At 41.4% G+C, this 57,671-nt stretch carries 45 protein-coding genes; 17 read left to right on the plus strand and 28 right to left on the minus strand.

Features of this window, described 5'->3' with window-relative positions:
- The first annotated feature begins 7 nt into the window (after nt 1-7).
- The gene (locus H6G14_RS34350; RefSeq protein ID WP_422394092.1) at nt 8-148 is read left to right on the plus strand and encodes a zinc ribbon domain-containing protein; all 141 of its coding nucleotides are present in this window, start codon (nt 8-10) and stop codon (nt 146-148) included.
- A gap of 163 nt (nt 149-311) precedes the next feature.
- Here H6G14_RS34350 and H6G14_RS20960 read toward each other — a convergent pair whose 3' ends face one another.
- Both H6G14_RS20960 and H6G14_RS20965 read right to left on the minus strand, forming a co-directional pair.
- Nucleotides 312-743 carry a lysozyme inhibitor LprI family protein gene (locus tag H6G14_RS20960; RefSeq protein WP_190569248.1) on the minus strand — a complete coding sequence of 144 codons (432 nt, stop codon included), beginning with the start codon at nt 741-743 and terminating at the stop codon, nt 312-314.
- Nucleotides 744-1,293: 550 nt separating this feature from the next.
- The gene (locus H6G14_RS20965; RefSeq protein WP_041457080.1) at nt 1,294-1,683 is read right to left on the minus strand and encodes a hypothetical protein; all 390 of its coding nucleotides are present in this window, start codon (nt 1,681-1,683) and stop codon (nt 1,294-1,296) included.
- 222 nt (nt 1,684-1,905) lie between these two features.
- Here H6G14_RS20965 and queA point away from each other — a divergent pair, with 222 nt between their 5' ends.
- Together queA and H6G14_RS20975 are read left to right on the plus strand one after the other, a co-directional pair.
- Nucleotides 1,906-3,102, plus strand: a complete 1,197-nt coding sequence (gene queA, locus H6G14_RS20970; protein ID WP_190569250.1) for a tRNA preQ1(34) S-adenosylmethionine ribosyltransferase-isomerase QueA — start codon at nt 1,906-1,908, stop codon at nt 3,100-3,102.
- A 137-nt stretch (nt 3,103-3,239) separates the two neighbouring features.
- Nucleotides 3,240-4,397 (plus strand): tetratricopeptide repeat protein, encoded by a 1,158-nt coding sequence (locus H6G14_RS20975; protein ID WP_190569252.1) that lies wholly within the window; start codon nt 3,240-3,242, stop codon nt 4,395-4,397.
- Between the two features lie 147 nt (nt 4,398-4,544).
- Here the strand turns inward: H6G14_RS20975 and H6G14_RS20980 are convergent, their stop codons facing one another.
- Together H6G14_RS20980 and H6G14_RS20985 are read right to left on the minus strand one after the other, a co-directional pair.
- Nucleotides 4,545-5,240, minus strand: a complete 696-nt coding sequence (locus H6G14_RS20980; protein WP_190569254.1) for an NAD-binding protein — start codon at nt 5,238-5,240, stop codon at nt 4,545-4,547.
- Between the two features lie 403 nt (nt 5,241-5,643).
- Nucleotides 5,644-6,978: a TrkH family potassium uptake protein gene (locus tag H6G14_RS20985; RefSeq protein WP_190569255.1), complete on the minus strand. Its 1,335-nt coding sequence runs from the start codon at nt 6,976-6,978 to the stop codon at nt 5,644-5,646.
- Between the two features lie 218 nt (nt 6,979-7,196).
- Between H6G14_RS20985 and H6G14_RS20990 the strand changes: the two genes are divergently transcribed.
- Nucleotides 7,197-8,039 carry a methyltransferase domain-containing protein gene (locus H6G14_RS20990; RefSeq protein ID WP_190569257.1) on the plus strand — a complete coding sequence of 281 codons (843 nt, stop codon included), beginning with the start codon at nt 7,197-7,199 and terminating at the stop codon, nt 8,037-8,039.
- 46 nt (nt 8,040-8,085) lie between these two features.
- Here H6G14_RS20990 and H6G14_RS20995 read toward each other — a convergent pair whose 3' ends face one another.
- Complete coding sequence (locus tag H6G14_RS20995; protein WP_190569260.1) at nt 8,086-11,958, minus strand: PAS domain-containing hybrid sensor histidine kinase/response regulator; 3,873 nt, start codon at nt 11,956-11,958, stop codon at nt 8,086-8,088.
- Nucleotides 11,959-13,098: 1,140 nt separating this feature from the next.
- On the opposite strand from H6G14_RS20995, the gene H6G14_RS21000 reads away from it, so the two are divergent.
- Nucleotides 13,099-13,929, plus strand: coding sequence for a squalene/phytoene synthase family protein (locus H6G14_RS21000; RefSeq protein ID WP_190569262.1), 831 nt, complete (start codon nt 13,099-13,101; stop codon nt 13,927-13,929).
- A 169-nt stretch (nt 13,930-14,098) separates the two neighbouring features.
- On the opposite strand, the gene H6G14_RS21005 is transcribed toward H6G14_RS21000, so the two are convergent.
- Both H6G14_RS21005 and H6G14_RS21010 read right to left on the minus strand, forming a co-directional pair.
- Nucleotides 14,099-14,887 (minus strand): RDD family protein, encoded by a 789-nt coding sequence (locus tag H6G14_RS21005; RefSeq protein WP_190569264.1) that lies wholly within the window; start codon nt 14,885-14,887, stop codon nt 14,099-14,101.
- Nucleotides 14,888-14,954: 67 nt separating this feature from the next.
- A complete protein-coding gene (locus tag H6G14_RS21010) occupies nt 14,955-15,809 on the minus strand; it encodes a glycerophosphoryl diester phosphodiesterase membrane domain-containing protein (protein WP_190569266.1) in 855 nt (284 codons plus the stop codon).
- Nucleotides 15,810-15,890: 81 nt separating this feature from the next.
- Here H6G14_RS21010 and H6G14_RS21015 point away from each other — a divergent pair, with 81 nt between their 5' ends.
- The 4 genes from H6G14_RS21015 (at nt 15,891) to H6G14_RS21030 (ending at nt 19,637) form a co-directional block, all read left to right on the plus strand.
- Entirely contained in the window at nt 15,891-16,856 is a 966-nt protein-coding gene (locus tag H6G14_RS21015) for a stage II sporulation protein M (RefSeq protein WP_190569268.1), read from the plus strand.
- Nucleotides 16,857-17,076: 220 nt separating this feature from the next.
- On the plus strand, nt 17,077-17,544 hold the full coding sequence (locus tag H6G14_RS21020; protein ID WP_190569270.1) for an Hsp20/alpha crystallin family protein: 468 nt from the start codon (nt 17,077-17,079) through the stop codon (nt 17,542-17,544).
- Nucleotides 17,545-18,354: 810 nt separating this feature from the next.
- On the plus strand, nt 18,355-18,600 hold the full coding sequence (locus tag H6G14_RS21025; RefSeq protein ID WP_190569272.1) for a hypothetical protein: 246 nt from the start codon (nt 18,355-18,357) through the stop codon (nt 18,598-18,600).
- Between the two features lie 8 nt (nt 18,601-18,608).
- Entirely contained in the window at nt 18,609-19,637 is a 1,029-nt protein-coding gene (locus tag H6G14_RS21030) for a hypothetical protein (protein ID WP_190569273.1), read from the plus strand.
- Nucleotides 19,638-19,693: 56 nt separating this feature from the next.
- Here H6G14_RS21030 and glpK read toward each other — a convergent pair whose 3' ends face one another.
- The 4 genes from glpK to H6G14_RS21050 form a co-directional block, all read right to left on the minus strand.
- Nucleotides 19,694-21,196, minus strand: a complete 1,503-nt coding sequence (gene glpK / locus H6G14_RS21035; protein ID WP_190569275.1) for a glycerol kinase GlpK — start codon at nt 21,194-21,196, stop codon at nt 19,694-19,696.
- A 123-nt stretch (nt 21,197-21,319) separates the two neighbouring features.
- On the minus strand, nt 21,320-21,688 hold the full coding sequence (locus H6G14_RS21040) for a pentapeptide repeat-containing protein (RefSeq protein ID WP_011321476.1): 369 nt from the start codon (nt 21,686-21,688) through the stop codon (nt 21,320-21,322).
- Nucleotides 21,678-21,992: a hypothetical protein gene (locus tag H6G14_RS21045; RefSeq protein WP_190569278.1), complete on the minus strand. Its 315-nt coding sequence runs from the start codon at nt 21,990-21,992 to the stop codon at nt 21,678-21,680. The genes H6G14_RS21040 and H6G14_RS21045 overlap by 11 nt, the downstream gene beginning before the upstream one ends.
- A 167-nt stretch (nt 21,993-22,159) precedes the next feature.
- Nucleotides 22,160-22,729: a hypothetical protein gene (locus H6G14_RS21050; RefSeq protein WP_190569280.1), complete on the minus strand. Its 570-nt coding sequence runs from the start codon at nt 22,727-22,729 to the stop codon at nt 22,160-22,162.
- 329 nt (nt 22,730-23,058) lie between these two features.
- On the opposite strand from H6G14_RS21050, the gene H6G14_RS21055 reads away from it, so the two are divergent.
- Complete coding sequence (locus H6G14_RS21055) at nt 23,059-23,490, plus strand: hypothetical protein (protein WP_190569282.1); 432 nt, start codon at nt 23,059-23,061, stop codon at nt 23,488-23,490.
- On the opposite strand, the gene H6G14_RS21060 is transcribed toward H6G14_RS21055, so the two are convergent.
- Nucleotides 23,480-24,085, minus strand: a complete 606-nt coding sequence (locus H6G14_RS21060) for a YdcF family protein (RefSeq protein ID WP_190569284.1) — start codon at nt 24,083-24,085, stop codon at nt 23,480-23,482. The genes H6G14_RS21055 and H6G14_RS21060 overlap by 11 nt on opposite strands.
- Before the next feature lie 753 nt (nt 24,086-24,838).
- Here H6G14_RS21060 and H6G14_RS21065 point away from each other — a divergent pair.
- Nucleotides 24,839-26,515: a fasciclin domain-containing protein gene (locus tag H6G14_RS21065; RefSeq protein WP_190569286.1), complete on the plus strand. Its 1,677-nt coding sequence runs from the start codon at nt 24,839-24,841 to the stop codon at nt 26,513-26,515.
- 69 nt (nt 26,516-26,584) lie between these two features.
- On the opposite strand, the gene H6G14_RS21070 is transcribed toward H6G14_RS21065, so the two are convergent.
- Complete coding sequence (locus H6G14_RS21070; RefSeq protein ID WP_190569288.1) at nt 26,585-29,614, minus strand: CHAT domain-containing protein; 3,030 nt, start codon at nt 29,612-29,614, stop codon at nt 26,585-26,587.
- Between the two features lie 68 nt (nt 29,615-29,682).
- Here H6G14_RS21070 and H6G14_RS21075 point away from each other — a divergent pair, with 68 nt between their 5' ends.
- Nucleotides 29,683-30,264, plus strand: coding sequence for a Uma2 family endonuclease (locus H6G14_RS21075; RefSeq protein ID WP_190569290.1), 582 nt, complete (start codon nt 29,683-29,685; stop codon nt 30,262-30,264).
- A gap of 219 nt (nt 30,265-30,483) precedes the next feature.
- Nucleotides 30,484-30,879: a ribosomal maturation YjgA family protein gene (locus H6G14_RS21080; protein WP_338421208.1), complete on the plus strand. Its 396-nt coding sequence runs from the start codon at nt 30,484-30,486 to the stop codon at nt 30,877-30,879.
- A gap of 19 nt (nt 30,880-30,898) precedes the next feature.
- Here the strand turns inward: H6G14_RS21080 and H6G14_RS21085 are convergent, their stop codons facing one another.
- Nucleotides 30,899-32,104, minus strand: coding sequence for a lysozyme inhibitor LprI family protein (locus H6G14_RS21085; RefSeq protein ID WP_242053500.1), 1,206 nt, complete (start codon nt 32,102-32,104; stop codon nt 30,899-30,901).
- Between the two features lie 301 nt (nt 32,105-32,405).
- On the opposite strand from H6G14_RS21085, the gene H6G14_RS21090 reads away from it, so the two are divergent.
- Complete coding sequence (locus H6G14_RS21090) at nt 32,406-32,765, plus strand: hypothetical protein (RefSeq protein WP_190569296.1); 360 nt, start codon at nt 32,406-32,408, stop codon at nt 32,763-32,765.
- A 194-nt stretch (nt 32,766-32,959) separates the two neighbouring features.
- Here H6G14_RS21090 and H6G14_RS21095 read toward each other — a convergent pair whose 3' ends face one another.
- From H6G14_RS21095 to H6G14_RS21130, 8 genes are all read right to left on the minus strand, one after another.
- Nucleotides 32,960-33,628, minus strand: coding sequence for a hypothetical protein (locus tag H6G14_RS21095; protein ID WP_190569298.1), 669 nt, complete (start codon nt 33,626-33,628; stop codon nt 32,960-32,962).
- 167 nt (nt 33,629-33,795) lie between these two features.
- The gene (locus H6G14_RS21100) at nt 33,796-34,938 is read right to left on the minus strand and encodes a WG repeat-containing protein (protein WP_190569300.1); all 1,143 of its coding nucleotides are present in this window, start codon (nt 34,936-34,938) and stop codon (nt 33,796-33,798) included.
- Nucleotides 34,939-35,002: 64 nt separating this feature from the next.
- A complete protein-coding gene (locus H6G14_RS21105; RefSeq protein WP_190569302.1) occupies nt 35,003-35,626 on the minus strand; it encodes a hypothetical protein in 624 nt (207 codons plus the stop codon).
- Nucleotides 35,627-35,665: 39 nt separating this feature from the next.
- Complete coding sequence (locus H6G14_RS21110) at nt 35,666-36,160, minus strand: hypothetical protein (RefSeq protein WP_190569304.1); 495 nt, start codon at nt 36,158-36,160, stop codon at nt 35,666-35,668.
- A 65-nt stretch (nt 36,161-36,225) separates the two neighbouring features.
- A complete protein-coding gene (locus H6G14_RS21115) occupies nt 36,226-37,263 on the minus strand; it encodes a glycosyltransferase family 47 protein (protein WP_190569306.1) in 1,038 nt (345 codons plus the stop codon).
- Between the two features lie 173 nt (nt 37,264-37,436).
- The gene (locus H6G14_RS21120) at nt 37,437-39,362 is read right to left on the minus strand and encodes a purple acid phosphatase family protein (protein ID WP_199326247.1); all 1,926 of its coding nucleotides are present in this window, start codon (nt 39,360-39,362) and stop codon (nt 37,437-37,439) included.
- Between the two features lie 198 nt (nt 39,363-39,560).
- Nucleotides 39,561-40,661 carry an ABC transporter ATP-binding protein gene (locus H6G14_RS21125; protein ID WP_190569308.1) on the minus strand — a complete coding sequence of 367 codons (1,101 nt, stop codon included), beginning with the start codon at nt 40,659-40,661 and terminating at the stop codon, nt 39,561-39,563.
- Nucleotides 40,662-40,900: 239 nt separating this feature from the next.
- The gene (locus H6G14_RS21130) at nt 40,901-41,617 is read right to left on the minus strand and encodes a GUN4 domain-containing protein (protein WP_190569310.1); all 717 of its coding nucleotides are present in this window, start codon (nt 41,615-41,617) and stop codon (nt 40,901-40,903) included.
- 299 nt (nt 41,618-41,916) lie between these two features.
- Between H6G14_RS21130 and H6G14_RS21135 the strand changes: the two genes are divergently transcribed.
- A complete protein-coding gene (locus H6G14_RS21135) occupies nt 41,917-43,338 on the plus strand; it encodes an NADP-dependent isocitrate dehydrogenase (RefSeq protein WP_190569311.1) in 1,422 nt (473 codons plus the stop codon).
- Between the two features lie 89 nt (nt 43,339-43,427).
- On the opposite strand, the gene nagZ is transcribed toward H6G14_RS21135, so the two are convergent.
- Nucleotides 43,428-44,525, minus strand: coding sequence for a beta-N-acetylhexosaminidase (gene nagZ / locus H6G14_RS21140; protein WP_190569313.1), 1,098 nt, complete (start codon nt 44,523-44,525; stop codon nt 43,428-43,430).
- A 603-nt stretch (nt 44,526-45,128) separates the two neighbouring features.
- On the opposite strand from nagZ, the gene H6G14_RS21145 reads away from it, so the two are divergent.
- Nucleotides 45,129-45,446 carry a hypothetical protein gene (locus H6G14_RS21145; RefSeq protein WP_190569315.1) on the plus strand — a complete coding sequence of 106 codons (318 nt, stop codon included), beginning with the start codon at nt 45,129-45,131 and terminating at the stop codon, nt 45,444-45,446.
- 259 nt (nt 45,447-45,705) lie between these two features.
- Here the strand turns inward: H6G14_RS21145 and H6G14_RS21150 are convergent, their stop codons facing one another.
- Nucleotides 45,706-48,702, minus strand: coding sequence for a pentapeptide repeat-containing protein (locus H6G14_RS21150; protein ID WP_190569316.1), 2,997 nt, complete (start codon nt 48,700-48,702; stop codon nt 45,706-45,708).
- Nucleotides 48,703-49,046: 344 nt separating this feature from the next.
- Nucleotides 49,047-50,765, minus strand: a complete 1,719-nt coding sequence (locus H6G14_RS21155; protein ID WP_242053501.1) for a pentapeptide repeat-containing protein — start codon at nt 50,763-50,765, stop codon at nt 49,047-49,049.
- Nucleotides 50,766-51,245: 480 nt separating this feature from the next.
- Between H6G14_RS21155 and H6G14_RS21160 the strand changes: the two genes are divergently transcribed.
- The gene (locus H6G14_RS21160) at nt 51,246-54,278 is read left to right on the plus strand and encodes a zinc-dependent metalloprotease (RefSeq protein WP_190569320.1); all 3,033 of its coding nucleotides are present in this window, start codon (nt 51,246-51,248) and stop codon (nt 54,276-54,278) included.
- Between the two features lie 83 nt (nt 54,279-54,361).
- Here the strand turns inward: H6G14_RS21160 and H6G14_RS21165 are convergent, their stop codons facing one another.
- The 3 genes from H6G14_RS21165 to H6G14_RS21175 form a co-directional block, all read right to left on the minus strand.
- Nucleotides 54,362-55,099 carry a DUF1995 family protein gene (locus H6G14_RS21165; RefSeq protein ID WP_190569322.1) on the minus strand — a complete coding sequence of 246 codons (738 nt, stop codon included), beginning with the start codon at nt 55,097-55,099 and terminating at the stop codon, nt 54,362-54,364.
- A 226-nt stretch (nt 55,100-55,325) separates the two neighbouring features.
- Nucleotides 55,326-55,586: a DUF7219 family protein gene (locus tag H6G14_RS21170; RefSeq protein ID WP_190569324.1), complete on the minus strand. Its 261-nt coding sequence runs from the start codon at nt 55,584-55,586 to the stop codon at nt 55,326-55,328.
- 413 nt (nt 55,587-55,999) lie between these two features.
- Nucleotides 56,000-57,595, minus strand: coding sequence for a nickel-dependent hydrogenase large subunit (locus H6G14_RS21175; RefSeq protein WP_190569326.1), 1,596 nt, complete (start codon nt 57,593-57,595; stop codon nt 56,000-56,002).
- Between the last annotated feature and the right edge of the window lie 76 nt (nt 57,596-57,671).

Consider the following 57,671-nt stretch of genomic DNA (forward strand, 5'->3'; position numbering starts at 1 on the left):
GAATGATTTGCTGAACTTAAGTATCCGTGAGTGGATTTGTCCAAGTTGCCAAACAACCCATGACAGAGATGAAAATGCTTCACGGAACTTGAGAGCAGAAGGGATAAGAATACTGTCAACAAATACTGTGGGACACACAGAATTTTAAGCTTGTGGAGAAACAGTAAGACTCGTTGGTACTTGTGCCAAAAAGCGTGTTTCTGAGAAACAAGAATCTCCCGCTACATTGCTAAAGCAATGTAGCGGTGAGAGTGTCAATGTCAGTTGCTTTTGCTCTGGTTTAATACCCTACCCCTTTGTCGATGCAGTTGTTAAAGGTCTGGTTGCAGATATTCTTGTAATTCTTGAGTACGCTGTTGTGTCAGCTTTTCTAAGCAATTCAAATAAACGCTAGGGGCAATACTTCCCCCTTCATACTGACTGGATTCAAACTCACAGCTACTATCACGAAACTTGATCCATGCTTGCTGTGCAGCAATTAACTTTTGTTTTCTAGAACTTTGTAACTTTGGTAAAAGTTGTTTATAAGCTTGGTTTAATTGTTTATCAGCGTTTTGATAGGACTGTTTTGAACATTGATTAATTTCGAGTTGAGTTTGAGCGTTATTGCAATTGAGGTTTTGAGCCAAAAGCATTGGCTTGGTGATGGCATTCCGCCCACTGTCAGCGATCGCTGCCGTGGAAAAAAGTAAAGTACTGCAAGCAAGGATAGGGAACAAAGATTGGGGGATGGGTGGTTTCATGATGAAAGGGGGTAGGGTGAAAATATCATGGGATAATTGCTTTGTGAGTCCCTTATACCCCTACACCATCAAATTTGAGTTTTACGGGCAAAGTGTAAAAAAAACGCTAACCTACAGCCAGTTTAGTAGAGTGCGCTACGGCTTCTTTTTTCTTTTCCCTCTGTGCTTCTTTTTTGTTTCTGAGCGCTTGACGTTCATTACAGTCGCTACGTTTTGGAGATTTTTCATAGCGCTTCCCTGGGGTATGCTTTGCGTTAAGCGGAGCTATGCTGAAGGCTTTACGCGAGTCATTATTGTCAGTGGTCAGTGGTTTTTAAGTATCTTTGCCACTTACCATTGACTGCTGACAAACCACAAAACTCCATCCCCTTGTGGGTGGAGTTTTTATCTAGAAGTCTCTAATATTATTTAGTGATTTTAATGATTATTTTGATATTTGCTACCAGAAAATAATTTTTCTCATGACGTTGGTAACTGGTTGTGAATGATATTTTGCTACCATCAATTACCAATTACCAATGAGCAAATACACAGTTTATGACCATCGATTTTACGCGAGTGTTTCTGGACAGTAACCCAGTCCTCTAACAAACTGTTGACGGAAAGCTTCTATTTCTTCTCTTTCTGGGCTTCCATGTGAAACGATCGCAACTTGATAGCGGCGCATAACATCTACAGGACATTGGCCAGCTTCTAAGCTCCACAGTGCCATTTGCACACGCATAGGTGGCTCATAGCTAATTCCCAATTCATTTAGGAAGGCTCGAAAATCACCATCTTCTTGGGACGAGACAGGATTTTTAAGTTTGATCCTAACCACCCAACCATCTATTTGATGAATCACGGTAACGAACGAAACAGGTAACTGGGGTCTACCGTGTAGATATTGAACGACCCTCAGAGTTAAACTGGCATTTGCCAGATAGTATAGGTATTCCATCATGGTGTTTGGGATCAAATCCAATCTTACATTTCTATCTTCCTCAATTGATTGGTATCCCGGTAGGGTAAATGCCCCCGTCTTTGCATGGGGGAGTTTACCCATTTATTATCAAATTGCTTAAGTGTTACGTCATAATGTCAATCTTATAATTTAGGTCTAAAATTGACTACTTTTGTCAAAAAAATGTAAACAAACTTATTCCAAGCATCGGGAATTTCAATGAAGAAACAGATATTACAATTAAACCTTGAACAAACTTCTAGTGCGGCAGCAGAGGATACAAATTTAGATTGTTCGTTGGCTGGGTATGATTACGTACTACCCCCAGAAAGAATTGCCCAAAATCCAGCAGTTCCCAGAGACAGTTCTCGTCTACTAGTCGTCAACTCTCAAACAACAGGTAAAGAAACACCACCACTACATCAAATTTTTCGTGATTTACCGGATATTTTGCGTCCTGGTGACTTATTAATCATGAATAATACGAAGGTCATCCCCGCAAGATTATACGGGCGCAAAAGCTCCGGCGCGGAAGTAGAAATTTTATTGCTAGAAGAGCGCAAGTTTAACTGTTGGTTGGCTTTAGTTAAACCAGGAAAACGCTTTAAAAAAGGCACGCAGATTATTTTTACAGGACTAGGTATTAGGAATCTGGAAATAGGGCATGGGTATGAAGAAACAAACCCAGTCCCCAGCCCCCACCAGCTAACCGCTACTGTTTTAGAAACCGACAAAGCCACAGGAGGGCGTTTATTACAATTTGACTTACCAGAGGGGCAATCTTTGGTGCAAGTTTTAGATAAATTCGGGGAAATACCCTTACCGCCATATATCACTGCATCTCAAGCGGCGGATGAACAGTATCAAACTGTGTATGCAGAACAACCAGGAGCGATCGCAGCGCCTACAGCTGGGTTACACTTTACTCCAGAGTTACTAGAAAAGTTACGCGATCGCAATATCAATCAAGCTTTTATTACCCTCCACGTTGGTGTGGGAACCTTTCGTCCTGTGGAAGTGGAAGATGTAGCCACTCATCAAATGCACGAGGAATGGATTGAAGTCCCCGCCGCCACAGTAGCACAAATCAAAGCCACCAAAGCAGCTGGCGGTAGAATTATTGCTGTAGGAACTACAGTAGTGCGAGCCTTAGAAGGAGCAGCCGCATCTGGCGATTTACAAGAATTTTGTGGAAAAACCAACTTATTTATCTATCCTGGCTATACATGGCAGGTTGTAGAGGGTTTAATTACTAATTTTCACTTGCCACGCTCTAGTTTATTAATGCTAGTAAGTGCGTTAATTAGCAGAGAACGATTGTTAAGTATATACCAGGAAGCGATCGCCTCTCAATATCGTTTCTACTCTTTTGGTGATGCCATGTTGATTCTACCGGAAGCCAGAGGAGGCAAGTAATAGAAGAGGCGTATACACCCTCTGTACATTAGTTCACCTTGGCTTCAAAATTTTTTAATTTTGAATTTTAAATTTTTCATGTTGTAGTGGGTACTCTTACTTGTAAGGATCTTAACCATAAGTACAGAGATACCACTATGTATAAACAACATCAACTTAAACAGTGGTTTTGCGGTTTATCGTCAATCACCTGTCAGCATATTTCGGATTGGCAAAAGCCGCATTTGGGTGTTCTCTGTGCTGCATCAGCTTTTTTGGTGTTGGCTACACCGGTTGTGAATTTACCAGGAAGCAAGTTGTTGGCACAAACTCCCATTTCTCAGGATTTGGAAACAGCTAGTCTTTACCAACAGGGTGTTACACGCTACAACCGCAGCGACTGGGAAGGTGCAGAAAATGCTTTTCGCCAAGCGTTACAGCGAGAACCCAATTTAGCAATGGCTAGAACATATCTAGGAAATATTTACCTGATGCAAAACCGTCTAGATGTGGCGGTTCAGGAGTATGGGGAAGCGATTAGACTGAACCCAAATTTGGGAGAAACTTATTACAATTTGGGTTTAGCATTGCAACAACAGGGAAAAAAAGAGGGTGCTATTACAGCTTATCGCCAAGCTTTAGTGATAGATCCCAGAAGGGTGGAGGCTCATTATAACTTGGGTTTGGTATTATACGAACAAGGATTATTGCAGGAAGCGATCGCCGCTTACCAAGATGCAGTTAATCTCGAACCCAGTAAAATCAACGCTCATCACAATTTAGCGATCGCTCTGCAACAGACAGGTAAAATGGAAGAGGCGATCGTTGCCTATAGAGAAGTTTTGAAGTTAGATCCCAAAAATGCGGCAGCTTATAGTAGTTTAGGCAGCCTGATGGCAATGCAAGGACGACCAGAAGAAGCCATAGCCGCTTATACCCAAGCTGTTCGCCAAGACCCCAAAAATGCCCTAGCTTACTATAACTTGGGAATAACTTTATATAACCAAGGTGACCTGCAAAAAGCTAGTAACGCCTTTAAACGCGCTCAGGAAGAATACAGTCAACAAGGGAACCTGGAGCAAATAGAGAAGACCGAGCAGTTCATGCAGCAAGTTGCTCAGAAAATCGAGGAACAAAAGCTGCAACAAAGACAAGCATCCGCACCCAAGCCGACAGACAACTCTACAAACAACCTCTTAGAAAAACTAACTCAACTAGTAGCACCAAAAGAACAACCAGCTAATTCTGGTGCAGTACCCGTCTTGGATGAACAAAAGCAGTTTCCACCAATATTTCCTAATACCAATTCTCGATAAAAATACGCTTAATTATTTTAGTAATAGCGAATTATCACCAGAAAACCTCTGCGTGCCTTTGCGCTAACCCCTGCCCTACTCTGCCTTAAAAAGGGGAAGCATCAAATTCTTCTATGACGGGTATTTTGTCCGTCATATTTTTTTGTTTTAAATTGGCAAACGATTAATATCTTTATTACAACCTATAACCACCATTGCCGTACCACGTTCTAAACGTTTACCGGGGTTAGGGTTAATTTGAAATTTACCATCTTGACTCACGGCTAATAAATTCAACCCGTAACGGTTACGTAACTGCAATTCTGCAATAGTTTTCCCGTGAAATTCATCTGGCACAATTAACTCTACGATACTGTTATCTGGATCAAGGTCGAATCTATCAAGAATTGATGGCTTCGTCAGTGTACGTGCTAACGCACAACCCGCCTCATATTCAGGAAAAACAACATGATCTGCACCAACCCGCTTTAATAGCTTGTAATGGACTTCACTAGAGGCTTTAGCAACAACGTGAGGCACTCCAGCTTCCTTGACATTTAAAGTGGTGATTACGCTTTCTTGAACATAGTTACCAATTGCCACAATTACTGTATCAAATTCCAGAATACCCGCTTCCTTAAGGGCTGCTGTTTCCGTTGAATCTAGTTGTAAAGCATGACCAACTATTTCTTCGGTCAACGCGGCTGACACTCGTTTTTCATCTATATCTGTTGCTAGCACTTGATAGCCTAACTTGTGCAGTGTTGAACAGACAGAACGACCAAAACGACCCAAGCCAATTACAGCAAATTGGTTATTATCTTTGCGTAAACTGCGAAAAAAACCTAGCGATGACAAATTCACAGTTGAAATCCTTATTATTAATCCCTGTATTGAAAGCAAAAACTCCTAGAGGGTGTTTAAAAAGTTGAAAATATACTAGAAACCCCTCTCCAAACCTCTCCCCGACACGGAGAGAGGCTTTGAAACCCCCATTCCCTGTCTCCGACACGCTGCGCGAACGCAGGGAAGCTGGGGGGTTAGGTTTTTAAGATTTTGGTGTTAGCAATGATACTTTTCAAACATCCTCTTAGACTAAATTAATTAAAAGTTTTATTTTGCTTGTTCTTTCAGATTTTATCAGTTGTTAGTAGGGGCGGGTTTATTAAGATCATCTTCCCAGAGTGAGGATATCTGTAAACCCGTCCTTACAGTTGTCAGTTGCCAATAATTTTTCCTGACTTCCCCTGCTTCCTGTCTCCTTCAGTTACCCTACAAGTAAGTTTTCTTCAGGGTAGTGAATCCTTGTCGGTCGCGGATCTCCTAATATAGCAGACATTAGTAGTAAAACTCCTACTCTACCTACATACATGGTGATAATTAAAACTAGTTTTGCTGCTGGGGAAACACTAGCTGTAATACCAGTTGAAAGACCAACGGTAGCGAAGGCTGATACGACTTCAAACAGAATTTGAATAAAATCTAGTTTTGGGTCTGTAAGAGATATGAGAATTGTGGCTAAAATGACGGTTGCTATCGAACCAACCAAAACACCAACTGCTTTTAAAATGAGAGCAACTGCTATTTTACGTTCATATAATAAAACTTCTTCTTTACCCTGAAGAATTGTTTTAGTACAGCTAGTTAAAACTCTCAGTGTGGTAGTTTTCATGCCTCCTCCTGTACCGCCAGGACTTGCACCAATAAACATGAGGGCAATTGTGATAAATAGACCCGCCGTTGTCATTTTGCCAATGTCAATGGTGTTAAAGCCAGCAGTTCTGGGAGTAACTGATTGAAACCAAGCTACTAAAAATTGATCGCGTAAATTAAGTGAACCAAAGGTTTGTGGGTTTCTTATTTCTATACAAAAAAATGCGATTGCGCCTAGAAATAGAAGTATTAGTGTCGTGCTAGTAGCGACTTTAAAATCTAATGAAAAGACCAGAGTTTCCTTTTTTTTGAGGATGCGATCGCGCAACCAAATATATGTTTCTAGAATTACTTGATAACCAATTCCCCCAAATATAATTAATCCCGTAACTGTGAACACTACTAAAGAAGAAGATTGATAACCAATTAGACTATCTTTAAATAAACTAAAGCCAGCATTATTCCAGGCATTAACACTATGAAATATAGCTAACCATAGTCCTTGATTCCAGCCATAATCAGGGACAAAAGCTGGTAATAATAAAAAGACACCTGTAATTTCAAAAATTAGGGTTGTGGCAATAATTGAGCGAATAACTTGGGCGCTACCACTCATACCAGGTCGGTCTAAAGCTTGTTGAATAGCGATTTTTTGCCGGAGGTCGAATTTGCGACCAATCAGCAGAATCAAAAAGGTAGTACTTGTCATATAACCTAACCCACCAATTTGCGCCAACAAAGCAATAAACAACTGTCCCCAAAAGGAAAAATAAGTACCAGGATCAACCACTGATAAACCAGTGACGCAAACTGCTGAAGTTGATGTAAACAAAGCCACAATCAGATCATTCCAACTACCATTGCTAGTGGAGAAAGGCATCATCAACAAGATAGTTCCCACTGTGATGACAGCTAGAAATCCCAAGCAAACTGTGCGCGAAACGGTCATAAGCAATTAAAAATTCAATATTTAACGGTCAAAATCATCAAATCCTTTAGCTCATGGAGGTTGGTTTAAAAGGGTGGGCTTATAAGTTATTCCTAATAAGAGCCATAAGGTTGATCCTGGAGACGAAATAAAAACTTTCTTATTTAATTAAAAACACACATGGTAGCCTACGAATATGTTTTTTTTAATTTCTGTTTTGTCTTAACACTACTTTTTTCATGAGTGCAACACTATACCAACAAATTCAGCAATTTTACGACGCTTCCTCTGGGCTATGGGAAGAGATTTGGGGCGAACATATGCACCACGGTTATTATGGTGTAGACGGTACTGAACAAAAAAACCGTCGTCAGGCGCAAATTGATTTAATTGAAGAATTACTCACTTGGGCAGGGGTACAAACAGCAGAAAATATACTAGATGTGGGTTGTGGTATTGGTGGTAGTTCTCTGTATTTGGCTGGAAAGTTGAATGCTAAAGCTACAGGAATTACCCTGAGTCCAGTGCAAGCTGCTAGAGCCACAGAAAGAGCCAAGGAAGCTGGTTTGAGTGGTAGAAGTCAGTTTTTAGTGGCAAATGCTCAAGCAATGCCTTTTGATGATAATTCTTTTGACTTGGTGTGGTCGCTGGAAAGTGGCGAACATATGCCAGATAAAACCAAGTTTTTGCAGGAGTGTTACCGAGTCCTGAAACCGGGTGGTAAGTTAATTATGGTGACATGGTGTCATCGTCCTACTGATGAAACACCACTGACGGCTGATGAACAAAAACACCTAGAAGATATTTATCGGGTGTATTGTTTGCCTTATGTAATTTCTTTGCCAGAGTATGAGGCGATCGCACGTCAACTAACATTAAACAATATCCGCACCGCCGACTGGTCGCAATCCGTCGCTCAATTTTGGAACATAGTCATCGATTCCGCCTTTACCCCCCAAGCAATATTCGGCTTACTCCGCGCCGGTTGGACTACCATCCAAGGAGCATTATCACTAGGCTTAATGCGTCGCGGTTATGAACGGGGGTTAATTCGGTTTGGGTTACTTTGTGGGGATAAGTGAGGGATTGGGGATTGGAGATTGGGGATTGATGATTGTACAGACGCGATTAATCGCGTCTCTGACCACGCTTAATTAAACTGGCGACAACCGTAGCCAATTCTGCGGGTTCAATGGGTTTTGGTAAATGTAGTTGGAATCCTTCTTGGATGGCTCTTGTTCTGTCTTCGGCTCTGGCGTAGGCTGTTAAAGCGGCGGCGGGAATGGTTCCTCCTTGTTCTGGCGGTAAGGAGCGTAGTTTGCGAATTAGGGAGTAGCCGTCTTCTTCTGGCATTCCGATATCACTTACCAAAACATCTGGTTTCCATTGGGAAACTATCTGTAATGCCTCTTTTGCTGTTGCTACTGCTGTAACTTGGGCTTGACATTGCTCTAATACTGTGCCGATGAAATCACGAGAATCTGACTCGTCATCTACCACTAACACCCGCACCCCCAACAGCGAAGGACATAAAGGCAAGGGGGTGAGATTTTCTCCTCTTGGGCTAATTGGCTCGATAGCAGTTGCTTTATTTTCCGAGAGGAGGGGTAATTTGACTGTAAATGTAGAACCTTGTTCTTCACCGGGACTATGTACATTAACTGTACCGCCATGTAACTCTACTAGATGGCGGACGATCGCTAAACCTAATCCTAAACCACCGTGGGATCTGGTGATGGAACTATCAGCTTGGCGAAAGCGGTCAAATACGTAAGGTAAAAAGCTGGAATTAATACCTATACCTGTATCGATGACTTGGATTTGTGCGTAGCTATTAGTGATGAGTTCGTTTTGTTGGCAACCAGGATTTTTGGTGAGTCTAACTTCTACTTTGCCGCCAGAAGGTGTGAATTTAATGGCATTTGTGAGCAAATTCCAAATAACCTGCTGTAAGCGTTCTGGATCGCCGGAAATCTGAAATGGTAAGTTTTCGGTAGCTGGATTTTCTAAGAAGAATGTTAAATCGATTTCTTTGGCTTGGGCGGCGAGGTTAATATTCTCGATGGTTGTTTCAATGATGGGAATCAGGTTAAAAGTGCGGACGTTGAGACGTAACTTGCCTCTAATCATCCGCGAAATATCGAGTAAGTCTTCAATGAGTTGGGTTTGAGCTTTGGCGTTGCGCTCGATGGTTTCTAAGCCTTTGGCGGTTTGCGCTTCACTCAGCCTACGGGCTTGTAATAACTGCGCCCAGCCGAGAATGGCGTTGAGAGGCGATCGCAATTCATGGGATAAGATAGCCAAAAACTCATCTTTCATGCGATTGGCTTCTGTTAATTGTTCTGTCTGCCGTTGCAAAGAATTAATCAGTTCCATTCGTTCCATTGCGATCGCAATTTGGTCGCAAACCGCCTGCATCATCCCCTTTTGATTTTCGGTGAAACTGGTACGGCTGCGACTGCCAAAGGAGAGTGTCCCTAAAAGTCTGCCTTGAGCAATCAACGGATAACTGTAATAAGCATTAATCCCCATAGAGCGAATTAGCTGTGTTTTAGGGTCAGTTGACTGCTGGACGTTCTCTAAAGCGATGGAACGACGTTCCTGAGCAGTTGTCCCACAGATGGCTTCACCAAACCTTAAAAACTCTATTTCTTGTGCTAGTTCCGGACAAATGCCTCGATAAGAAGCTAAACGCATAGACTGAGAATTATCTTCTACTAGGTAGTTGAAATAAACATCCAGTCCAATTTGCTCTGCCAGTTTCTGGAAGCAACCATCAATCAGTGCTACTGGTTCTTGACTTGATAACAGGTCATTAGCTGTACTAAATAGTAGTTGTAATCGTTGATAACCCAAGGACAAAGCTTTTTCTGCCTGCTTGATCTGAGTTATATTTTGAAACACTACTACACAGGTAGCTGGATAACCGTGCATGGCTGGTAAGGTATCAGCAAATATAAGTAAAGATAGTACTTCCTCGTTGGTATGCCAGTCTAACTCTAATCCTTCTAGACGTTCTCCTCTAGCAACCCGCACTCCAGGCATCTGCTCGTTAGATACGGGGTTACCGTTGGCATCTGTGAAATGATAAACAGTGTGATACTCTGCGGCTGGTACTCCTATAGGAAATTTACCACCCGCTAATTCATCTGCTGCCCGATTGGCAAAGGTAACCCGTGCGGTTTCCGGCTCAATAAACAGTAACGGTCTTGGCATCAGATTTAATACATCTTCTAGCCATTTTTGCTCGTTTCGCAGCAATTCTTCTGCTTGCTTGCGTTGTGTAATATCTACAAAGGCACCAATACAGCCTCTGGTTTTGCCATCTTCATCAAACAGTGGGGCAACGTACTCCAGCAATTTGATGATTGCGCCATTGTCATGAACTACATCAACCTCATAATCTAATACTTCCGCACCGTGAGCCGCAGAGTACTGCATGGGCATTTCTGCTGGTGAAAGCTCTCTACCTTCGTGAAATATTTTAAATGTTGTTGGTTTTTGATCTTGGGGAGCGCTGAGGGAGGCATTGACATCTGGCGAAATCTGCAACTGCTTGGCAAAAGCTGGATTAATTTTAATATTTCGACATTCTGGATCTTCTGCTATACCGATGCCAATAGGTATCACGTCTAATAAAGTTTGTAATTCGACGACGCGGCGCTGTAAATCTTTATTAAGTTGGAGTATTTTCTGTTGTGCTTGTTGACGTTCGCTTAAGTCTAAAATAAAAGCAACAGATTCTTCGCGTTTTTCTCCTAGCAATACATAACCAATTAATACGGGAATGCGGCTGCCATCTTGGTGAATGTATTCTTTTTCATAAGGTGTACAAGCTCCTTTGGGGTTGACTTGAGCTTCCGCAATACCTTGCTCATCTAAGTAGATATATTCTGGTGGTGTGATATCTTTCCAATTAAGTCTGCCTGTAAGTAAGTCTTCGTGAGAATAACCAACCATCATCAAAAATGCTTCGTTGGCTTGTTGGATACCACCGTAAATGTCTGAAAATATAATCCCGATAATATTGGCATCGACAAGGCTTGCTAGTTTTTCTTCATAAGCTTTTAAGGTTTCTTGAGCGCGATCGCGTTGTTGGCTCAAAAGTTCGATGACTACTGCATTTTGCCAGATGATGATGGCAAAAATAACAATTAATATAATGGCAAACACTGAAACGGCAAAGGCAGGGCCGTATCTGCCGGCTCTTTGCCCTTGGAGGATTAACCACCCCAAAAACAAAGGTACAGCGATCGCTGCTAATAATAAGCGACGTGCAGTTAAACCCCCATAGCTATCGCTAAACACTATCTTCATCAGCCCTTTTTCTGAGCGTCCAGACAAAATGCCAATACACAGCACTATAAATAATAATGCTGTCTGCAAAGACATTGAGGTAACATTTGGATTAATTGTGTAAAAAAAATTCACTTTATAAGCATAACCAACAACCACCTGTAAGGAAATTACGGTGGTACAGAGAGTGAGGATCTGAGCATACCAATAGCTGCGATGATTTCGGGGATAAATCAGCAGTTCTAAGGCTACACCTATAAGGAGGAAATTAATTGCTGTATTCAACCCCATCCGCCCTGGATGTGGTGTATTGATGGTAGTAAGAGAATCACTCAAAAGCAGTTTGTCAATTCCCAATTCCCAGCCAAATAAATATTGGCAAATTGTTAGCGCAGCGATACTGATAATAGTGAGACTAAAAGCTCTAGAGAGTTTTTTGTAGGTCTTGTGACTCTGGCTAGGATATGATTCCCCCAACGTTTTCGTTACTAAAATCCATACAGAAATACTACACAGTAAAAAGCACAACGCTGTATTCGGTGTCATGCTCCTGGAACTACCCAAAAAAAATGTTTTGAGTATTTCTATATCAAGTAGCCAGCCAATTAATATGGAACTACTAACCAACATGGCGATCGCACTTGCAGTTTTTGCCACTAGTGAACCGTGCATATTGTGCAGTCGCAAGTGCTTGAATTCTAACATTGAAGCTTTTGTAACTTTATTTATATCTGGGACTACTATTTGATTTTTGAATTGTACGTAGGGGAGCCAATGCGTTGGTAAAGCAGTTTAATCTTCTCTATGTTCCCTGGGAAAAGCTCCGCGAACGTAGACAAGGGGTTTCCCTGCTTGGAGCAAGTGGCTTAGATACTTATATTGTTACGCGCAAGCGTAGGCTATATCAACCATAATCAAATCGGATTACTATACGATGGGAATGTTTAAGATAATTTACTATCGATGTGCGCGGTTCCTTGATTTAAACTACTGTCAAAAGTATTAGTTTACATCTATCTATATATATATTTTTTGCTGTGCCAGCAATTAAATTTTTCTTAAACGCCGTGAACACTTAAAATCTTTACCATTTTATTTTTGCGCTTATAATTACCACTGGTAAAATGCTTCTAAAAATATAAAAAAACGGGCGGTAGATAAAATTTTTCTCCAGACAAAAATACTTTCAAAATAGCCTCTTGGATGGTTATTTAAATCATGATTTATCGCTGTGTTCACACTTTTTAAACTGACACATACTAAATACTGAATATTTTTTATTTGATCGATATTTTAAGTTGAATATATTCGTTATTAAAGAAATAATTTCTGCCAAAGAGACTTTTAAGATTCGATACTTGGCAATTAACTTTGAATAACAAGATAAAAAAACTCCATCCCCTTGTGAGTGGAGTTTTTATTCGTGATCAGTGGCAAAAATCCCTAAAAACTACCCACTCTTGGGATGTGGTATTAAAGCAGATCCTTTCAAAAACTAACAAATAACAACTGACAACTGACACGCATTGGCAAAGCGTCCCACAGGGAAGCGCAATAAATTTGGTATATTACGGAATGTCACATTGCTATCACTGTTTATATTTACACCAAAAATTTATAATGTAATATCAAACAACAACGCAAATACGTACAGCACAACTCAGATCAAAATAGATGTGATTTTAATAAATTGAGAATTTTGTTAATTTTGATACAAAAAAACATTAATATTTAGGAGCAATACTAGCTAATCTCTAGTTTTTCCAGTTTAGTCAAAACAATATCCAGTATTATCAAAAAACTGGTAGTGGGATGTGGTGTAAAAATCAACAGAGGAGTGAAAACATGGATTTACGTAGCGATGCCTTGCAAATCCTTAAAGAAACTAGTCGTACTTTTTATATTCCAATTAGTATTTTACCGCCAGGATTACAAGAGGCAGTCGCATCCGCATACTTGTGTATGCGTGCCATCGATGAAATCGAAGACCATCCCACCCTTGATAACCCCACAAAAGCAAAGCTTTTGCGTGCGATTAGCTTGACTCTACAAGCTGGGGTTGATGGTTTTCCTGTTGATGCCTTCGCTGCCGGATTTAGCGGTTACGAGAATACCCTGGAAGAAGTCACCATGAGGATTCGAGAGTGGTCTCTGCTTGCACCAGAAACAATTGCACCGCGAATTTGGGATGCAACGGCGGCTATGTCAGATCGTATGGCTTATTGGGCAGAAAACAACTGGAAAATTCATACGGAGTCTGACTTAGATCGCTATACCTTTGGGGTAGCTGGTGCAGTTGGGTTGCTACTCTCAGATTTATGGGCTTGGTACGATGGCACACAGACAAACCGGACTTTAGCGATTGGGTTTGGTAGAGGTTTGCAAGCAGTTAATATCCTACGTAACCATGTAGAAGATTTAGGACGTGGAGTCAGCTTTTTTCCTGACGGTTGGGACGCAAACAATATGCAGGAGTATGCCCTGCGAAATCTCGCCCTAGCAGATGCTTACACCCAAGCTTTACCAGATGGGCCAGCGCTGAACTTTTGTCAAATTCCCTTGACGTTAGCACATGGAACCATTGATGCGATCGCCAACGGTAAGGAAAAACTCAGTCGTAGCGATGTGATGGCACTGCTGGAACAGATTATCACTTTCAACTTGAAAGCAGGGTGAGGGGATAAGAGGCAGGGGGCAGGGGGCAGGGAGCAGGGGGCAGAATATCTTAAGCTATAAGTTGCATAATTCATCGTGAGATCTGTTGACCGTTGACTGTCAACAGTTAACAGTTAACAGCCCTTATTAGTAGTTATGCAATTTAAACCCGCATTAGCTTATTCAGTCTTTATGATTCATCACTTCCTACCCCGTGATAAGCGAGGTAAACAGCTTCTAGAAATACATCAGAGGTAACAGTTGCGGGTAATGTTTCTAAGTGCAGAATTGCTTGCACTTGTTCGGCTAGTTTGATGGATAAAGCACTTCTGGCTTTGTTACTCATTGCACCACGGCGCTGTAAATATTCATAAATTACAGCAAAGTCATCAGGTAGTAATCTTGATAAGTCAGTTATTGGTAATAATTCTGCATAGAGTGACTTGGCTTGTTCAGAAATGGTAAAAGTGGCTAAAGTAGTTGGTGTTGTCGTTTGAATCACAATTGTACCTGCGGCTAAATCACCAAGACGCTTTTCTTTACTATGAAAAATAATTAAAAAAGCCCCAATAAACAGAAATTCATCGAAAGGTCGTAATAAAGCTCGCAGAGTAGCTTGTTGTAAACCAACTGGTCTGCCATCATCTCGAACTACGCGAATTTTAACTAAGCGTTTACCGGGGGTTTGGCCTTGCCATAAAGTCTCAAAAAAGACAAAGTAGCCCGTGTACATAACAAAGCTAACAATAAATGCGATCGCCACTAGCCAAACAGCCGTTGCCGAACCGAAAGTTTCTGTCCACCAATCTACTAACTGCGCGGAAATAAAAGCCCAGACAAGGAAAAATACTACCCAAGTCGTAGCTAAAATCACATAATCAATGATTAAAGCCCAAGCACGATTACCAATACCAGCAACGGTAAACTCTATCTCTACACTTTCTGGTGTGCGGTATTTGACACGGTTGAACAGGTGCATATCAACTCAAAATTAATAAAACTTTTCAGGGTGAGGGTTCTGGCTGCTGGGACTATGAAATAGTGGGTTAAATTTCGCGATCGCGTAACTGCAAGCCTAACCCTTCACGACGACTCCGCAAGTCATAATAAATTACAGCCTTGATGCTTTGCCAAAAGGGTATCAATAAAGCACCACTGCCGAAACTGAGAACTAAAACTATGACAGCATAAAGTAGTGCAAATGCAGTATTACCCTCGTTGATTAAAGGTAAAAATGCTGCCTGCACAATAGTTATGACAATCTGAACCACAATTTGAATTGGGATTGTGATTAACAAACCAACAAAGGAAATCAACAGTATCCGCCAAACGTGACCTTGAGTTAATTCCCAACTGCGACGAATGGCAGAAGTAGCCTCAATCCCCTCCTCTACAGCCAAGGGCAAATCTACTAAATAAAAACGTGTCACCAGCCATAAAATTGCCACAATTGCCACAATACCGATGACAAAAGCCGCGAGAATAAACACAAGATAAGTCGCAGGGTTGCCTTGTTGTCCTACTCCCCCAACAAATGCAGCCGATACCACTCCTAATAAAATAGATAAAATTACTACACCTAAACCAATGCCAATACCGACAAGAAGTAATAAAAGCATTGCCAACAAAAACTGCCACAATCGAGAGTTAACAAAACGTTCACCCGATGAAATGCTTTCGGGCTGATTCACCAATTCACCAAAGGCTAGGCGTGAAATCAGTGATGTGAGGGCGTAAAACTTTGCCCATCCATAAACTGGAACTAGCACCCACACATAAGCCTTCAATGCCAATAAAAAATAGTCTTTAAGATGAGAACGATACAACCGCAGCCCTGCACTGACAACATTTCCTACACTCAGTGGTTGCGTGGGATTGGGAGAACCAAAGTTTCCTGCCATAGATGCAAAATTTCCTTGAAATTACGGGTGTGAATTTGAGGCTATCTTAAAGTACGTTAATTGCTAATATTCCCAAAATTTATGAATATTCAACGTTGGATTGCTCGGCGAGAGTCAAACTGGCAGCGTTTAGATGCTTTATTAAGACAGGTAGAAACAAAAGGGTTAAAGTCTCTCCCAGCTACAGAAATTCGGGAGTTAGCTAGTTTATATCGTTCAGTTGCAGCAGATTTGGCACGCGCTCAGACCCAGCAAGTCGGTAATATTCTGATACATAATCTACAATCCTTGACAACTCGTGGCTATACGCAGATTTACCAGGGTTCGAGAAGGCAGGAATGGCAAGCTGTGGTGGAGTTTTACCGATGGGAACTACCCGCAGTGATTCAGCAAACATTTGCATACACTGCCACAGCTACCGCTTTATTTTTTCTAGGTCTAATAGTTGCGTGGTGGTATGCTTGGCAAGATCCGACATTCATGTCTTTAATCGTTCCAGAACGCCTAATTTCTCAAGTGCGAGATGAACATAAGTTGTGGATGGGGTCAATTGTGGGAATTGAGCCTTTAGCATCCAGTGGGATTATGATTAACAATCTCAAGGTGTCCTTTGGTGCGGTTGCAGGTGGGATGACAGCTGGAGCATTCACAACTTATGTGATGGTATTTAATGGTTTACTCATTGGTGCTATCGGTACATTGGTGGGGCAGAACAATCTAGCTTATCCCTTTTGGGCATTTGTTTTTCCTCATGGCGCTTTAGAGTTACCCGCCATTTTTTTAGCTGGTGGGGCTGGGTTGTTAATAGCAAGAGCTATTTTATTCCCTGGTCAATATCGTCGAGGTGATGCCTTGAAATTTTATGGTTCTCAAGCAGTACAGTTATTATTTGGGATTGTGCCAATGTTAGTTATAGCCGGGATTATTGAGGGATTTTTCTCTCCTAACCCCAGGATTCCTGATCCCTTAAAGTATTTGTTTGGCACAGGGTTATTTATGATTCTTTTTATGTACTGCAATCGAAAAAAAACATCAGTTAAAAGGTAGATATATAGCAAACTTTCAGTGAGTACGGTTATTGCGATCGCTCTTGGTTATGGAACCGAACCTACAGGCCTTTGATCCTGATCTAATCTTTTAGTGAAGGAGCTAGAGATTAAGCTTTGCCACACTCCAGATTGATTCAAGCATATACCTCTTCGTTCACCAGCAAAAAGCTTAATAATAGCCTTCTGATAAGCAAATGTTGCATTTTAGAGGTGATATTATGGCAATCACAAGATGGGAACCATTCCGAGAAATTGAGCGCTTAGAACCATTCCGAGAAATTGATACATTACAACGGCAAATAAACCGCTTGTTTGATAGGTTAATGCCAACCAATGGCAGTGAAAAAGTGGGATTTGCCTTTGTACCTGCTGCGGAACTTGAAGAAAAGGATGATGCGATTCATTTGAAACTAGAAGTCCCAGGCTTAGAAGCAAATGATATTCATGTAGAAGCGACTCCCGAATCGATTTCCATTACTGGTGAGCGGAAGTCTGAGACTAAGATGGAAGAAAATGGCATTACTCGTTCTGAGTTTAGGTATGGTAAATTCCAGCGAGTTATTCCCCTACCGTCTCTAATTCAAAATGACAAAGTACAAGCTGAGTACAAGAACGGTATCCTCCGCCTCACTGTACCAAAAGCTGAGTCGGAAAGAAATAAAGTGGTAAAAGTCAATATTGGTTAAAGCTAGGGGAATAGTATTGAGTGCTGAGTGGATGTCTTAATAGACAATTCACTCAGCACTCGACGTATAATCATCAGAAAGTACAGCACCTCTAGACTCAATCACAAAGTGATCGCTATTGACGGATAGCTGTAGTGTGGTGCGAATTTCTCCTGCTTCTTTATCCAGACGTAGCCATATTGTATTTTGAGTGTTTGCTGCTAAAAATAGAATCTTCTTGACATCCCCTCTGGGTTGGAAAAAATCTAATTTATTAACATTAAGAGAGAGTATATCTCTAATTTTGTTTAATTTTTGTATTTTCTAAGTTATATATAGTAATCTGTATTGATTGCTGTATCCTTTACAGTAGTTTACCCATAATTACTTGCAGAGAGAAACAACAAGGAATACTCCACGAGAAAATAGATATAAGATTCTGACTGGGTTTTGGAAATATATGTAAGGTGGGCAATGCTGCCCATATCATAGTTTTGCTGGGCATTGTCCAGCCTTCGGAGAAGCAGATTTTTCAGCATAAGCACAAGTGATGGAACAAAAATCAAATCCGATTCCTATATGTCCCTAATTTATTCAAAAATCACCTGAAAGTCAGATATATAGTGGCAAATATTACCTAGTTGTTGATAATGGGCTATATGCTAATAAGACAAGCAATTAATGTTTCTCGTGTGTTCTGTGCCAAGTTGGCATTTAGTGTTTTTCCTAAAATGGCTAATTTGAATAAAACAGACAACTAAACACACACTGATCCTAGTTTATTTGCTTGAATAGCTATATTGAGAGACTTGTAATTCCATACTCTTGATTATGACCAGTAAGTTAATTGATGTTAGAGAATATACTGTTAGGGCGCATAAGCGGCTAATTCACACTCGCGTTTTTAACTTTGTCTGTAAGGAGTGTAATGAGGCGACAAAACGCGAGACTTTTGGCCCTCGTCCTTTATATTGCGAGATATGTCGTCCACCACAAGCGCCGAAAAAGTCTCAGCAGCCGACTCGCAAAGCCAAGCCTCGTCCAACTATTTACAAAAGCGACATCGATTTGGGTTGATTTAAAGCATGATAAATCCGCAATTGCAATTAGAGCCTCCTCCTCAAGATTTCGTCTCTCCATTGTTAGAATTACGAGACTATTATGCTCGTCTTGTAGAAGAGTACGAAACCTTATTTACACAAGCGCGATCGCAGCTGGATCATGTAGAAGCTTTATTATCTACTTGGTCTCCTAGTCTGGAAAAGAAAGAGCAACTATCCATCGGTGATATCTCTCCAGATGTTTCTACCTCTTTCCCCAAAAAATCTCTACCATCTGCAACTAATGTGATTTCTCCCACTGAAGTTAACTTGGTGGAGTCTAAAGAAGTTGAGTCCCAAAACTCCGAAAGCTTGGAAATAGAGAGTTTTGTGACTACAGATGAAGATAACAACGAGTCTCCAGAACCCAGTTCTTCACCAACCATAGAAATTACTCCAGAAACCATTAAGGGAACTGATATCCCGATGTTACCTGAGTATCAATCTCTCACTCGTATGGAAGCGATTAAAAAGCTACTAGAAGAACATCTTGGCGCAGTATGTCATATAGATTTCATTGTGCGATCGCTTTATGGAGAGTTGGAGTCTTACATTTTTAGAGTAGTCAAAGGTAGAGTCCAATCATCTCTAACACAAGGTAGAGAAAGACAAGCTTGGTTTGGCATCCCTGACGAACCCGGATGTTACACTCTGGATTTAGGCTTGGTAAGTTCCAACCGTACTCATACTTACGCCCAAAATGGCAGAAGCAAGAAGAAAAAACCTGTCATCATCCCCAAGACAAAAGTCATCCCCATGTTGGCACCTTTTGAAGGGCAGTTTTTAATTGATGCTTTGAGTGTTTTCTTCAAACAACATCCAGGTAAAGTTTTTAGCGTCGCTGATGTCATCTCTGGACTTTATGGAGAACTAGATGAAGAAGACACCAGAGAAGTTAAAGGCAAAGTCTTGAATGAACTCTCGCGGGGTTATCGTACAGGACGATTCGCTAGATTGCCTAATAAAGTCGGCTTCTATACCTTGGATTTAAAATTAGCAGCTAAGTCGGGATAATGGGTAATGGGTAATGGGGAGTGTAAATAGTCCTTCTCAACCTTTACACCCCATCCCTACACCCAGTCAAGACTCCGTTTAACTGCCTTTTGCCATGTCGCAAAATTGGCTGTGGCGTTTTGGCTTCCTTCTCCTGGCTCAAAAATGCGGTCTATCTGGCGTTGGTTAACTAATGCTGTGTAACTATCCCAAAATCCCACGGCTAAACCTGCGGCGAAGGCTGCACCTTGTACCGTTGTGTCGCGCATAGTTGGACGTTCTACGGGAATACCTAAAACATCAGCTTGGAACTGCATGAGGAAATTGTTCTCACAAGCACCACCATCGACAATTAGGCGCTGCATGGGGTTACTACAAGACGCATTGATGGCTTGTACTACTTCTAACACTTGATAGGCGATCGCTTCTAATACAGCCCTGACTAAATGCTGTGGTTGGACGCTGGCGGTAATGCCAAAAAAAGCTCCTCTAGCGTTCATATCCCAGTAGGGTGCGCCTAGTCCACTGAAAGCGGGGACAAAGTACACCCCACCGTTATCAGCTACTTGATTAGCCATTGTCTCTGTTTCGGCGGCCGTCTTAATTAGCTTGATGCCGTCACGTAACCATTGGATACAAGCACCACTAGTAAACATACTGCCTTCCAAAGCATAACCGATATTGATATTTTCCTGGGAACTATTTTGCGTCCAGGCGATTGTAGAAATTAATTGATGTTGAGAACGAACAATATTAGAGCCAGTGTGAGCTACCAAAAAACTACCAGTGCCATAAGTACATTTCATTAAACCGGGGCGATCGCAGCCATGACCAAACAAAGCTGCTTGTTGATCGCCTAAAATGGCTGTGATGGGGATAGCTACATCTAATAAGCTGGTATCTGTAACCCCGAATTTGCCCAAACTGGGTTGAATTTGCGGCAGAATATGGGCAGGAATTTGCAAAATCTCTAATAGTTGCTCATCCCACTCACAAGTTTTCAGATTCATCAACATGGTGCGGCTAGCATTGCTGTGGTCGGTGGCGTGGACTTTTCCACCTGTTAATTTCCACAGTATCCAGGTATCAATTGTACCTGCCAAAACATTTTTTAAATCAACGCCTGTGGTGTAGTCTAATAACCATCGCAGTTTATTGGCCGAGAAATAAGCATCAACAACTAAACCAGTGCGACTGTAAATTTCCTGAGCATAGCCTTTTTCCTGTAACTGATGACACAGGGGAGCCGTGCGGCGGTCTTGCCAAACAATGGCTTTATGTAATGGTTTCCCCGTGGTTTTGTCCCACAGTAGGCAAGTTTCCCGTTGTACAGTCAAACCTATAGCCGCAATTTCACTAGGAGATATTTGTGCATTGGCGATGGCTGTTTTCATCACCCAGCAAGTATCCTGCCAGATTTCTTCCGCGTCATGCTCTAACCATCCTGGTTGGGGATAATGTTGTGTTAGTTCCTTATATGCTTGAGCAACTATTTTACCTGCATTGTTAAAGATAAATGCCCGGTTTCCAGTTGTTCCCAAGTCCAACGCTAGGATATAGCCGGAAGATGATGTCTGCATAGGCTTTAGTTAAAAGGCGATCGCTCTACCTATCCTACAAATATTTGTGTCTCTCTACATATTCGGATAGTTTAGGCGATCGTCTTTCTGTTTCATCCCCGTGAGGGGAAGTGATTAAAAATGCTAAAACTGCCGCATATTTCTACTTACCGGGTCAAAACCTCTAGAAAATTTCGTAGTTTCGTCATAATAAGCGCCAGTTAAATCTGCTCCATACAACTTAGTCAAATTAAGTTTAGCTCCCCGCAGATTTGCTTGATTCAGCTTCACGCCGCACAAATTAGCTCTGGTCAAATTAGCATTGGCTAAGTTGGCTTGACTCAAATCGGCTCCCCAGAGTTTAGCCTTCGCTAAGTTAGCGCCGCTTAAGTCTGCTCCCCATAAATTTATCCCAGGTAAGTAGACTCCAATCAGCTTGGCTCTAATTAGGTTTGCGGCGGGAAAATATCTTTCTCCTGCTGCATAACGGCGTTTGATTGCTTCAGCATCCATGAATTGTATTTACCTTCTTGAGTAAGAAAGAAGTTATCTGTTCCCATTCCTGATTCAACTCCCCAACAAACTCTGGCTGACTGCTGCGTTGATACCAATAATGAGCATTATTTAAATCGCCTTCTTTGCGATGTAAGTACCCATGCACCCAAGCACTATCAACATCACTGGCGTTTTGTACAATCTCATGAGCTTGGTTCCAATCACCTTGTCTGTCATACCACAGAGCTTGCAGCGCCTTCGGTAGGGTTTGAGGACATGAGCGCTGTTTTTCCATCAATCGCAGAAATTCTTCTGTATTCATAATCGCCACCCAGCAATTATCAGACCTCTATTTCCAAGATACCCTGTAGATTGCTAGTGTGGAGAGATGAAGAGAACACCAAAAATAACAATTCAAAATTCAAAATTAAATTTATTCAGGTGGGCATTACCCACCCTACGGGTTACCAATTACCCATTACCCATTACCTAAATCTTACCTAGTTGCTCCCTACCTTTAACTTCCCGATTTCCTTTGGGAACAATTTCAAATTCAAAATTACCGACGAGATGGTCATCGACATAGACATATATTATATGTTTACCAGGAGGATCACCTGGTGCGATCGTCCAAAAGTTTTCAATCACTCCATCCTTTGGTAACTGGGTGCGTTTGGTGACAGCTTCTGTACCATCTGCTGATAATGTAAAATTTTCACCGTTATCTGTAGCCCAAGTTTCTGGGGGTTTTGGCAAGCGCAGAACTTCGCGCCATGTCACTTGACCTTTAACGTCTTGAATTTGAATCCGCCAACCGTATTTACTACCCTCCACTAGGGGAACTCTGATTGTTGGGGTGAAATTAAATTTCCCTTCAGCGTCACGGACTGCTACACCAAACTCAGCTTTATTGATATTTATCGGTTGAGTTTTGTTTGGCTGCAACTGAGGAGTTGACTGAGAAAGTGTCATAGCATTGTTGGCTAAAGCTGGGGTATGAATAAACCCAGTCGTCAGCAAAGAAGAAGTTAGTACAACTGTCGCAGCCAAAATTCTCATTCTTATCAATTTTTTGGTCAGTTACTAGTACATATTCAACTACTTTTTGTGCATCTCCGGTAGGGGTGATGCGGGATTTTTTTTGGTAACACATTTAGCCGCAAGATAGTCACACTTAATAGATATTAATTGTTGTACTTAATTTGTGTTGAAAAGAGTCTTTTAATTGTAGCGATCGCTACTCTATAGGCTTTGGGTTTTATCTCTTTAAACTTATTAGCCGTTACCAAAAATTTTTCCCTAAAACTATAATTATTGAGTATGATTTAATTTCCTGTTGCCGGAAAATTATAAGTTTAATGGAAAATTCATCATTGAATCATGTTATTATGACAAAATTTACCCTATTTGCAATGATTGTAGTGAGTGTGATGAGCTACGTTCCATCAGAGGTGATGGGCGAAATCCCACCAGTGATCGCACTACCCCAAAGTGGTAATATTAACCAGGAGAATTTGCCAGAAACTATCATTGAACGCCATGAGGCTGCTGCTTTAACCACAGAACCTGTGACAATTAATAGTCAGTGGAATAGTGTCACAACACAACCTCAAAATTTTCAAGGAACTTCTATTCCCCTAGAACAGAAAAAAGGATGTGAAAGTCTCAGTCCGTTTGATTTACTCAATAATCCAGATGCTCTTTTTAAAGAATGTGTCAATCCCGCAGATAATCGCACACCACAACGTGTTGAGCCAGTGGAGTATTTAAAAGTCCCTGGACTTGATTCTGGTGTGAAGGTAAATGTTACTAAATTTTAAATACAAGGTAAATAAAATAAAAATAAGTTTCTCGTATTAAAAATTCCATTTGGCTGTTAAAACTGCGATAGCGAGTGGTAGGCGTAGGCGAAGGATAAGCATCAATTCCCAAATTTCTTGCCATTAACACGGCTCGTTTTAGGTGCAATGGATCACTGATAATCAAAAATTTGGTAGATTTTTCATTAGTACCTACCACTTCTATGGCATTTTTAAGATTTTGGTAAGTTGTCCGAGACTGAGTTTCTATTAAGATGTCGGTTGCTTTTACTCCTCTAGCTATGGCGTAATCCTTGCCAACAATAGCTTCAGCCAGTTCGTTAACTTCTCCCACTCCACCAGTAAAAATAATCTTACTAATAGCCCCATTTTTATATAGATTAATGGCATGGTTAATTCGTTCTCGAAAAACAGGTGATGCTTCTTTTCCCCAAACTGCTGCACCTAGAACTATTGCTGCATCTGCTTTGTTATTGTAACTATTGCTTCCATAGGAATAGATACTAATTGCTGTAGATGAAATAGCAAATAATAGTGCAGATATAATAGTAATTAATATCCAGAAAATCCATTTTTTAGGAACATTCTTGAGCATAAAATTGGTGATATCAAGGGTTGAACGTTAGCAACGCAGTATCCAAAATTTTCGGTGCGTTGGGACTAATGCTCATAACGCACCCTAATGGATTGACCAGCCTAATCCATCATTTTAGCCTTGTCACGCCGCTACCTTTTTCCTGAACTGAACCGTATTAGCATATATAGCTTTCTCTATGTCCCGCAAGTATGGGACATTTTTTTGTGGTTGAAAGTTCCTTACACCTGACTTTTGAAGTCAGACATAATTATTCTTTCCATAATAATATTTATTTGGATGTACTTACTTTGGACATCTCGGAATTGCTCAAGAGCCTACAACTATCTAAAGTATGAGAAAATATCTGGAAAATATGACCTTTAGCTAGTTATTAAAACGGGTTAAGGTCTGTAACAATTCTCTTTATAAGACTAATAACCTTTGCAGTTCTAATATTACTAGATGTTGATCATGAATGGACATTCCCGACTCCAGACCCTTCTATAATCATGGGCATGGCATCTCCTAGCTACATATCTTTCTATCTAATAACTCTCTACCTTACACATAATGGTATGGATTCTAGTTTAGAAGATGAAAACTATGTTGTTAGCAAAATTGATGCTTGTGAGGAAAAATATATTCATCATTTTGGTATTTTCTGCACCAAAAATAATGTCTAGGCTTTTATCGAATCAACCATACAAGCAGTTGTCTCCCATAGTCAATTGATGTGTTTTTGTAATTTATTTAATTTTGGAGGAATTTTTCATGTTTAGTTCGGTTCGACGGTCATTAGCCTACACAACTTTGCTGGCTTTGGGGATGACAGCTATAACAATAAATCCCTTAATAGTTTCTAAACCAGCTTCAGCACAAACACCCGTTCCTACAGAAGCTCCTTCTACTACAAGTTCCAACTTTTCTGATGTCAGTTCAGATTACTGGGCGCAACCATTTATTCAAGCTTTAGCGCAAAGAAATATCATTGCTGGTTTTCCCGATGGTACTTTTAGACCAAATCAAGCAGTAAGTCGCGCTGAATTTGCCACATTAATTCAGAAAGCCTTTAATCAGCAACCAGTTCGACAATTAGGTGCATCCGGATTTACAGATGTACCTGCGAATTTCTGGGCATCGCAAGCAATTCGGGAAGCTTACGAAACGGGATTTCTCTCCGGCTATCCAGGGAATGTGTTTCGCCCCAATCAACAAATTCCTAGAGTACAGGCGATCGTTGCTTTAAGCAGTGGTTTAAACTTAACTACAACTGAGACTGCATCAGGTGTTCTTAGTAATAACTATGCAGATGCTTCGGCAATTCCTGACTATGCTGTCAACGGCGTAGCCGCAGCCACACAAAGCAACATAGTTGTTAACTACCCAAATGTGAGAGAACTGAATCCTTCCACATCTCTTACCCGTGGGGAAGCAGCAGCATTTTTGTATCAAGCTTTAGTTCGACAAGGACAAGTACAACCTCTACCTAGCAATGTTGCAGCTGCTAACTACATAGTAGGTGGGACTGGTACAACAGGAGGTACACAAGGTTCCAATAATATTGTTGCTTTGGCAGCAGCAAGTAATTCTTTTAGTACCTTAACTTCTTTATTGAAGACAGCAGGTTTAACAGATATTCTAGAGCAACCGGGGCCTTACACAGTCTTTGCTCCTACCAATGAAGCATTTGCGGCGTTACCTGCGGGTACTTTAGAACAACTGCAACAACCACAGAACAGAGAGTTGTTGGTGAGAATTTTGCGCTATCATGTGGTTCCTGGTCAATTAACTGCTAACCAACTCTCTTCTGGACAACTGACAACTGCTAGCGATGCGCCAGTCAATGTGAGAGTTGACACAGCCAATAATCAAATTGCTGTTAATGAGGCGAGAGTTGTTCAAGCAAATATTCAAGCTAGCAATGGCGTTATCCATGCTATTAACGAAGTCCTGATTCCACCTAATCTAACTGGTCAGCAGCCACAAGAAGGAACCCCTCAAGCACAAAATCCGGGTGCTGTAACTCCAGGTAGAGCTACCCGTGGCGGTTCTAGTTATATAGGGGTTGCTGGTAACATTGGTTTAGGTGGTGATACAGCTCTCAGCGATAGCAACTTTGCAGTTATCAGTAAAGTTGGTTTGACACGCAATCTATCAGTCCGACCATCGGCTGTTTTTGGTGATGATACTGTATTTCTAGTGCCGTTGACCTTGGATTTCACCCCCCGCGCAGTAGAGCCTGGTGTTGTGCAACCATTCGCCGTATCACCTTATGTTGGCGCTGGTGTAGCAATTGAAGCTAGTGGCGATACTGATATTGGTTTACTGTTAACTGGTGGTGTTGATATTCCTTTAGGACAGAGATTTACCATTAATGGTGCTGTTAATGCAGCTTTTGTAGATGAGACTGATGTTGGTTTGCTATTAGGTATTGGCTACAATTTCTAGGTGACAGAATAATAGCGAAACTAGAACCTCGACTTCTTGAAGAAGTCGGGGTTCTCAAATCTTGATACTTTAAAGCCCATTGCCAATTATAATAAATGATGCCCAATAATAGGGATAATTAAACTGATTATTGCCTGTCAATAAGGAAAGTTGTGCTGTACGTAAAGCTTCAGATTTAGTTAAATTACCTGTTTTTAAGACGCTATAAAAGCCATCCATTAATGCTTGTGTGCCGCCATCAGAAACAGCCCATAGTGAGGCAATGGAAGCTTTTGCACCTGTTAATTGAATTTGGTATCCTAGACCGAGAATTTCTTGACCATTACCTAATTGATTACCTAAACCTGTTTGACAGGCACTCAATACTACTAAATCGACATTTGGTAAAGACCAATTTTCTATATCTTTAAGGGTGACACGATCGCCATTACCAAATAGTATAAATGAACTTTCTGGATCACCACTTACCAGCATCCCATGAGTTGCCAGATGGACGATTTTATAATCGTTCATTTGGGGAATTGTAACTTGGGGACTAAAATCATTATCGAAAAGTATTTTTGTGTCTTTAATTGTCTTAGCTAAATTGTCTACTTCGACTTTAGCAAATGGTAACCCACTAAATACTTCTTGACGTTCGCCTACGGCTACTTTATAGTCACCTTTGGTAAATGCTGCGGCTAAAGTTGGTAGAGAGGCTTGGGGTTTGCTGTTTAATTTAGTCAAACTAGCGGCTGTTATATTATTAATGATATAACGCTCGATTAGCCAATTTTTGCCATCATACAATGCAGCTAATGGTATATATCTGAGTTTGCTATCTGGAGCGTAAATAATTGCTTGAGCATTAGCCTGTTTCAGGTCGTTTTCTATAGGTTTAATAAGCCAGTTATATAATTTATTGGCTGGTATTTTACTATCTTTATAGGGAATAACTATGGTTTGTCGAAATTCATTAATTACTTGATTTAGTTCTGCTGGTTTGACGGGAACTGGACGATGAATGGGTGGTGTATCCGCCGTAACGACAACTAACTCTAATCGGTCATCTAACACTAAGGGATATAATAAGACGGCTTTTTTGTTTAACTGTCGTAAATTATCCCGCAAAGAATTAAGTTGTCTTAAGCTGAGGTTTTCCTGTCCAGAATTGACAGATAATTGTTGTACAAGAGCGACTACAGCAGGTGTTTTGGTAAATTTGTTAAACTCAGCCATGATTGTTTGCTCAAGTTTCACTAATTCAGCAATGCGTTTTTCTTGAGTGGCTGTGCGTGCATTTGCTGGAGTTTTGCGGAGGTTTGTTAGTTCTTGCCCAAGAGCGATCGCTTGATCTTGAATGGCGCTATACTTTTGGGATATCTGCTGTTCTTGGGGTTGCAGTGGTAATTTTTGGCTTGGCTGTGGTTCTGTATTCACTCCCCTTTGTCCAGTATTAACTACTGCTGTTGTTGTTTGGGGTTGACTACGGCGATTACCAATAAAATCATTGGCTTCTTGGATTTTCAGTAAATCTAAAACTTGCTGTGCTTCGCTGGGACGGTTTTGTTTGAGTAATAAATCTGCAAGGCGGCGATATCTCTCAGCGACGGTTTCTGTGTAGGATTTTTGGATATCTGCGGGGATGGTGCGTAAACTTTGGCGAATACTTTCCGTAAGGTTTACTGATTGCTTGTAAAATGCGATCGCTAGTTGTGGTTGATTTTGTGCAGATAGGGTATCGCCTAAAAGTTTGAATGTTGCGGCTTCACTGACTTTATCGCTAACTTGTCTGTGCATGGCTAAAGCTTGCTGATACAATCCTGAAGCCTTCTCTTGCTGGCCTTGCTTTTGATAGATTTGTCCCAGATTACTTATTGTCACACCTTCCCCAGTGCGATCGCCTACTTCTTGATAAATGGCTAAAGCTTGCTGATTTAACTCAATGGCTTGTGGGTACTTACCTAAACTACTTTGCACCTTAGCAATATTATTGAGAGTTACAGCAATTCCCGGTTTGTAGCTATTCTCCTTATATATATTTAGAGCTTGTTGATACAATTTTAATGCTTGGTCATATTTACCCAAACTCAAGTAAATTTGTCCAATATTATTGAGATTTAAGGCTCTACCTTGGAACTGAAAAGAGTCCTTACCAAAAGCATCGCCAACATTAGCACGACTGGCGACTTGTTGCAAAGCTTGGGAATTTTGACCTAAATAATCATAAAGTAGTTTTATCTCTTGTTTCGTAGCTTTTTCTGAATCATGATTAATTCTGCTATAAATATTTGCTGATTCTTCTGCTAATTCTAGAGATTTTTTATATTGACCCAAACTAAAATTAGTACTGGCAAGGTTATTAATAATTGCTGCTTTCGTACCAATATAATTTGAGCAGCATTCTTGCAGATTAGCTAAACCTTGCTCATAGGAATCTAAGGCTTGTTTATAGTTGCCTAAATTAACGTAAACGACACCGATATTATTCAAAGTTTGAATCCCACCAATTTTATCATCATCAGCTTTTTGCATTGCCAATGTTTGCTGATAAAAATCGAGAGCTTTTGTATATTGTCCCATACGAAAATAAACCGCACCAATATCAGCTAGCAGAATTTTTTCGCTAGTAGGATAATTAGAATCTTTGGAATTAGCTGCTTTCAGTTCTTTGATAATAGCTAAAGCTGGTTGATAATATTCCAACGCCTGGGGATACCGTCCCAAATTGACATATACTTCACCAATATAAGAAAGGGATATCCATTCATTTTGGCGGTCTTTGATTTTCCTGCGAATATCTAAGGAGGACTGAAAATATTCGAGCGCTTTTCCATACTCCCCTTTACGAAAATACACATAACCAATATTTACAAGGCTGTTTGCTTCTCCAGCCTTAGCACCATATTTTTTAAAAATAGCTAACGCCTGCTGGAAATTTTCTAAAGCTGCTTGTAACTCCCCTACACCAAAAAAATCCTTGTAAATAAGGGATTCACCATTACTATTCAACATCACAGCTTGTGTTATCTGTTCTTCGGTGGTTGGGGTTGGTGCTTGTGCTAGAGATGGGGAAGCTAGAGTTAAAATTAGAGTTAAGGGAATAACAGGAAGCCGCATATATGTATTAATAGTGACAAGATGCTTCCCATAATAATCGTGATCACTAAAAATGTTGGAAATTGCTTATGATTGCCTCACCTGAACCAGAATACCTTACACCTGAAGAATATCTCCAGTTAGAGGAAACCAGTCCTATCAAACATGAATACATCAACGGCTACGCTTATGCAATGGCTGGAGCTACTGATGCTCATGTCACTGTTGCCCTGAACCTTGCTACAATTCTCCGTAATCACGTACGTGGTTCTGGTTGTCGTGTTTACATTGCTGATATGAAAGCCAGGATTGAATCTTTAAATAGATATTACTATCCTGATGTAATGGTTACTTGCGATCAACGGGATCAGGAAACGCCTAATCATAAAAGGTTTCCTTGTTTAATTGTAGAAGTTTTGTCTAACTCTACTGAAGCTTTTGATCGAGGAGATAAATTTGTAGATTACCAGGAAATCGAAACTCTCAAAGAATATGTTTTGATTAATACAAAACGTCAGCGAGTTGAATGTTTTAAACGTGGTGATAATGGTTTATGGATTCTGCAAAATTATACAGAGCATGATAAAATGTTTCGCCTCGATAGTGTTGAGTTTGAAGGAGCGATCGCCGAGCTTTACGAAGATGTTATTTTTGAACAAACTCTTCTATAAATTACAACATGATATTTAATCAGCGATTTAACCAAGATATGAATATTGCTAAAAAGATTATGAATCAATTCAAATCTAAGTTGTATTCTTCACTTGATCAATGGATTAACTTGGCAGGAGCTACGCACCTCACAAAACCTTACCGCTCAGACTTTTAATTTAGACAAATTTTAAAGAAGAATGTTACGATCCTGGCGAAGCACACCCAGGAAATCAATCGTGCCTAAAAAATTCCGTAATCTCAAGTGGCTGAGATTTAATCATACCTCTTTCACCCTGTTTGCGATTTTATTTGCAATAGTTGTGATCATTGCCCTCTTCTTCCGAGATGATTGGATTAGACCGTTACTGGGCGACGTTTTAATTGTCATGGTGATTGCTTACTTTGTTCATGCTTTGATTGCAGTCCCACTACGGAAGGTTGCTATTGGAACTCTCATCTTTGCCTACTTGATTGAGTTTCTTCAGCTTGTTAATCTCATTGATATTTTAGGCTGGCGAAACTCCCAACTAGCTCATTTAACAATTGGATCTACTTTCGACTGGCGAGATTTAGTTGCTTATACGCTAGGGATTGCGATCGTTTTCCTCAGTGCCAATCGTTTGCAGTCATAAATTAGTCTTATTTTCCTCTTTAACGAGTATTCATCATTGCTTTGATATGGCGTAAACGTCCCAGATTTAAACGATTTGGGCATTGCTTGCTTCTGCCTTGACTACCAAAAAACTGTGACTCAAACTTGCAGTACTCAGTTTGATAACGCTCCCAAAGAGGTTGAGTTGTATATTGGAAAGATGTAACTGGCGTTCGCTGTTGATCGTCTTCTGGATCGTATACAGCTATCCCCTTTAGATCCGCAATGCGATCGTTATTTAGCCGAGCTAAACAGCGATGATAGAGCATCGGTGCCATAGAACTTTCTTTAAAAGGTTCAACCAACTCAATACAATGGGCTTCACGATAGTCTTGCCAGTGCTTCTGTGCGATCGTAAATGTTGGCTGATACTGTTTCGATAGTCTTTTTGCCCAATCGCCATAAATGCTTGATTGCAAAAGCTGAGTTGTTTTCGACCAATAGACCGCGCATCGATTTAACCCCAACTGCGTCTTATCCACACACTTTAGCTCTGGAATTCCAGGTAGCACAGAACCACTGGAGAGAGCTAAACCACGAGCAGGCGCTTTCAAAAGTTCTTCCAGTTGACGAATTCGAGCCTCTCTGAGACGCTGATGACATTGAGCCAATCTCAGGGTGTTCAGGGAGAATAGAGCTTTTTCGATCTGGCAATACTGAGTTTGATATTGCTCCCAGTGGCGTTGCACCGATGAATTTCTCAATTTGAGTCGATCAAGTAAGGATTCAAATCGAGGATTGCGAGATTGGAGGGTTATAACCTCACCACCTCTGTGCAATTCTAGAATGCGATCGTTATTCAATCGAGCCAAACAGACAGATGTTGCAATTGGAAAATCTGGCGTATTGCGTAAGCGTTGAGTTAACTGTTGGCAGTGTTGTGTTTGAAAGTGTTGCCAGGATTGATCTGCGATCGCCAGTTGATGTTGAAGGGGTGGAATAAGTTGCGACTCAACATCTTGATAAACCAATGATTTGAGCAAATGAGTTACTTCTACCCAACGCTTCGCACAGCGATATTCACCCGCTTCAACCTGTCGAACACAGTCCGGTTGCAAAACTCCGGCAAATCCTAGTATCACAGTTGGAGAAAGTTGAGTATGTGGCGCAGCATCTGACGCAGGGATAGCTTTGCTCGCTTCCATACCAAGCTGAGTTCCTACTAAAATGACACTAGCAAATATCGCAGCCCTAAGTTTTATCATTTTTCTAATCACCAATCCTGAGTAGCCTTCAACCACTATCCCTGGCATTTAGATTGTATGAGCTTACTCGTTCAAACGGGACGATAATCCCAATTACCAATCATAGTAACTGTATAATTGTAGTATCAGTGGAAAAGAGCGTGGCCACCGTCGATTCATAAATAAGCCTTTCTGGATGGCACGCACCCAAAAGTAAATCGCTCAAACTAATCAAATCAATGCTGCGATCGCGTAGCAGTCCCTACGAAGCATCACATTTACTATCCAAAACAATTTTGCTCTTTATTGTTCTTACAAACCGATGACGCAGTTGTTAGCACTATTAATTTCCTGGGGAATTGAAATACCTGTAGTGTTAATTACTTCAGCAAAGACACAGCAATTTTCTTCCCGTGAGGATATCTATAATACGTCGATTATAGCCTTTGCTGCAACTCTCTTCACCCATCCCCTAGCTTGGGAAAGTAACCAAATACTAATTCCTCACATGGGCTTTCTTTTGAGAGTAGCACTGATAGAAAGCTTTGTGGCGATCGCAGAAGGTATTCTCTATGCTATATTTTTAAAATTAGGTTGGCAAAAAAGTTTATTTTTATCCATCATTGCCAATGTAAATTCCTTTTTAGGAGGTTTGCTAATATATAAATTATTACAACAATAAATATTAATTAATTTAGGCATTAAGCGTTTACGTCACTTCCTTATGTTATTGTCAAAGCTAAGACCGAAATCGTAATTTTATCTTATGTATATACTGCTGCGACAATCCCATACAAAACACGAGTATTGATGAATGAGATTCTAGTAAAACCGACAAAGAATAACGTACTTAAGAATGTAATTAACTGGCAAAAATTAACTGTGTTTTTTGTCAAATTTTAATTTTTTATAAACCATTATTATCCCAGCCAAAGATATTGCAGAGATTATCAATTTTAACAAATTCAGATGATTAAGTAAAGATGGTAATGGTCGTGTATCTTGAACTTGATAAGCTTTTGTTTCTGAAGTTCCTAGCTGAGAAGTATAAACAACTGCTTTATATTTTAAATCGAGAGATGTGGGTGCGATCTCGACAATTTCTAAAACATCAGCAACTTCTTTTATGCCATATATATCTGGTAGCAATCTCAGAGATGTAATGCTATTATTTGCTGGAATTAACAGAGATTTTTTGCTATTCAAATCCTTAATAGATTCACCTTCTTCACTCTTAACAATCTCTTGAGATTTAAGCAAGCTTTTTTTAATTGCATAGATATCACTATATTCTCGATATCCATTTAAACCTAAACATTTACCTGACTGAAGAATTCTGTTATATGTTGGCAGGTTGGGATTTTGTGACTTAATATGTGCAATTAATAAATAATTAGGATATTTATCAGGATTGGTAATTTTAAAACAGTAATTAACTCGTGATTCTCCCGGAGTTATAACATCTGCCAAAGCCACAGGTAATCGCATATAGTTGATTAGCGTTACTGTGATTAATATTTTGAAAATATTTTCCAGGAATTTCATAATACTAAAATGGAAATTAATTTACAATTACTAGTTATATCCTAGTTTTGTATAAATAGTTGATAATGTTCTTAAATCAAGATTTGCAGTGTTTGTAATGTTTACTTTACCTAATCATCTGCCAAATATTCTTTCACAGATTCAATAACTGGATTATAATTCTATAACTACTGGGTTGGTTGCCAAATATATTTACCAGTGCTATCAATATATCCAGATGCTTCTCCAACTTGCACTTGTGCTAACCCATTAGAGAAGGAATAAGCACTATCAAACTGTGGTGCGATCGCTAGTTTACCAGTGCGGTCAATATATCCCCATTTCTCTCCAATTTGTACATTTGCTAATCCCTCAGAGAAATAACCAATTTTATCAAATTTTGCTTCAATCACTGGTTTCCCTGTACGGTCTATATATCCCCATTTTCCGTCAACTATTACTTGCGCTAACCCATTTTCAAAAACCCAGGTCATATCAAACTGGGGTTTAATTACTAATTTACCAGTGCGGTCAATAAATCCCCATTTTTTTTCAATCTGAACTGCTGCTAAATCCTCAAAAAATGACCAAGCCGCATCAAATTGAGGTTTAATGAATAATTTGCCTTTTGGATTAATAAATCCCCATTTTTTACCAACTTGTACTACTGCTAAACCCTTAGAAAATGACCAAGCAGTATCAAACTGGGGTTTAATTACTAATTTACCAGTGCGGTCAATAAATCCCCATTTTTTACCAATTTGAACTGATGCTAACCCCTCAAAGAATGACCAAGCGTTTTCAAATTGGGGTTTAATTACTAATTTACCAGTGCGGTCAACAAATCCCCATTTTTTACCAATAGTAACTAAAGCAAAACCATTGACAAAATATTCAAGCATATCAAACTGTGGTTTAGCCACAAACTTACTACTACTGTCTATAATTCCCCACTTTTTACCAACTTTGACTCTAGCAAAACCATTTAAAAAGCGATCGCAATTATCAAACTGTGGCTTGATGACCAATTTGCCTTTGTGGTCAATATATCCCCATTTCTCACCTACTTGAACTTGAGCTAATCCCTCATAAAACGATCCAGCATAAACAAACTGGGGTTTAACCACTAATTTTCCAGTGCGATCAATATATCCAGATTTCCCATTAATTTTTACCTTCCATAACTGGGGTAATAAATTCTCTTTTGCAGACTTAACTGTGATAGAAGATATTGATTGATGAGTATCACTAGATATAGATGGAGTTGGCAACAATGTTATCCCAATTATCGCTACTAGCAAAATCAAGGGATGGTGAATATGAGATTTCATATTTGTGACTGAATAAGTAGTAATGTCACTTATCCATAACTCAAAACTAGCTTAATTGTCATCCCTAAAAATCATCGGATACACGAAACCAATACCAATCACCGTGCAAGTAAAATACTTGGTACTTAGCAGCACCAAATGGACTTCCTTCACGATTAGGTTGATGGACAAAACCATAGGATATGACATCAGGACTTAGACCATCACCACCCCAGAAAACACGAAAATATACACCACCACGGGAGTCGATAGCATATTCGTCAACTTCATATAAACCAAGTTTGCGGTTTAATGTGGTTTTTCCTGTTGCAGAGATAGGAAGTTGTAACCGAACTTGTTCAAATGCCGATTGCGATATCATAAATGCTAAACGACGGGGAATATAGAACTTGAGCAGGACATAACAAACTAAAACTATACCTGCAATGATAGTAACTTCTCTCCAGGGTACAAAAGTGTGCCAGGAAAGCCTAATAATTTTCAAATTCCGTCTTCCTAAAGTTCTCAATCCCCAGAAGAGAATTGCCAATACTGCAATTGGTATACAAACAATTGACACCAGCATGACTGGAAAAAAGAAACTATTTAATGCACCAGGGTAAATACTGATAATTAGAATTGCGACACCAATCAATAAGGTTATACATATTGCTATTTTGCCAAGTATTTTTATCTGAAGATTATCCATAGTTAATTGAAAATTTTCATCCTAGCAAGTGTTGCATTATTACGATAATTTTCTTGAATTGTGATGCGATTGCTTTGGTTTGGGTTCCCAATTAAAATCATGAGGACAATCGCATCCTTGAGCTTGGTTGCAGTTAATTACCATCATGCTAAAGCAAAAATTTAGGAGAGTCCCGTTATCAAATTTTACTTGTAAATTGCCTGGACTACGAAAACCAGCACCACTATAACCAATAATTTGATACTTAGAACTTAAGTTTGAGACATTAAAGAAATATGGTTTAGGACTGAAGCTAGAATCACCCTTTAAATCATTTAAACAAAAAGCTTTTGTGATATATCTTTGTGCGATAATTTCTGCTTCTTTTGCAGATGGATCGCCAATTGCACTGATAAAATTATCGGAGATTTTGGTGATTAAATTAGCTTGAGTACAGTCAATTATATAGGTTTTTGGAAAAGTAATACTTAATAAATGATATGTCAAACCTAGTGATAGAATGATAATAATTGAAATTTGTATAAGTTTTTTCATTGACTACAAAGTAAAGTGCTGTTCTAACTTTGTGTTGCTGATAGGAACAGTTTGTTCACGAAGTGCTACAAATGAAAGCAGAACATCCCATTACGGGTAGCAGCGATTACTCTTTGATGTGCAGTATCTATTGCGATCGCCTGTATAATTGCATCTGTTTGGTACTCTGCTTTCACAACTCCATCTTGGATATTTAGCAAAGCGAGGGTTTTTCCTGCCCCTAATACTAAGGTTTGGTCATTGAGAAAAGCAATATCACTTTGCCAATAATTTTCTTCATTATGCTGATGTTTGAGGTAGGGTAGGGAGACTTCCCAAACTTTATAGAGAACAGAAGTTGGTGTAGGATTGTTATTTATTCCCCAATGACTGCGATCGCTAAATAGCTGGGAACGATTAAATCTACGGTATGTCACCAATAGCTTGCGTTCAAAGTTATACCAAGTATGGATAAAAGCGTCTTCGTTGGGACTAAAAATAATAGTATCGTTATGACAGCGCATATCCCCCCAAAAACCTCCTCGAAGGGAAAATTTACCAGTCGCTAAATCATCAATCCAATGAAGTTGAAAATAGCTGAATTGGTCAATTGATGAGGTTATAAAAAACTGCATCTTGGGGTCAAATACCAGATTGTAATTATATTCTGTCTCAAAAGCAAAACGCTTAATTATACCCGATGCCAATTCCACTAGATACAGCGAAGCATAGGATTCGACAACGATGATGTACTGATGACAGGGAGTAATCGTGACACAACCTGGTATATCGGTGAATTCAGGTAACTCTAGTTGCTGGATACAGCTAAAATCTTCCCAGTGAAGAATTTCTAAGACGGCATTGACTGGCTTGTATGGAAGTTGGTAAATATTATTACACTTAATAATAGCGATGCTCCAAAGGATCTGGTCTTTGAGCATCGCATTTGCTTGGGGTATTTTGGTAAGTAAACTTAATTCTGTATATCGTTCCAAATAAGACTCTAACAACATCTGGGGTGTATCGGAAACATCCCAACGTACCAATTTGTAACGCTTTTTCTCAACAGTTAAAGTAATTGCCTCTTGCTTATTGGGATCGTAAATTAAAGTTTTGCAGTTCATATTTTCGGCAGTATAAACCTATTCCCTTAGCGTACGACTTTCCCATTTTGGCACGATGACCCCGTTTATGACTGAATCATCACAATTATGACCCTCTTCAGTTCGACGACTTTTTCACAAAATATTAAGTCCCACATCGCCTTACTTAGAGGGATGACATTTAGCCAAAAACTTTAACTTTCTCGTTGGCGTAATTTTATACCTAGACCACCCAAAGCAAAAGCCAAGAAACCTAAAATTGCACTTGGTTCAGGAACCGACTGGAAAATCTGTCCATTGCTATCTACCAACAGAGTAATGCCGTCATTGTAGGTACGGCGCTCAGTACGCACTAAATTATAGTTTTCGTCAAGAATAGGAAAAATATACACAGGTGTCAACGCGACCTTGGCATATTGGTTATTTCTACCACTGAGTCGTTCTAAATTAACCTCAAGATGTCCGTAGTGTTTGCCACCATTGATTAATTGCCGCCCACCCGACATTTCTTGCCAAAATTCGCCTTCGCTTTGGTCGGCTGTCCATTGACTAAACCTGTTGTAGTTTAACAAAGGATCGCTCAAGCTAGAACCAGCGCGTTTCTCGCCTCGTAATCCGTCACCTGCTACACCCACATCATAGTAATGTACGCCAATACCATCGCCGTTTTCATCTACAAAACTGCGCTCGAACATTTCACTATGACCAGACAAAACTGCCAAGACACCATACTGCTCAAACATATTATGGTATTGGCGCATTGGAGTACCGCCCTGACCTGTTGAGAGATTATGGTTCATTGGTTGTCCGTGTTCGCCACTACTGTATGGTGCGTGATGAAACTGCACGAAAATCATTTGACCTTTAGCTCGTGCATCTGCTAATTGCGCCTCTGCCCAATTCCATTGGGGGCTACCAGGGTTGAAGTCAGCCAAGTCAGTACCACCAGCCGCTTCATACTGTTCCCGTGTATAGTTTTCTTGAGTGTCAGTTCCTGTGCCTGTATAATCTTGTCCACTGATTCTAGGCGGTTGTCCTGCGCCACCGTAGTTACTGCGGCGATCATCAGGTTCACCATTAGAACTATCGAGGGTAATGATAGTGATGGGGCCGTAGTCGATACGATAGTAATTATCCTGATGCTCTGGTGTACTGTTATCAGGTGCATCAAAATATACGTGATATTTATCACGGCCAAATTTCGGGCCAAAACGTCCATCAGCATCAGTACCATAACCACCATTGAGAGCGCCAAAGTTCTCCCAATTACCGAGGGCTGGTAGGATTGGGTATTGTGATAACACACTGTCAAATTCTCCGGCATTGTGACGGAAAAATTCGTCCCACCCTGGTTGATAACCGCCGCCTTGTACCAAATCGCCCGGCATCATCAGGAAGTCAGGATTGCGGCTATTAACGATCGCTAAATTATTTCGGTAACCTTCATTTTCAGTTAAGGCATAGCGTAAAGTCTGCGAACCACCAGAGCCGGAAGTGCCGAAGGTATCTGCCCATCGACTACCAATTAGCTCAGGGCGTGGTGCTGAACCTGGAGCCAATGCGCCTGGTTGCCATTCACGACGGGTAGAGCGTCCCAATGGCTCGGTTTCACTATCAGACATGGCGATAAAGCGAATGCTGTCCCAGTTGTCTCTAGTAGGGGCGGTTTTAAAGAATGAATTAAAAACACTCGACCCTTGGGACACCGTATATTGATATGTTGTTCCTGGTTGCAAACCACGCACATCTACTGTGTGTTTGTAATTGTTATCACTGAGTAACCAAGAACCTGGAGATAGACCAGCAATATTTTGATTTTTCTCGGCGTTGGTATATGTAAGTACGGACTGGTATGTAGGTGTGCTAGTGAAGGTGAGGGGATTGGTTAGACCAGTTCCAGTAATTGAGAGGATACCGGGTGTGTCTTCCTCTGTAAACCAAGTGAAATATATACCTTCGCTGGAAGGCTGCTGTAGATAGGGATTGACGCGAAAGGGGGATGCGGTGGCTGAAGAGCTTGTTGCCATAATCAATCCAGTGGTGAGTGTCATAGCGATCGCCAAAGGCCGGGGGAACATCGTCGCTATTTGCTGCAAGGGCAACTGGTTGAGGGTAGACATGAATTATAATTCCGTGGGGTTTCCTAGTCTTTCTGCTCTGGACTGGAGCTATTGAGTTCTTATCTTTCTCAAGTGAAGAATAGGTTAAGCCCCCCATACCCCTAGTTTAAGGAATTGTGGAAGAGCTTCAATGGAGCGATCGCCACCAAATTCCAGCCTACAAGCCGCAGGGGTTGAAACTGGGGTGTAGTCGTTTAGTCAATCCTGGGGTGATATTTTATAGCCAGTCTGAGGATCAAAAATAAACAACTGATTTAAATCGAGTTGTAGAGAAAGGCTATCGCCTGAATGTAGACGCACGTTTCCACTCAATTGAACACTCAATAGTACTGTTGAATCGGGTAAACTCACACGAACTAATGTTTCCCTTCCTAAAGGTTCAACTAATTTGACATCGACTAACAATCCTGAACTCTGGTCATTAATTGCGTCGGAATTAATTGAAATGTGTTCTGGACGAATGCCCAAATTTACTCGTTGTCCCGGACGCAGTTGTAAATTTTCCCTAAGTAATGCTGGAATTGCGAGTAATTGTCCATTGACATCAAAACCTGCAAGTTGATAAGTTGCAGGCAGAATATTCATCGGTGGATTACCTAAAAAAGTTGCCACCATTTGATTAGCAGGACGAGCATAAATTCCTTGAGGTTCACCAATTTGTTGAATCCGTCCGCCACTTAAGACCACAATCTTATCAGCCAAAGTCATCGCCTCGACTTGATCATGGGTAACGTAGATAGTTGTAATGCCTAATTGTTGATGTAACTGCTTTAATTCTGCCCTAGTATCGTCTCGCAATTGGGCATCTAAATTAGACAAAGGTTCATCTAATAAAAATACTTGTGGTTCACGGGCGATCGCTCTCCCTAATGCTACCCTTTGTTGCTGACCCCCGGAAAGTTGCTTGGGTTTGCGATCTAACAAATGATCCAACGAAAGCGATCGCGCCACATCCACCACCCGTTCTTGCACAATTTTCGGGTTAATTTTCCGCATCTTTAACCCAAAGGCGATATTTTCCGCCACCGTCATGTGGGGATAAAGGGCGTAATTTTGAAACACCATCGCCACATCGCGCGCTCTGGCGGGAATGTTATTGACCAAGCGATCGCCAATAAACAGATTACCTGATGTGGCACTTTCTAAACCAGCGATCGTTCGTAAAATTGTAGACTTACCACAACCAGAAGGCCCCACCAAAACCCAAAACTCACCATCCGGAATTTCAAAGGAGATTTCCTCAATTGCAGTGACGTTGTTAAATCGACGCTTTATATCTTCTAAACGAACTTTTGCCATTATCTTTAGTCATTGGTCAGTTGTCAATTGTCAGTTGTCATTAGTTCTTTGGGGACTTCCAGAAAATAAATTATTCAATGGGTCAGAGCAAATATGATCATTGTATTATTCCTCCCCTGCTTCCCCTGCTCCCCCTGCCTCCCCTGCTTACCAAAGCGATTGTATATTTTTTTAGTTGGAAGTCCCTTTCTCTTCCTTCCCCTGCTCCCCTGCTTCTTTCCCCCAGTCCTCAATCCCCATCACTTCGACCAAGCAGGATGAGCAAATAACGAAGCAATCACCCGCACCCCCCGCAATTGATTAGAAAGGGGTAGATGACCTCTAGGCGCAGTTAAATTCCAAGTAAAGCCATTCGGGTAGCGAGTCCAGTTATTACCGCTTTTCCAGCCAATTTTCGGCCAGAAATTATCCCAGTTTTTCCCTAAACTCAACCAGATGTCTCTCTGTACGGAAAAGCCAAACTTACCTTCAGAGTGAACTATCCACAATTGATTAATGGTTTGTAAGTCGTCAGAGGGAAAGCTATCCACGTCCGTAAAATACAGCCATTTCCTTTTGACAGCCATTGGCCCTGCTATTTCGCACATGGTTTCAATGGTCAGGAGGTCTGCGGCTTGGAAGTCTTGTTGAGCTAGTAACTGTTGCAAAGGATTGTAATTAATCCCGCAGCTTGATTTTAGAGTTACAATGCCCTCAGGAAAATTATTTTGCAAAAATTCCTGGGCTTGAGGTGCATCAGACCCGTAAAGGACTTGGTAGGCTTTCCCATCAATCCAAGTCGCTGGGTTCTCACGACGTTTCAGTAAGAATTCCATTAAAACATCTAATCCTTCATTGCCCACATCAGCCAACTGTAGGATTATCTGTTGTTGAACTTGGATAGACCCAGCGATTAGCCGTTGCCTGAGGGAATCGATGTCATTAGCAGTGCCTGATACAATCATTGGGTCTGTCATGCCATTACTCGTAATTAGCGGGAGAGTGAAAAAACGGTCAGCTATCGGCCTTCTTTACGGCGAAGCAATGATAGCGAAAAGTAGTTTACTATTTTTGATCGTACAAAATTGCGGCGGTTTCACTGAAAATCCTATACCAGAATCCTCCAATGCTGTAAAAAGATGAATAGGGGGAAAATCTGCGCCTCAATGAATGATGGAGTAGGGAGTAGGGAACGGAGGCGAAAACAACAGCAAAAATCCTAATTCCCAATCCCCAATCCCCAGTACCCAACGTATCTTTGTGGAGTGTGTGAAATATGTACAACAAGATTACCCCCCCTACAACCGGAGAAAAAATTACCTTCAAAAATGGTGAACCGGTTGTGCCTGACAATCCAATTATCCCCTTTATTCGGGGCGATGGAACGGGAATTGATATTTGGCCAGCTACGGAAAAAGTACTGGATGCGGCGGTAGCTAAAGCGTATCAAGGTAAGCGGAAGATTAGTTGGTTTAAGGTTTACGCTGGGGATGAAGCCTGTGATTTATACGGGACTTATCAGTATTTACCAGAAGATACCTTAACAGCTATTAAGGAATATGGGGTGGCAATTAAAGGGCCTTTGACTACTCCTGTCGGTGGTGGTATCCGTTCCTTGAATGTGGCACTTAGACAAATTTTTGACTTATACGCCTGTGTACGTCCTTGCCGTTATTATGCGGGTACACCCTCACCCCACAAAAATCCTGAAAAACTGGATGTAATCGTCTATCGGGAAAATACGGAAGATATTTATCTAGGAATCGAATGGAAACAAGGTAGTGAAATAGGCGATCGCCTCATCTCTATCCTCAACAAAGAACTCATCCCCGCCACCCCAGAACACGGTAAAAAGCAAATCCCCCTAGATGCTGGGATAGGAATCAAACCTATCAGCAAAACTGGTTCCCAGCGCCTAGTACGTCGCGCCATCAAACACGCCTTAACATTGCCCAAAGACAAGCAACAAGTGACTTTGGTGCATAAGGGTAACATCATGAAGTACACCGAAGGCGCTTTCCGTGATTGGGGTTACGAATTAGCCACAAGTGAGTTCCGCCAAGAGACTGTCACCGAACGGGAATCTTGGATTTTAAGCAACAAGGAGAAAAACCCGAATATCTCCTTGGAAGACAACGCCCGTCAATTTGACCCTGGTTTTGATGCCCTTACCCCAGAGAAAAAAGCGCAAATTGTCAAGGAAGTAGAAACAGTTCTTAACTCAATTTGGGAAACTCACGGTAACGGGAAGTGGAAAGAAAAAGTGTTAGTGAATGACCGGATTGCTGACAGTATCTTTCAACAAATCCAAACCAGACCAGATGAGTATTCGATTCTGGCGACAATGAACTTGAACGGCGATTACTTGTCTGATGCGGCTGCGGCTATTGTCGGCGGCTTAGGAATGGGGCCAGGGGCAAATATTGGCGATGCTTGCGCCGTGTTTGAAGCTACCCACGGTACAGCACCTAAACACGCCGGCTTAGACAGAATTAACCCAGGTTCAGTCATTTTATCTGGGGTGATGATGTTGGAGTATTTGGGTTGGCAAGAAGCCGCAGACCTAATTAAGAAAGGTTTAAGCGATGCGATCGCTAACAGTCAAGTCACCTACGATTTAGCTAGATTACTCGAACCACCAGTTGAACCCCTAAAATGTTCTGAATTTGCCGACGCAATTATCAAACATTTCGGTTAATTAGGGTCATTAGTCATTAGTCATTAGTCATTAGTCAACAGTTAAAAATGAAGGTTTTTAATCATGGACTATTGACTATGGACTATTGACTATGGACTACTCTCAAAACAACAAGCGATCGCTAATTCGCCATGACGTACTAAAGTATCTTTATCTAACATCTGTACAGAATATTCTGGAGTTACCGCCAATAATCTTTCGATTCTCTCCTTAGCGGACTCCACCACTAATTCAGCCAAGGTACCATCAGTTAAAGCATCAGCAAAATCTTCGGCAATTTTATAGGTACGCTCGATAGAAGACGCGTAGATATTGCGAGAAACAATAAATAAATCACAGCCAGCATTAAAAGCCCGCGCGACTGTACCACGTTGCATAAACATATCGGAAACTGCTTTCATGTCTAAGTCATCAGACACAACGACACCCTGAAAACCAAGTTCTTCCCGCAATATAGTCTTGAGGATGGGGCGGGATAGGGTAGCTGGTAAATCTGGGTCGATTTTGGGAAATAAAATATGAGCGGTCATAATCAGGGGAATCCCTTCCTCAATCAAAGCTTTGAAGGGAATAAGTTCTCGATTTTGTAATTCCTCTGGAGTCAGGTTGAGAATTGGTAATTCCACATGGGAGTCTTTGCTAGTATCACCATGTCCGGGGAAATGTTTGGCGCATCCCACAATTCCGGCTTCTGTCAGTCCCAAATAATATTCCCGCGCACCAGTAGCCGCAGTTTCAGGAGTATTCCCAAAGGCGCGAGAACCGATAATCGGATTTTGCGGATGGGAATAAATATCAGCTACAGGAGACCAAGATAAGTTGATGCCTAAAGATTTTAATTCAATTGCCGTGGCTTTTGCTACTTCACGGGCGTGCGATCGCAACAACAACGCCTGAGGAAATCGCGTAATCGGTAAAGGTGTCCTGACAACGCGTCCTCCCTCATGGTCTAAGGTAAAAAACATCGAATCGCGTTCTGTATATTCTTGTATTTGGCTATGTAACTCCTGAAAAGTCTCCAGCCAAACATCATAAGGTACACCATCTACAAAGTTTTTAGCAAAAAATATTACCCCTATCGGTTTCAATTCACCCAGAGCGCGTTTATCTTCATCACTCAAACTAGTACCAGAAATACCCAGAATCAAGTGATTTCCAAAACGTTCTAGTCTCTGCAATGCCGGCATAATGCTTAACCTATAGTTGTGTAGCTAAAGACTGGATTAACAGCATAAATAATCTCAGCCCTTATCCTACACCCTCAATAGAGGTAATTAATACCAATTCAAAACTCAAAATTAACGCCGTGTGCAACTTTCTCTCAGACCTAACCCCCAACCCCTTCCCTACAAGGGAAGGGGCATAATAATTAAAGCCTCTCTCCTTGCAGGCTACGGTGTACACACATCTTTTTGCTGGGTGCAAAATGTCGTTCGATCCCCCTAAATCCCCCTTAAAAAGGGGGACTTTAATTCTTGTTCCCCCTTTTTTAAGGGGGGTTAGGGGGGATCAAAACGTTATGGGGCTAGGTTATTAGACTTGTGTGTACACCGTAGCTCCTTGCAGGGGAGAGGTACCCTGCGGGTACTCCTACGGAGAACTCGTAGAGTAGCAAGCTATGGAGAGGGGTTTTAAGAATAAGTCGCACATCGCGTAAATTAGGAAAGCCAAACAAAATATGGGTTTGGATATATCTATATCTGTAGATTAATGATGTTCCCACACTTAAAAGCCCCCTAACATCTCTTAACAAGAGGCTAATTAATCAATCTTATTAATCATGAAAACTTGTGAACGAGTATCAAAACCTCACCCATGAGTCTTTTATTCTCGTGCGCGAGTATCAGAATCTCGTCCACGAGTCTTTTATTCTCGTGCGCGAGTATCAGAATCTCACTCATGAGTCTTTTATTCTCGTGCGCGAGTATCAGAATCTCACTCATGAGTCTTTTATTCTCGTGCGCGAGTATCAGAATCTCGCCCATGAGTCTTTTATTCTCGTGCGCGAGTATCAAAATCTCGCCCATGAGTCTTTTATTCTCGTGCGCGAGTATCAAAATCTCGCCCATGAGTCTTTTATTCTCGCAAACAAGTCAAAACTTTGTTGAGATGCGCTATCACCCCACCCAACCTACCATAATGTTTTTGCCAATCACGAATTACTAACCACCAAAGAATAACGATTTTAAGCCTCTCCCCGCGTCGGGGAGAGGTTTGGAGAGGGGTTCTTCCAAATTCATTTTCCTCTACCCAAACTCATAGCAGAGCGTTATTCTCCCACGTAAATCAAAATCTCTTTAGGTGAAGCAACAGCGCAACCCAACCTTATACATTGAGAGCAAGTTGCACAGGGCGTTAATCACAAATTTAACTCAGTCCTAACTGTTGCTTTAACGCTTCTGGTATATCCATCGCTTTATCCAGTCCTCGTACATTCTCCCAGTTTGTATTTTCATCCCACTTGACATCTCCCCATATTTCACCACTGAGGACTGCGCCACTGAGGTCTGCGCCTCTGAGGTATGCGCCACTGAGGTATGCGCCACTGAGGTCTGCGCCTCTGAGGACTGCGCCACTGAGGACTGCGCCACTGAGGACTGCGCCACTGAGGACTGCGCCTCTGAGGTCTGCGCCACTGAGGTCTGCGTCACTGAGGTCTGCGCCTCTGAGGTCTGCGCCACTGAGGTATGCGCCACTGAGGTCTGCGTCACTGAGGTCTGCGCCTCTGAGGTCTGCGTCACTGAGGTCTGCGCCTCTGAGGACTGCGCCACTGAGGTATGCGCCTCTGAGGTCTGCGCCACTGAGGTCTGCGCCTCTGAGGTATGCGCCACTGAGGTCTGCGCCTCTGAGGTCTAAGAGACTGAGGTCTGCGAGGCTGAGGACTGCGCGACTGAGGTATGCGCCTCTGAGGAATTTGCCAACTATCTTAATAAAGTTCCCTAAATCCAACCCATCACTATAATTAATGATGCGAAGTAATTGAGTTGTCCAACTATCTTCCTGCGGTTTCCCAGATGGATAAAATACAATTGCTGCTTTTAGCTCATCTCGCCCTTGAGCATAACGGTGTAACTCCAACAGCAGAATCATCACATTCAACCCAGCATAAACATCCACCTGACGCTGACCTAACCCTGTAATCCCATACCTTTGCAACTGTCGCAACTTCTTCTGGGGTAAAGTCTCCTCAGCCGTGTCAATAAATTTCCCTTGACACCATTTACTATAAAACTTGTCTAACCGCTTAAATAATTCCACCCACGGGAAATCTTGACTCTCAGTTAACAACCCCATCAGGTAGTCTACAATTTCCCTAGTTAACCCACCGTAACCGAGTAAATCATAGATTTCCCAATTCATCACAGCTTCAGAAATAATTGGTTGTCTCCCCTCATCCGCATCATAATCTTGCGTCCAAGCTTTAAGCCGTGCTTTCAGGCGCTCAGCAAAGAGAAACTCCCCAAAACTTTTATGGAAGAACTCAACCCCACCCTCTTGTTTTTCCGCCGGACGAATGTAAAATGCAGCCAAAGCTGTTTTCAAGGCTTCATTCCCCAGTTTCTCTTTCGCTTTTTCAATTAAAGCCTTCGCTCCTTCATCTTCTTGTAAACGTGCTTCTAACATCGACATAGAAGCAAATTCACCACCAGACTGCACAACACAAACAGCAGCTTCCATGAGGATGCGTTTTAAATCCTCAGGCTTTTGTTTGGTGAACTCAATATTTAAATCAGTCCCATCTGCGTCAGAACGCTGTTTAGTCAGTACCCAATTTACAGCTTCTTGGTAAATGATAATTTTAGCGGTACGATTATCACTTGCTTGCTCTAACTTGTGAATGTCTAACTTCCAATCTCGATACATTGCTGCTAATAAGTAGAGCAATAACGGTTCTTGAGCTAATTTCTTAACTTCATCGGGGCATTTATCACTTTGTAAAAACTGCTCAAATGCGATGGTTTTACCTTTATTTATTTGTAAGGCTTCCCACTTATTTAACCATTGCTGTTGGAGTTGTCCATCCATTTCGACAATCTCCACCCGTTCTAAATTGCGGGGTAAATCAGCAATACCTTGTAAAGCCATCGACCTACCAGTAATAATAACTCGATGCCCCATTTCACTGTAATCTTTGCATTCTTTCTGAAATCCAGCTACTTGCTTAATAAAGTCGCCCAAGTTGAGGTTATTTCTCGTTTCAATATGCAGTTCATCAAAACCATCAAGAATAAATAAAAACCGAGTATTGGCATTAGTCAACCAGTTAGCATTGCCTTGAATAAAATCCAGCTTTAATTCGGCTTTGATAGTATTTTCTAACCGTGTTTCAAAAGTGTCGATATCTCTCAAGCGAATTAAAATTGGTGTCCAAATTGGGTGTAACTGTCGCCACACTGCATAAGCAAACATCCGGCAGAAAACGCTTTTTCCCCTGCCTGGGCCTCCTTGGATAAACATCACCTGTTCCAAGTTATCAGGATTCAACAGAATCGTTTTCGCCCAAGTTTCTAAATTAAAAGCATCTTTTTCTTCATCTATCTTGCCATTTGCATCTACAGGCTTGGCTTTGATAGGTACATAAATATCTTTAAAGGCAAACTTTTCATCAAAAACTAATTCAAAAGGTTTCTTAGCAATACGAGTTTCTAAATAATCGTCAATACTTTGAAACCTGTCCTGTTCTCTCTGCCAATCACCCAAGGAAGGCTGAATTAAAGTTTTTATCACTTCACCCGCTTCTATCCAAGCTTTAATAATGTAGCGGTGGGTGTTCCGAGCAATGCGTTGGGTTAAAATTTGCGCTTGTCCTGGAGAAATATTTGCTGCTGTTAATCTAGCTAATAAGACCCGGTTGAAAGCTTCAGCTAAAGGCGATTCATGGAAACATTTGATGGCTTTACCCAAACTATCAGAATTAAATTCAACATTATTGAGCTTTTCTATTTGCTGACTGATGGCTTGAATATCTAGCTTGCCATCCCAATTAAAATGCTGATATATATTTAAACTTAAAATTTCTTTGGTGCTTTCCAAATAAGCCGCTTGACTAACTATAAAAAAGCAGTCTTCTAAAGATGGGTCTTTCTGATTTATATCACGGGCAAACTTTAACAAAGCAATGCCAATTGGCACAAAGGGCAAACCCGCACCTATAACCTGCGCCATTGGCGAACACAACACATCTAATAAAGAAGATGAGTTTTGCAGGACTGATTGCAAGATTTCTATACTATCACCCTCTTCTTTGAGAGTATTGGCAGCTTCCAACACTGCCTTACCTGTCTCGACACTTGTACTTAGGCTTTCTGATACTGAAAATGACTGCCTAAATTCTTGCCAAGTTTGCCAGAAACGCTTGCCCATCCACTCACACCCGTATAACTACCGTTAATTCGAGCTTAGTGTAGCATTTTGAGGAGCGCCGAGTAGGGAACTTCTAAATGAATCCTTGCTTTTTATACCTTTGCGCCTTTGCGCCTACCGCAAGCGGAACGCCTCCGGCGAATGCGTGAGATAAAAATCATCCCCTTAATCAGCAACACCTAAAAAAATATCCAAAATGTAAGGGTGCGTCAGTATGAATAATTTTTGAGTATAGTTAGGCTCTATCACACTGACGCACCCTACCAAACTCTAGACACACCAGTAAGGTATTTTGAATTTTGAATTTTGTAGCTTTAGCTTCCCGTAGGGTATTTTGAATTGATTTACCTCTTCCCCAACTTTTCCCGCAACGCCTCCGGCAGATTCAGCGCTGTCTCCAAACCGCGCACACCTTCCCATTGCTGAATTTCTCCCCAGGTCATCTCTTCTAGGTTGGCTTCACTTAAATCTGTATCGTCGAGAATGGCATAACTGAAGTTAGCGCTACTGAGGTCTGCACCATTCAAAATTGCACCACTCAAGTTACTACCACTGAGGTTGGCGTTGTTGAGATTGGCAAAGCTGAAGTCAGTACCCAAAAGTATGGCATCGCTGAGGTCTGCGCCTGTGAGTTCGGCTTCGCTGAGAATCCCACCACTCAAATCGGCATCGTTGAGAACCACGCCCGTTAAATCTACGCCACTGAGGTCTGCGCCTAAGAACATAGCGCCGTTGAGTCTGGCGTAGTTGAGTTTCGCGCCGTTGAGTTTGGCATAACTGAGGTCAGCTGCTTCCAGAATGGCATCACTTAAGTTAGTACTAAAAAGAATGGTATCGCTGAGGTTAGTACCGTTGAGGGTGGCGTGGGTGAGGTCTGCACCACTCAGGTCTGCACGACAAAGGTCGGCGCGACTGAGGTCAACATGATTGAGGTTGGCATCACTGAGGTTAGCACCAAATAAGATGGCGTTGCTGAGGTTGGCGCGACAGAGTTCAGCATCTCTAAGATTGACACCACTGAGGTTGGCGTGACTTAATTCGCCATCGTTGAGGATACAGCTACTCAAGTCAGCACGGCTGAGGTCGGCACGTTCCAAGTTAGCACCGGTTAGGTTTGCCCCTGTCAGGTTGGCGCTGCTGAGGTCGGCGCTACTCAAGTTAGCACCACTGAGATTAACACTGCTGAGGTTGGCATCACCAAAGTCTGCACCTGTGAGGTTAGCACCTTGGAAGTTTGCGCCTGTAAGGTTGGCATCACCAAGGTATGCACCACTGAGATTAGCCCCACTGAAGTTGACTCCTGTCAAGTTGGCATTTCCCAGGTATGCACCTTGAAAGTTACCACCCCGGAGAAATTCCCCCACGATATTACTAAAGTTGCCAATTTCAATGGCATCGCTATAATTAATTACCCGCAGTAGTTGGGAGGTGAAAAAGCTGTCTGTATCTGGTGGGGAAGAAGGATAAAAGTTGATTTGTTGCCGCAGTTCTTCTTGCTCTTGGGCGTAGCGGTGTAATTCTAGAAGTAAAATCAGGACATTAAGCCCAGTGTAAATATCAATCTGCCTCAGCCCAATACCCTGATTTTGTGCTGCCATCTCCAGCAATTTTCGCTGAGGTAAGTTCTCGCTTGGTGGCGCATCGATAAATTCTCCTCGACACCAACGTTGATAAAAGTCTTCTAGACGATGAAATAGCAATCCTGGGCGAAATTCTTTTTCAATGATAAGCAATTCTATGATTTTTTCGACTATTTCTGGGGTTAATGCACCATTACCGAGCAAATCATAAATCTCTTGTTGGAATTGGCTACTACTAGTCGAAAATTCCCCCCGACCATCCTCTCTTGTCCATGTCTCGAAACTGATTTGTAATCTTTCACATAAAATTTCTTTCTGTAAATTAACTTGAGAAAAATTTACATCTTTAGTTGGTTTTTGTTGGTGTTTCCCCAGAGGTAAAAATGAACGACTACCTACATACTTTGTTGTAGGCCTATCTGTTGACCTTGTACCCCGAACATAATTCTGTAAGAGTTTCCAAACATGAGGTAGCTGTGACATTTTTCTATCCATTAATAATAAATTCCCCAGGTAGAAATATTTAGATAAATTCAATGTTTTGGTACTATAAGAAAAGAAGATTCTAGTATAAAATAAATCCTAGTATTTAAAATCAAAATTACATCAACAACACCTGACATAAGGATTTTCTCGGTAAAAAATTTTATCTTTAAGAGGACGATAAGGCTATATGTTCTCAAAAATTGGCAAAATTGAGCTATTTTAAGGAAATAATTCTATTTTTAGGCGCTAACTCTACTAAAACAGATGTAAAAATAATACGTACTGTTTGCTACAAGGACGATAGTTAGGAAAAATACTACAACAAAACAGTGCAAAAAATCTGAAAAATGCTGTTCCTCACCAAACTGAGAAGCTAATTGCTAGCCATCAGGTAATTTTGGGTCTTTTCCGGTGAACAGACAACTGAGGCTCATAGGGCAGACGAAATAATTAACGATAGTTATTAGGATAAACTAGATGAAAAAATTTACATTTTATTTAATATTGCTCAATGGATTGTTTTTAGGAATAGCAACAGCGAACGCCAAGTTGTCACCTGTAGATATAGTTAATCGAGATTCTCAAAATTCTCCAATTATAGATATAACAACTAAGCTTCAAAAACCAATAACCAATCAACACCCCCTTACCCCTACACCCTTACACCCTGCTTACACTACTTTCACCTCTGCCGCTATCAAACAATCACATCAGCTTTTACTACAAAAGCCAGAACAAATTTGGGTAATTAACCAAAATCAACAAGTCAAGGATCAACCCTTTATTTGGGTAGTAAACGATAATAAAAAGGCGGCACAGCAACCATTTCTCAAAGTTGGTAAAGCCACAGATAAACCAGACAAGAAACCTACTACAGAATCTAAGCCAGAAAAAAAGGATGATTTGGAATCTTTTGATGAAGTAGTGAAAGATACCGAAAAACTAGACGGTCTATTTACTCTCTATCGCCATAAAGAAAAGAATAAAATATATCTAGAAATTAAGCCAGAACAAATAAACAAAAATTACTTAGCTACCGCAACCCTGGAATCGGGTATTGGCGAACAGGGAATTTATAGTGGTTTACCGTTACAAGACTTTTTATTTTATTTCCAGAGAGTAGACAAAAAACTATCTTTTGTGGTGCGTAATGTGAATTTTCGCACAAGAGAAGGTGATCCACAAGCGCGATCGCTCGCCCGTTCGTTTAGCGATTCCGTTCTCTATTCGGTGGACATCAAAAGCATCCATCCCCAAAGAAAAACCTTGTTAATTGACTTGGGTGATTTGCTGCTGGCAGATTTAGCCGGATTATCTCTGTTTACAGGATTGACCCCAAATACAGAACAGTCCTCTTTTGGCAGTGCCAAAACCTTTCCTCACAACTTAGAAATTGAGTCGGTCTTGAACTTCTCTAGTAGTACTGGTACCAACCCTAACAATGAAATGTTATATTTCACGACTGTACCAGATAGTCGTGGCTTCACCCTCAGGGTTCACTATAGTCTTTCCCAACTACCAGAAAATAATTATCGTCCCCGGATAGCTGATGAACGTGTTGGTTACTTTATCACCGCTTACCAGGATTTATCTAAAGAAGAACGTAACGATCCTTTTGTCCGCTATATTAATCGCTGGCACTTAGAAAAGAAAGACCCGGAATCACCCCTATCTCGTCCCAAGAAACCCATTGTCTTCTGGATTGATAACGCCGTACCCTTACAGTACCGCCAAGCTGTCAAAGAAGGGATACTCATGTGGAACAAGGCTTTTCTCAAAGCCGGATTTCAGGATGCAGTGGAAGCCAGACAAATGCCAGACAATGCCACATGGGATCCAGCCGATATTCGTTACAATACAATTCGCTGGATTAACACTGTTGATGGTTATTTTGCTATGGGGCCATCTCGCGTTAATCCTTTAACTGGGGAAATTTTGGATGCAGACATATTAGTTGATGCTAGTCTTGTCCGCTTACTCAAAAGTCGATACAGCACACTTGTAGAACCTAATCAACTCAACACCCGTACTTCCTTATCGGCACTAATGCGGAATCGCGGACTTTGTCACAAAGGTTTAGCCGCAAAGGCCAACAACACTACTCAAGAAAAATCCCCAAGACCAAATGGTTTTTTGCAGCGTTTATCCAAGTTAGCCAGTGATTATGACTTATGCTACGGGATGGAAGCCGCCAATCAATTTGCCTTTGGGGCTTTGTCCATGTCACTGTTACAAAACAACGCACCGAATCAAGAACAGCTACAACAATATATAAATCAATATTTACGTTTAATTATTGCCCATGAAGTAGGACATACCCTCGGTTTGCGCCATAACTTCCGTGGTAGTAATTTGCTATCTCCAGAAGAAATGAACAATCAGGAAATTAGCCGCCATAAAGGTTTGACAAGTTCGGTGATGGATTACATTCCGCCGAATATTGCCCCCCAAGGAACACAGCAGGGAGACTATTTTCCCAGTATGGTCGGGTCTTATGATGATTGGGCAATTCAGTACGGATATACCCAAACCAACGCGACAACTCCCATAGCGGAAAAGCCAATTTTACAAGCAATCGCCAGCCAATCTTATAAACCGGAATTAAGTTATTCTCCCGATGAGGATATGTATGACCTCGACCCTACCGCCGATGCTTGGGATCATAGTAGTAACGTGTTGGTTTATTCCCAATGGCAATTAGATAATTCTCGGTTGATGTGGGAAAGTCTCAATAAAAGTTTCCCCATGCCTGGAGAAAGTTATAGTGATTTAAGCGATCGCTTTAGCTCAGTTCTCAGTAACTATTTTCAGAATATCTTCTACACAACAAAATACATTGGTGGGCAGTCCTTCTACCGTCTACAGGCTGGGGAAATCTCAGCTACTAAATTAGCTAGCCGCCCAAATCGCTTACCATTTGAACCTGTACCTGTAGACCAACAACGGCAAGCACTCAAAACACTACAAAAGTATATCTTTGCTGAAGATGCCCTGAATTTCCCCCCAGACCTGCTGAATAAATTAGCACCTTCTCGCTGGTATCACTGGGGAAGTTTCCCCCAAATTGGCCGCTTAGATTATCCTGTTCATGACTTGATCTTATTCCTGCAAGCTGCTGTATTACGGGAATTACTAGCAGGCGATCGCCTCACTCGTCTCAAGGATATTGAACTCAAAAGCTTACCCGAAAAATCACTATCATTACCTGAGCTTTTTGATACTTTGCAAACTGGAGTTTGGACAGAAGTTCTCAAACCAAAAGCCGGGGCGCTGAAAATTACCAGCCTCCGGCGCGGCTTGCAACGAGAATATCTTGATATCTTGATTGGTATGGTGTTGCGGCGAGAATACGTCCCTGAAGATGCCCGTTCCTTAGCTTGGTATAAACTTAAACAATTAAACGACAAACTCAAGTCAGTCAATACCAACGATGAATATACCAAAGCCCATTTACTAGAAACTAGCGATCGCATTGAGAAAGCCTTGAATGCCCCATTGCAGGCGAATTAGGTTTGGGGAACGGGTAATAGGGAATGGGTAATAGGGAATGGGTAACGAAAGAGAATTTGATTTGTCCCCAATCCCCAATCCCCCTAACGATTCAACGCCTTAATAAAACGTTGTAAACTTTTGAAAACACTGGGCTTTCTGGCAGGTATAGCATCTGCCTCTGCTGTTTGTGCTTGCCCTTTCATCAGAATTAAATCTATTTCATCACCTGAAGGCTTTTTGGGTAAATTGGCAATTTTCGCCCAGTTACCATCATTTTCTACCCAAATTTCCCAGTCTCCAGGGTAAGAACGGAATAAAGCCGTTTCATCATCAATAGGACGTAGGTAGTAACAGGATTGAATGATATTGAGGAAACGCTCGCGGGTTTGTCTGGCTGTATAACCAATACCTACAGTACCTGCATCTTCTAAGCGAGGGTTGAGGAAAATAGCCGGGCGATCGCCTATTATTTCACAAATTTTCTCTAGTTGGGGTACTTCTACGGAAGTGGGGGAAATAAAGAGGAAAATTTCATCTTCCGGTTGAATTTTCGATTGAATAGAAGCAGTCCTTCCCGTACCAATATCCAAAATTTGAAAGGGTGCGTCTTTCCAATCACGACGAGCTAAAGCAGCAGCGCCAGCATCAGCAAAGAAGACTTTCAAACGAGATTCATATTCTACCAAACAGGGGAGAAACTGTTCTGCTACAGGCATAAACTTGAGTTCGGGAAACAGCAACTCGACTTGGATACGGTTACAACCGTCTGCGAGAGCTGCTAAAGCAGCTTCACGGGATTGGGCGATCGCGTCTTCTAAACTGTTGGGAAGTTCCGGCATAATATATTTATCTCTCAAGCATTGACTTCTATTGTTTCAGTTTATGAAAAATCGAGCCTGGCTAACTAGCTAAAGCTCAAGAGATTTAAATATATTAAACTGTGTGAAGACATGGTTAAGCGCCTAGTGTCCCCAGTTTTAGGAATTATTTGCTAGCTTAACCCAATTGAGCGATCGCCTTCGCCAATTTTGTCGTAACACCCTCTACAAGCAAAAACCCTTGTCTTCAAGGTGAAATTGGTGGGTCGTTACTAATCGAGAGCGCTTTTTTACTACGTTTCAATTGTTTCCAAAGAGACTTAATTTGCTTACAAGCTTCATCAGGAGAAAGCTTACCGGATGTTTCCAAGGCTGTGACATAGCCAATTCTGTTGGCAAATTCTCGCAAATCAGTGTTAAATGTATTATTTTCTGCTTTCTCCCCACCGTAGTGGCGACTGCGAGCAGAAAAAAAGTTGTTTTTGTCGTTCCGATTAGGCTCCATCATCACTTCACCCGCTTTTAAGACTGTTTTTGAATAGTTTTTTATACTTAGACAAATAGTATTCCCAGCCTGAAGTCCTAAATTAACATCAAAATCAAATTAGGGCTTTCCCAAAAGTTGTTGATCATTTCAGCCAAAACACTCTTCTGTATGAGCGTGTATCATATCAATCCCGGCTAACCACTTAATAATATGGTTGACCGCCATGAGTCAGCCGTCAGTTGTATGGTTTGTTGACTGCTGACGGTTAACGGTCAACGATTCGGCTTCGCTTATGCTTGACCCTTCGACTACGCTCAGGGTCAACTGTCAACCGTTCACAGCCAACACGAAAAGATAAGCAGCGTACCAGAAATTGATCTTTTTCAACTCATAAAAAACGCTCCGCGTACCTCCGCGCCCCTCTGCGTTTAAACTTAAGCAGTGCGAAAACGCGCCAACTCCTCACCAGTCTTCGCATCATGAGCGTGAACAGTACACACCAAACAAGAATCAAACGATCGCGCCACGTGTCCCACTTCCACAGGATCTCTAGAATCTTCAATAGGAGTCCCGATCAAAGCTTCCTCAATAGGGCCGCGTACCCCCTCACTATCACGGGGGCCGACGTTCCAAGTAGTCGCTGCAATCACCTGATAATTCTTAATCTTGCCACCTTCTATATCTATCCAGTGACACAAAGAACCCCGTGATGCTTCCGTTGCACCCCAACCGCGACCGTCTTTTTCTTTGGGTTTGATATACCAAGGGTCATTTAAGACGAACTCACGCAGACATCTTTCTGCTTGGCGATATAACTTGACAATTTCGTGAACTCGTGCAAGTTGACGCAAGTGAATACTAGCACCACCCATTTTTTGAAAAGCATCCAGAATAAACCCGTCGTAGTGTTGCCAAGATTCACCATGCTGACCACCAGCAACTAACTGACGGGCTAGGGGGCCGACTTCCAAACGTCCGAAGTCTTGGTGTAATACCGCCGTTGACCAAGAGTAGGCATTTTTGAAGTCTTTAGTATTTTTCTGGGTGGGTTTGGTGGTGCGGTCAAAGGGGTGAACATCTGCGTTACCTTCGTCATACCAGGAGTGGGTGGTATTCTCACGGGCGAAGGAGTGATCCATCAAAGTATGGGTATCGCTGAAGCTATCGTACACGCCACTTTTCATAATCATAGCGGCGTTGCGTCCTTCGATGGTGGGCTTTTGGTATTTATCTTCATGAGGTAGGTATCCCCAAGAGACGTATTTACCCACACCAGCGCCGTATCTATCCAACCCGATATCTAAACCCATGCGCCAATAGAAACCCAAGTCTGACTCACGATGTTTGATGTCTGCTTCTAACCAGTCCATGAAGTCATCGTACGTTTGAATTTCTTCGTAGCGTTCCAAAGAACAACCCAACCATACAGGTTCTAACCAGTTGGTGCGGAAGTATTCGAGAATTGCCCAAGCGCGGGTAATGTCGGTTAAGGTAGGGGCGCACATCACACCACCAGGCACCATATAACTGCTGTGAGGCCATTGTCCGCCAAATAGGGCGTAAATTTCTACGGGTTTGCTGGAAATGGTCACGCCGAGTTCATAGGATTTGCCTGTGAAGGCGGCGAAGCGACGGACGGCTTCATCGTAGAAGCGGCTACTCCGGTATTTTTTGTTTGTTAAGTCAATGGCGAACAATCCATAGAAGTAACGGGGGATGCTTTGGATGGTTTCGACGATTTGACCGAGGTTTCTGGCTAAGATGGCGTTGCGGGGAACGGTTGTATTCCAGGCTGTATCTAATGCCCAGGATGCAGAGGTTAAGTGAGAAGCACCGCAGATACCGCAGATACGAGGCGTAACAATTAGTCCAGCTTGGGGGTCTTTACCACGAAGAATGATTTCAAAGCCGCGAAATAGTTCGGCGTGTGTCCAGGCGTTAACTACTTGTCCGTTTTCTATTTCCACACGAACATCTAAATCACCCTCGACTCTACCGACGGGTGATATATCTAATGTTTGAATTGTCATGATTATTTGTCCAGAGTCAAGGGTCAAAAGTCAAAAGTCAAAAGTCATTAGTCAACAGTCAAGAAATTTGCACTAT

It is taken from the genome of Nostoc parmelioides FACHB-3921, assembly GCF_014696625.1.
In the GTDB taxonomy this organism is placed as follows: domain Bacteria; phylum Cyanobacteriota; class Cyanobacteriia; order Cyanobacteriales; family Nostocaceae; genus Trichormus; species Trichormus parmelioides.

Bases quoted from the DNA above. Each gene is read 5' to 3' on its own strand.
- H6G14_RS20960 (WP_190569248.1), bottom strand. From the start codon at position 743: ATGAAACCACCCATCCCCCAATCTTTGTTCCCTATCCTTGCTTGCAGT.
- H6G14_RS20965 (WP_041457080.1), bottom strand. From the start codon at position 1,683: ATGGAATACCTATACTATCTGGCAAATGCCAGTTTAACTCTGAGGGTC.
- queA (WP_190569250.1), top strand. From the start codon at position 1,906: ATGAAGAAACAGATATTACAATTAAACCTTGAACAAACTTCTAGTGCG.
- H6G14_RS20975 (WP_190569252.1), top strand. From the start codon at position 3,240: ATGTATAAACAACATCAACTTAAACAGTGGTTTTGCGGTTTATCGTCA.
- H6G14_RS20985 (WP_190569255.1), bottom strand. From the start codon at position 6,978: ATGACCGTTTCGCGCACAGTTTGCTTGGGATTTCTAGCTGTCATCACA.
- H6G14_RS20990 (WP_190569257.1), top strand. From the start codon at position 7,197: ATGAGTGCAACACTATACCAACAAATTCAGCAATTTTACGACGCTTCC.
- H6G14_RS20995 (WP_190569260.1), bottom strand. From the start codon at position 11,958: ATGTTAGAATTCAAGCACTTGCGACTGCACAATATGCACGGTTCACTA.
- H6G14_RS21000 (WP_190569262.1), top strand. From the start codon at position 13,099: ATGGATTTACGTAGCGATGCCTTGCAAATCCTTAAAGAAACTAGTCGT.
- H6G14_RS21005 (WP_190569264.1), bottom strand. From the start codon at position 14,887: ATGCACCTGTTCAACCGTGTCAAATACCGCACACCAGAAAGTGTAGAG.
- H6G14_RS21010 (WP_190569266.1), bottom strand. From the start codon at position 15,809: ATGGCAGGAAACTTTGGTTCTCCCAATCCCACGCAACCACTGAGTGTA.
- H6G14_RS21015 (WP_190569268.1), top strand. From the start codon at position 15,891: ATGAATATTCAACGTTGGATTGCTCGGCGAGAGTCAAACTGGCAGCGT.
- H6G14_RS21020 (WP_190569270.1), top strand. From the start codon at position 17,077: ATGGCAATCACAAGATGGGAACCATTCCGAGAAATTGAGCGCTTAGAA.
- H6G14_RS21025 (WP_190569272.1), top strand. From the start codon at position 18,355: ATGACCAGTAAGTTAATTGATGTTAGAGAATATACTGTTAGGGCGCAT.
- H6G14_RS21030 (WP_190569273.1), top strand. From the start codon at position 18,609: ATGATAAATCCGCAATTGCAATTAGAGCCTCCTCCTCAAGATTTCGTC.
- glpK (WP_190569275.1), bottom strand. From the start codon at position 21,196: ATGCAGACATCATCTTCCGGCTATATCCTAGCGTTGGACTTGGGAACA.
- H6G14_RS21040 (WP_011321476.1), bottom strand. From the start codon at position 21,688: ATGGATGCTGAAGCAATCAAACGCCGTTATGCAGCAGGAGAAAGATAT.
- H6G14_RS21045 (WP_190569278.1), bottom strand. From the start codon at position 21,992: ATGAATACAGAAGAATTTCTGCGATTGATGGAAAAACAGCGCTCATGT.
- H6G14_RS21050 (WP_190569280.1), bottom strand. From the start codon at position 22,729: ATGAGAATTTTGGCTGCGACAGTTGTACTAACTTCTTCTTTGCTGACG.
- H6G14_RS21055 (WP_190569282.1), top strand. From the start codon at position 23,059: ATGACAAAATTTACCCTATTTGCAATGATTGTAGTGAGTGTGATGAGC.
- H6G14_RS21060 (WP_190569284.1), bottom strand. From the start codon at position 24,085: ATGCTCAAGAATGTTCCTAAAAAATGGATTTTCTGGATATTAATTACT.
- H6G14_RS21065 (WP_190569286.1), top strand. From the start codon at position 24,839: ATGTTTAGTTCGGTTCGACGGTCATTAGCCTACACAACTTTGCTGGCT.
- H6G14_RS21070 (WP_190569288.1), bottom strand. From the start codon at position 29,614: ATGCGGCTTCCTGTTATTCCCTTAACTCTAATTTTAACTCTAGCTTCC.
- H6G14_RS21075 (WP_190569290.1), top strand. From the start codon at position 29,683: ATGATTGCCTCACCTGAACCAGAATACCTTACACCTGAAGAATATCTC.
- H6G14_RS21085 (WP_242053500.1), bottom strand. From the start codon at position 32,104: ATGATAAAACTTAGGGCTGCGATATTTGCTAGTGTCATTTTAGTAGGA.
- H6G14_RS21090 (WP_190569296.1), top strand. From the start codon at position 32,406: ATGACGCAGTTGTTAGCACTATTAATTTCCTGGGGAATTGAAATACCT.
- H6G14_RS21095 (WP_190569298.1), bottom strand. From the start codon at position 33,628: ATGAAATTCCTGGAAAATATTTTCAAAATATTAATCACAGTAACGCTA.
- H6G14_RS21100 (WP_190569300.1), bottom strand. From the start codon at position 34,938: ATGAAATCTCATATTCACCATCCCTTGATTTTGCTAGTAGCGATAATT.
- H6G14_RS21105 (WP_190569302.1), bottom strand. From the start codon at position 35,626: ATGGATAATCTTCAGATAAAAATACTTGGCAAAATAGCAATATGTATA.
- H6G14_RS21110 (WP_190569304.1), bottom strand. From the start codon at position 36,160: ATGAAAAAACTTATACAAATTTCAATTATTATCATTCTATCACTAGGT.
- H6G14_RS21115 (WP_190569306.1), bottom strand. From the start codon at position 37,263: ATGAACTGCAAAACTTTAATTTACGATCCCAATAAGCAAGAGGCAATT.
- H6G14_RS21120 (WP_199326247.1), bottom strand. From the start codon at position 39,362: ATGTCTACCCTCAACCAGTTGCCCTTGCAGCAAATAGCGACGATGTTC.
- H6G14_RS21125 (WP_190569308.1), bottom strand. From the start codon at position 40,661: ATGGCAAAAGTTCGTTTAGAAGATATAAAGCGTCGATTTAACAACGTC.
- H6G14_RS21130 (WP_190569310.1), bottom strand. From the start codon at position 41,617: ATGACAGACCCAATGATTGTATCAGGCACTGCTAATGACATCGATTCC.
- H6G14_RS21135 (WP_190569311.1), top strand. From the start codon at position 41,917: ATGTACAACAAGATTACCCCCCCTACAACCGGAGAAAAAATTACCTTC.
- nagZ (WP_190569313.1), bottom strand. From the start codon at position 44,525: ATGCCGGCATTGCAGAGACTAGAACGTTTTGGAAATCACTTGATTCTG.
- H6G14_RS21150 (WP_190569316.1), bottom strand. From the start codon at position 48,702: ATGGGCAAGCGTTTCTGGCAAACTTGGCAAGAATTTAGGCAGTCATTT.
- H6G14_RS21155 (WP_242053501.1), bottom strand. From the start codon at position 50,765: ATGTCACAGCTACCTCATGTTTGGAAACTCTTACAGAATTATGTTCGG.
- H6G14_RS21160 (WP_190569320.1), top strand. From the start codon at position 51,246: ATGAAAAAATTTACATTTTATTTAATATTGCTCAATGGATTGTTTTTA.
- H6G14_RS21165 (WP_190569322.1), bottom strand. From the start codon at position 55,099: ATGCCGGAACTTCCCAACAGTTTAGAAGACGCGATCGCCCAATCCCGT.
- H6G14_RS21170 (WP_190569324.1), bottom strand. From the start codon at position 55,586: ATGATGGAGCCTAATCGGAACGACAAAAACAACTTTTTTTCTGCTCGC.
- H6G14_RS21175 (WP_190569326.1), bottom strand. From the start codon at position 57,595: ATGACAATTCAAACATTAGATATATCACCCGTCGGTAGAGTCGAGGGT.